General features: G+C 69.1%; 42 protein-coding genes and 2 pseudogenes. 6 read left to right on the forward strand and 38 right to left on the reverse strand.

Annotated features, from left to right (window positions below; all coding sequences use genetic code 11):
• Positions 1–1,064 precede the first annotated feature (1,064 nt).
• Positions 1,065–1,715 carry a hypothetical protein gene (locus tag ACFYWI_RS32910; RefSeq protein ID WP_389239430.1) on the reverse strand — a complete coding sequence of 217 codons (651 nt, stop codon included), beginning with the start codon at positions 1,713–1,715 and terminating at the stop codon, positions 1,065–1,067.
• 844 nt (positions 1,716–2,559) lie between these two features.
• Here ACFYWI_RS32910 and ACFYWI_RS32915 point away from each other — a divergent pair.
• Positions 2,560–3,060, forward strand: coding sequence for a DUF6624 domain-containing protein (locus tag ACFYWI_RS32915; protein WP_389239431.1), 501 nt, complete (start codon positions 2,560–2,562; stop codon positions 3,058–3,060).
• Between the two features lie 580 nt (positions 3,061–3,640).
• On the opposite strand, the gene drmB is transcribed toward ACFYWI_RS32915, so the two are convergent.
• From drmB to ACFYWI_RS32935, 4 genes are read right to left on the reverse strand one after another with little or no spacing between them, the layout of a single operon-like run.
• Positions 3,641–5,443, reverse strand: coding sequence for a DrmB family protein (gene drmB, locus ACFYWI_RS32920; RefSeq protein WP_389239432.1), 1,803 nt, complete (start codon positions 5,441–5,443; stop codon positions 3,641–3,643).
• Positions 5,424–8,603, reverse strand: a complete 3,180-nt coding sequence (locus ACFYWI_RS32925) for a helicase-related protein (RefSeq protein ID WP_389239433.1) — start codon at positions 8,601–8,603, stop codon at positions 5,424–5,426. Before ACFYWI_RS32925 ends, drmB begins: the two co-directional genes overlap by 20 nt.
• A complete protein-coding gene (locus tag ACFYWI_RS32930; RefSeq protein ID WP_389239434.1) occupies positions 8,600–10,117 on the reverse strand; it encodes an NERD domain-containing protein in 1,518 nt (505 codons plus the stop codon). Before ACFYWI_RS32930 ends, ACFYWI_RS32925 begins: the two co-directional genes overlap by 4 nt.
• On the reverse strand, positions 10,114–14,832 hold the full coding sequence (locus ACFYWI_RS32935; RefSeq protein ID WP_389239435.1) for a sacsin N-terminal ATP-binding-like domain-containing protein: 4,719 nt from the start codon (positions 14,830–14,832) through the stop codon (positions 10,114–10,116). Before ACFYWI_RS32935 ends, ACFYWI_RS32930 begins: the two co-directional genes overlap by 4 nt.
• 743 nt (positions 14,833–15,575) lie before the next feature.
• Between ACFYWI_RS32935 and ACFYWI_RS32940 the strand changes: the two are divergent.
• A pseudogene (locus tag ACFYWI_RS32940) lies at positions 15,576–15,734 on the forward strand (transposase); the annotation flags it as partial.
• Positions 15,735–15,983: 249 nt separating this feature from the next.
• Here ACFYWI_RS32940 and ACFYWI_RS32945 read toward each other — a convergent pair.
• Both ACFYWI_RS32945 and ACFYWI_RS32950 read right to left on the reverse strand, forming a co-directional pair.
• Positions 15,984–16,181, reverse strand: a pseudogene (locus ACFYWI_RS32945) (hypothetical protein); the annotation flags it as partial.
• A gap of 130 nt (positions 16,182–16,311) precedes the next feature.
• Positions 16,312–17,280, reverse strand: coding sequence for a protein NO VEIN domain-containing protein (locus ACFYWI_RS32950; protein WP_389239436.1), 969 nt, complete (start codon positions 17,278–17,280; stop codon positions 16,312–16,314).
• Positions 17,281–17,444: 164 nt separating this feature from the next.
• Here ACFYWI_RS32950 and ACFYWI_RS32955 point away from each other — a divergent pair, with 164 nt between their 5' ends.
• On the forward strand, positions 17,445–19,469 hold the full coding sequence (locus tag ACFYWI_RS32955) for a DNA/RNA helicase domain-containing protein (RefSeq protein WP_389239437.1): 2,025 nt from the start codon (positions 17,445–17,447) through the stop codon (positions 19,467–19,469).
• Positions 19,470–19,539: 70 nt separating this feature from the next.
• Positions 19,540–20,097, forward strand: a complete 558-nt coding sequence (locus ACFYWI_RS32960; protein ID WP_389239438.1) for an endonuclease domain-containing protein — start codon at positions 19,540–19,542, stop codon at positions 20,095–20,097.
• A 396-nt stretch (positions 20,098–20,493) separates the two neighbouring features.
• On the opposite strand, the gene ACFYWI_RS32965 is transcribed toward ACFYWI_RS32960, so the two are convergent.
• The 28 genes from ACFYWI_RS32965 to ACFYWI_RS33100 all read right to left on the reverse strand — a co-directional run bounded on the left by ACFYWI_RS32965 (position 20,494) and on the right by ACFYWI_RS33100 (position 53,769).
• Positions 20,494–21,162, reverse strand: coding sequence for a nucleotidyl transferase AbiEii/AbiGii toxin family protein (locus ACFYWI_RS32965; protein ID WP_389239439.1), 669 nt, complete (start codon positions 21,160–21,162; stop codon positions 20,494–20,496).
• A complete protein-coding gene (locus ACFYWI_RS32970) occupies positions 21,159–21,524 on the reverse strand; it encodes a hypothetical protein (RefSeq protein WP_389239440.1) in 366 nt (121 codons plus the stop codon). Before ACFYWI_RS32970 ends, ACFYWI_RS32965 begins: the two co-directional genes overlap by 4 nt.
• Positions 21,525–21,584: 60 nt before the next feature.
• On the reverse strand, positions 21,585–25,280 hold the full coding sequence (locus ACFYWI_RS32975; RefSeq protein WP_389239441.1) for a LysM peptidoglycan-binding domain-containing protein: 3,696 nt from the start codon (positions 25,278–25,280) through the stop codon (positions 21,585–21,587).
• 7 nt (positions 25,281–25,287) lie between these two features.
• Positions 25,288–25,746: a TadE/TadG family type IV pilus assembly protein gene (locus ACFYWI_RS32980; protein WP_389239442.1), complete on the reverse strand. Its 459-nt coding sequence runs from the start codon at positions 25,744–25,746 to the stop codon at positions 25,288–25,290.
• Positions 25,743–26,201, reverse strand: coding sequence for a TadE/TadG family type IV pilus assembly protein (locus ACFYWI_RS32985; protein WP_389239443.1), 459 nt, complete (start codon positions 26,199–26,201; stop codon positions 25,743–25,745). The genes ACFYWI_RS32980 and ACFYWI_RS32985 overlap by 4 nt, the downstream gene beginning before the upstream one ends.
• Complete coding sequence (locus ACFYWI_RS32990) at positions 26,198–26,620, reverse strand: TadE/TadG family type IV pilus assembly protein (RefSeq protein ID WP_389239444.1); 423 nt, start codon at positions 26,618–26,620, stop codon at positions 26,198–26,200. Before ACFYWI_RS32990 ends, ACFYWI_RS32985 begins: the two co-directional genes overlap by 4 nt.
• A 36-nt stretch (positions 26,621–26,656) precedes the next feature.
• Positions 26,657–26,845: a hypothetical protein gene (locus ACFYWI_RS32995; RefSeq protein ID WP_389239445.1), complete on the reverse strand. Its 189-nt coding sequence runs from the start codon at positions 26,843–26,845 to the stop codon at positions 26,657–26,659.
• A gap of 16 nt (positions 26,846–26,861) precedes the next feature.
• Positions 26,862–27,758 (reverse strand): type II secretion system F family protein, encoded by an 897-nt coding sequence (locus tag ACFYWI_RS33000; protein ID WP_389239446.1) that lies wholly within the window; start codon positions 27,756–27,758, stop codon positions 26,862–26,864.
• Positions 27,755–28,675, reverse strand: a complete 921-nt coding sequence (locus ACFYWI_RS33005; protein WP_389239447.1) for a type II secretion system F family protein — start codon at positions 28,673–28,675, stop codon at positions 27,755–27,757. The genes ACFYWI_RS33000 and ACFYWI_RS33005 overlap by 4 nt, the downstream gene beginning before the upstream one ends.
• Complete coding sequence (locus ACFYWI_RS33010) at positions 28,672–30,228, reverse strand: CpaF family protein (RefSeq protein ID WP_389239448.1); 1,557 nt, start codon at positions 30,226–30,228, stop codon at positions 28,672–28,674. Before ACFYWI_RS33010 ends, ACFYWI_RS33005 begins: the two co-directional genes overlap by 4 nt.
• A complete protein-coding gene (locus tag ACFYWI_RS33015; RefSeq protein ID WP_389239449.1) occupies positions 30,221–31,090 on the reverse strand; it encodes a hypothetical protein in 870 nt (289 codons plus the stop codon). The genes ACFYWI_RS33010 and ACFYWI_RS33015 overlap by 8 nt, the downstream gene beginning before the upstream one ends.
• 1 nt (position 31,091) lies before the next feature.
• Positions 31,092–31,781, reverse strand: a complete 690-nt coding sequence (locus tag ACFYWI_RS33020) for an SAF domain-containing protein (RefSeq protein WP_389239450.1) — start codon at positions 31,779–31,781, stop codon at positions 31,092–31,094.
• A 36-nt stretch (positions 31,782–31,817) separates the two neighbouring features.
• Entirely contained in the window at positions 31,818–32,702 is an 885-nt protein-coding gene (locus ACFYWI_RS33025) for an ATP/GTP-binding protein (RefSeq protein WP_389239451.1), read from the reverse strand.
• Positions 32,696–33,295, reverse strand: coding sequence for a hypothetical protein (locus ACFYWI_RS33030; RefSeq protein WP_389239452.1), 600 nt, complete (start codon positions 33,293–33,295; stop codon positions 32,696–32,698). The genes ACFYWI_RS33025 and ACFYWI_RS33030 overlap by 7 nt, the downstream gene beginning before the upstream one ends.
• Positions 33,296–34,145: 850 nt before the next feature.
• Complete coding sequence (locus ACFYWI_RS33035; RefSeq protein ID WP_389239453.1) at positions 34,146–35,090, reverse strand: replication-relaxation family protein; 945 nt, start codon at positions 35,088–35,090, stop codon at positions 34,146–34,148.
• 14 nt (positions 35,091–35,104) lie between these two features.
• A complete protein-coding gene (locus ACFYWI_RS33040) occupies positions 35,105–37,294 on the reverse strand; it encodes an ATP/GTP-binding protein (protein ID WP_389239454.1) in 2,190 nt (729 codons plus the stop codon).
• Positions 37,291–37,749, reverse strand: a complete 459-nt coding sequence (locus ACFYWI_RS33045) for a hypothetical protein (protein WP_389239455.1) — start codon at positions 37,747–37,749, stop codon at positions 37,291–37,293. Before ACFYWI_RS33045 ends, ACFYWI_RS33040 begins: the two co-directional genes overlap by 4 nt.
• Before the next feature lie 486 nt (positions 37,750–38,235).
• Positions 38,236–39,333 (reverse strand): C40 family peptidase, encoded by a 1,098-nt coding sequence (locus ACFYWI_RS33050; protein ID WP_389239485.1) that lies wholly within the window; start codon positions 39,331–39,333, stop codon positions 38,236–38,238.
• 62 nt (positions 39,334–39,395) lie between these two features.
• Positions 39,396–41,756 carry a hypothetical protein gene (locus ACFYWI_RS33055; protein ID WP_389239456.1) on the reverse strand — a complete coding sequence of 787 codons (2,361 nt, stop codon included), beginning with the start codon at positions 41,754–41,756 and terminating at the stop codon, positions 39,396–39,398.
• On the reverse strand, positions 41,753–44,296 hold the full coding sequence (locus ACFYWI_RS33060; protein ID WP_389239457.1) for an ATP-binding protein: 2,544 nt from the start codon (positions 44,294–44,296) through the stop codon (positions 41,753–41,755). Before ACFYWI_RS33060 ends, ACFYWI_RS33055 begins: the two co-directional genes overlap by 4 nt.
• Position 44,297: 1 nt before the next feature.
• Positions 44,298–44,930 (reverse strand): hypothetical protein, encoded by a 633-nt coding sequence (locus tag ACFYWI_RS33065; protein ID WP_389239458.1) that lies wholly within the window; start codon positions 44,928–44,930, stop codon positions 44,298–44,300.
• The gene (locus tag ACFYWI_RS33070) at positions 44,927–45,220 is read right to left on the reverse strand and encodes a hypothetical protein (protein WP_389239459.1); all 294 of its coding nucleotides are present in this window, start codon (positions 45,218–45,220) and stop codon (positions 44,927–44,929) included. Before ACFYWI_RS33070 ends, ACFYWI_RS33065 begins: the two co-directional genes overlap by 4 nt.
• 13 nt (positions 45,221–45,233) lie before the next feature.
• Complete coding sequence (locus tag ACFYWI_RS33075) at positions 45,234–46,382, reverse strand: conjugal transfer protein (RefSeq protein ID WP_389239460.1); 1,149 nt, start codon at positions 46,380–46,382, stop codon at positions 45,234–45,236.
• Entirely contained in the window at positions 46,379–46,645 is a 267-nt protein-coding gene (locus tag ACFYWI_RS33080) for a hypothetical protein (protein WP_389239461.1), read from the reverse strand. The genes ACFYWI_RS33075 and ACFYWI_RS33080 overlap by 4 nt, the downstream gene beginning before the upstream one ends.
• A 53-nt stretch (positions 46,646–46,698) precedes the next feature.
• Positions 46,699–47,598: a hypothetical protein gene (locus tag ACFYWI_RS33085; RefSeq protein WP_389239462.1), complete on the reverse strand. Its 900-nt coding sequence runs from the start codon at positions 47,596–47,598 to the stop codon at positions 46,699–46,701.
• A gap of 482 nt (positions 47,599–48,080) precedes the next feature.
• Positions 48,081–49,688 carry a DUF2637 domain-containing protein gene (locus tag ACFYWI_RS33090; protein WP_389239463.1) on the reverse strand — a complete coding sequence of 536 codons (1,608 nt, stop codon included), beginning with the start codon at positions 49,686–49,688 and terminating at the stop codon, positions 48,081–48,083.
• Positions 49,689–50,710: 1,022 nt separating this feature from the next.
• Positions 50,711–51,283, reverse strand: coding sequence for a hypothetical protein (locus tag ACFYWI_RS33095; protein WP_389239464.1), 573 nt, complete (start codon positions 51,281–51,283; stop codon positions 50,711–50,713).
• Entirely contained in the window at positions 51,283–53,769 is a 2,487-nt protein-coding gene (locus ACFYWI_RS33100) for a DnaB-like helicase C-terminal domain-containing protein (RefSeq protein WP_389239465.1), read from the reverse strand. The genes ACFYWI_RS33095 and ACFYWI_RS33100 overlap by 1 nt, the downstream gene beginning before the upstream one ends.
• A 693-nt stretch (positions 53,770–54,462) precedes the next feature.
• On the opposite strand from ACFYWI_RS33100, the gene ACFYWI_RS33105 reads away from it, so the two are divergent.
• Complete coding sequence (locus tag ACFYWI_RS33105; RefSeq protein ID WP_389239466.1) at positions 54,463–54,675, forward strand: hypothetical protein; 213 nt, start codon at positions 54,463–54,465, stop codon at positions 54,673–54,675.
• Between the two features lie 205 nt (positions 54,676–54,880).
• On the forward strand, positions 54,881–55,195 hold the full coding sequence (locus ACFYWI_RS33110) for a hypothetical protein (RefSeq protein ID WP_389239467.1): 315 nt from the start codon (positions 54,881–54,883) through the stop codon (positions 55,193–55,195).
• A 69-nt stretch (positions 55,196–55,264) separates the two neighbouring features.
• Here ACFYWI_RS33110 and ACFYWI_RS33115 read toward each other — a convergent pair whose 3' ends face one another.
• The 3 genes from ACFYWI_RS33115 to ACFYWI_RS33125 all read right to left on the reverse strand — a co-directional run bounded on the left by ACFYWI_RS33115 (position 55,265) and on the right by ACFYWI_RS33125 (position 57,576).
• A complete protein-coding gene (locus tag ACFYWI_RS33115) occupies positions 55,265–55,762 on the reverse strand; it encodes a recombinase family protein (RefSeq protein ID WP_389239468.1) in 498 nt (165 codons plus the stop codon).
• A gap of 490 nt (positions 55,763–56,252) precedes the next feature.
• Positions 56,253–56,462, reverse strand: coding sequence for a hypothetical protein (locus ACFYWI_RS33120; RefSeq protein ID WP_389239469.1), 210 nt, complete (start codon positions 56,460–56,462; stop codon positions 56,253–56,255).
• A 595-nt stretch (positions 56,463–57,057) separates the two neighbouring features.
• Positions 57,058–57,576: a hypothetical protein gene (locus tag ACFYWI_RS33125; RefSeq protein ID WP_389239470.1), complete on the reverse strand. Its 519-nt coding sequence runs from the start codon at positions 57,574–57,576 to the stop codon at positions 57,058–57,060.
• Positions 57,577–57,671 lie beyond the last annotated feature (95 nt).

Genomic DNA, 57,671 nt, shown 5'->3' on the forward strand with positions numbered 1-57,671 from the left:
TCCGGTGCTCCGACGGGACCGGCCGCAGCGAAGCAAGGCCCGGACCCGACGGAAACGCACCGGACCACAACCAGCCGCCCCGCCAGGGGCGACCACCGGTCCGGTGCTCCGACGGGACCGGCCGCAGCGAAGCAAGGCCCGGACCCGACGGAAACGCACCGGACCACAACCAGCCGCCCCGCCAGGGGCGACCACCTAAGACGAGGACGATGCCCAGCTCTATGGCGGCACCCCTGAGGTAGTCAGGCGGGACGCCCGGGGCGTCACCAAGGCTCCGCCTCGTTGCTGCCTGATTTGTCAGAGCCGTGGACAAGGTCGTCGCTCCAGCTGCCAAGGCTGGCGCGCCGGACGGGTGGTGGCCGTTGGCTCCACCTCGTCAGGGCTCACACACTGCCAGCACAAACGACAGCGGACCGAACACCCTCGGCCAGTCCGCGGAGCCTGACGAAGGATCGACCTTGCGGGGCCAACTGCCAGCAGCTGGCCTTCGTACATCGGCTCAGCCTCGGCTCGGCACGGTCCGACCAATGCAGCCACACTTACCAACATCTTTCCCTCTTCCCGAACTAGCACGGAGAAAGAGGTGTCGCCGAGCGAAAAGAGGCTTGCCCACGGAGCCTGACCAGGCGAAACGATCAAGATCACGAAAAGAGGGTTCACACCTCCGGCAGCACCTCCGGTGCAACCCTGGATCCCCCTGTGCAGACAACCCTGCAGACAACCTTGGGTACAACCCCTCATCCGGCGTGTGCCACGGCAGGCTTGCCCACACATCACGGCTCTTCTCCGGATGCGCTTCCGATCTGAGCCTCTGCAAGGATCTCGTCCCGCCTGGCGTTCAGCCCGCCTTCTCAGCGGGGCTCGGCCGTCTCACTCTCCTTCAGCAACGGCTCGACCGCCTCGTTGGCTTGGCGCTCGGTCCGGCTCGGAGCGCAGCGGAGGCCGGCACGTGCCGCGCGTGAGTACGCGGAGAGCCGGCACCCCCACCGCAGCACCCGTCCCGCGGCGCCCAGCCCCCGGAGGAAACGGCTTTGGGTTTTCTCCCCCTCAGCCCTGCACCCCGGCTACCTGCGTCCGGGGTGGCCTGCCTGCCGCTCCGCCTCAGCAACCGCACCCCGCCGTACTGCAGGCGGATATCCCAGCCGGGCAGCGGCCTCGTCCACCGACAGCCTCGGGTCAGCCTTCATCAGTTCTGCGACCCGCGTGCCCCTCAGCCGGACCAGCGCCTTCTGCGCGGTGGAGTAGGAGACTCCCAGCCCGGCCATCACCTGAGCAGTCGTGACCGCAGGATCGGTCTGCAGGAGAGCATCGACGCGCGCGGAGAGTTCCGCGCGCGGAACGGCATCACCACTGCCCAAGGGCCGGCCGGTCGCCGCCTGCCTGCCAGGCCGCGCCTGCTTGAAGGCCACCACGACCCCACGGGGCCAGTGCTCCACGCCCGCAACCACAACGCCCTGGGCAGCGACATCCGGTGTGGCCCGCTGGTAGCTGTCCCAACTCCTCGGCGCTACGCCGAGTTCGGCCGCGGCCTCATTGCGGTCCAACAGGTCCTCGCCGTCGCCAGCCGGCGCAAGAGCGGGCACCGGCCGGCCCGCGTGGAAGGCATCCGTCTGCTCCGCGTCCCACAACAGGACACGCGCACCGGCCGAGCTGATCGGCGCCGGATGCCCCGGAGCCGCGTACAACTTCCGGTTGCGGAAGGTCCCGAAGCTCATCCCCAGATCACGGGCCAAATCCTCCCGGGTACGCACCAGATCCCGCCGTCCAGCCCGGATCACCGCGCCTCAGCCCCCTGAACAAAAAAGCTACAGCATTTACAACAACGACAGTACGCTAAAGCCGTAAGCCACCCCCGGATCCTCCGGGTCGTGTGACTTCGGCCGGCCGGCGCCCTTGCCACCCGCTACGGCGGAAGTGGGCGCCGGCCTCTTCCGTTCGGAGCCGCCCACAGCACCTACCCAAGGCGGGGACACCCACCGCACCGGAAAAGCCGGACGGGCGGCGGCGGAAGTTGGTGGAGCCGATAGCGGCCCGGCCGGGCCAGGACGGCAACCGGCAGGCCTGGCGCATTTCCTCACCCCCAGCCCCTGGCGGCCCGCCTAGCCCGGAGGACCGCTCCGGGGGGACCACCCCGACCGCGCAGTCAGCTCCAAAGCAGTCGACGTCCCCGGCACGGACCCCCGATTCGAGACCGTCATCCACACGATGACCCCGGAGGGCCGATGTGAGAGCGTGCGATGACGCGATACGTCAACTTCGCTGATCTACGAGGAACCGAACGTCCGGCGCGTTTGCCCGACGCCTGCAGCATGGACGCCGACTCGCAGGCTTCGAGCGGGAGGTGCCGGCCTCAATCCCGCATCCAAGTTCTGGGCGAACCGACGCCCAACCGGCCGCAAAGCGTACGGCCGCGGCAGGAATGTGCGGCAGCTTTCGCCAAGATCCTCAACAGATACGAGGTGTGCACGTGGCCGAGTTGACCGTGGGCTCCGGGGCCGTCCGACCCCACCCCACTGATCGACCTTCACCGCAGCCGACTCAAGGACTTGACCACACATCATGATGCGCACCGACCTGGCCGGCGAACTTCGCCGCCGCGCCGACACCGATCAGCGAGCCCGCAATCACTGCATTCGAACGGGCGAGCCCGGGGACCTCTCAGAGATCGACACCGACAACACCGCCTGGCTGAAGTCTGTCGTCGCCGAACACGGCTGGCCCGGTAACACCCTGGTGGGTGACCAGGGCACCGATGACGCCTGGCTCCTCGTCCAGCACGCCGACCGTGACCCCGAATTTCAGCGACAGGCTCTGGAACTGCTGAAGGCTGCCGTCGAAGCCGAAGACGCCCCAGCACGGCACCTCGCCTACCTCACGGACCGCGTCCTGGTCGCAGAGGGCAAGCCCCAGCTCTACGGCACCCAGTACACCGACGAAGGCAACAGCCTGCAGCTCCAACCCGTCCGAGATCCCGAGCATCTCGACGAACGCCGTGCCGCGATGGGCCTGGACACCGCCGCCGCATACGACCAGCGCATGCACAACACATACCTGAGCTGACAGCATCCGGCATGCCCGCAACCGGGCTCGCACAGCGGAGCAGCCGGGCCCTGCGACGGTGCATCCACCGGCGGCCGGATCCTGGTGATGGCACCCACACTCGCGACCATCGGTCAAACCGCAGGTGAAAGGCCGTGACCGTGGGCCTTCGCGTCTGGCCAGGAACCCCCCGGCCGGGGTGGTTCCTGGCCATCGATGTCATAGAAAATCCGCAGTCCGGTAGTTGCCCGCTTCTCCCCCACGAAGCACTGCACCAACCAAACGGTCGCGCAAGGGTCATCCCGGAGCGGCCAGTTCAAAGGGGTGAAGGTTGTCTTTAGTCACATCGGCGCACTACAGACCCACGAGAGCCACTTCTTCGTCAAGGATCCTGCTATATGTGAACCGTTCCACCTCAGCTGAAGCCATCGCTCGCGCACCACACCCTGCGAATCAACTGCCTTCGAAAGCAGGCACTCAGAAAGCAGCGATGACCAAAGGACGTCAGCTCGCACAACCTGGCTGGCAGCAGCCGAGGATGGCCGCTCCTCGGACCCAAGCGTCCCCCGCCGGGCCGCAGAACGGCATCCAGGATACCCGGTCACCTGGGCTGCCGAACCTCCGTCAGAACGTCGTGCAGCAGTCCCCTCACATCGCTTCCGGCCAGGACCAGCTGTCGATCCAGCAGTCGGTTTCCGGTCTCGCAGGAGGTCTCGCTCACCAGGGAGCAGCCGTGGCAAGCCGAGAGGTTCAGCTGCGAGGCTCCCTGCCGGTCACTCTCGATGCAGACCGGGTCGTTGGAACAGAAGTCGGCGTCGTCCAGGGCTGATACCAGGAGGGGTATCAACTTGTCAGGCTCCCCGAGCCTGACAAGCCCCCCGAGGGTCCCCTGTGCGTCCCCCGCTGCGGTGTAGATCAGGATCCCGGCGGTCTTGTCCGTACGGTCGGAGTTTGCGTAGATCCGTTCCTGCAACGCGGCAGACGCATAGCCGCTTGCGAACGCCAGCCGCCGGATGAGCAGGTGCGCCAGCGTGTGGAGGGCGATGTACCTGGGCTCCGGCACGTCGAGGCGGCCGGCCCAGGGAGAGTCGGCCCTGCGCGTCTTGAGGATACCGGCGCGTGCCTGCACCTCCGGCTGTGCCTCCCATGCGGCGAGCTTCTCCTCGTCGAACCGCAGGAAGATTCCTTCCCCGAACAGTTCGATGGCCGGGTAGGTGGGCCGATACCGCTGGTCCGGCCCCAGATCGGCGTTGATCAGTGCCGCTTCCGCATCATGGCGCCGGAATCCTCGTAGAGCGCGGACCTCACGTACTCGACGTACCTGTCCGATACCACTGATCTTGCTGAGCAGGCTCTGCGGTCCCACAACGCCTTCGAGTCCTCGCCCGTCGACGACGAAGTCGCTTCCCGTGCGGTCGCGCCCTCCGTCAAGTTTCTTCAGGAATGCCGCCCATTCACCGTCCTTGAGGTCGAGCAGCATCTCGCCCGCAGGGCTTTCATCTCCTGCCGCGACGCCGAGAACGGTTTCCGGCGTCACTCCGAGATCCTCGGCGATCAACTGCGCCAGCATTTCCGACTGGGGTCCGCCGTTGTCCGTGACGACTCTTCCGAAGAGCATGTGCCCGCGGATCTTGTCGGCTGCTTGTACGGACCGCGGACGTTCTTCCGGTATGTCAAGAGCCGAGATCCTCTCGGCGATGTAGTTGCCCGTGGCACCTCGCTGCACGGCGACCAGCTCGTACGGGCAAGGCTTCTTGCCGGAGCCTTCCGGTTCCCAGGGCTGCCGGCCCGCGCAACGGATCCCGTCCCGCTGCAGGGCCCCCTTCGTCACGAGTTCCGCGACCTTGCGCTCGTTGCCGCACCCGTAGCACTTCACCACCAGTGCCGCGAGGCCTTCCCCACGGGTGGCCAGCTTGTGGAACCTGAGCGACTTGTAGTCACGGCAGAAGCGGACCGCTTCGTTCAGACTCGCCGCACGTCCACGATGCGCCCACTGGAACCAGTTGATGTCCTGGGCGTGGCTGCCCTTTTCGCAGACGGCGATGTATCGCATCGGCACCAGCGCGCCGCCGCACTCGCAGGTGTTGCTCCACTTGCCCTTCTTCCTCCCGGTCATTTTCGAGAGCTTGTCGCAACGCTCGCAGAACCGCCAAGCGGGAAAGCGCCAGTACAGCAGAGCGGGAGTGTCCCTGCCGGCACGATCTGCATGCGCCGGCGGTTGTCTCAGGACACCGGCACCGAGGCGGGCCATCAGACGCTCACAGCTGATCTCGTGGGCGAACGTGTGGTTCCACCAGGAGGTGTCCGGCGCCATGAGGGATTCGCCCCGAACATCGACGATCGCTCCCACACCGAACGGCGAGATCGTCTCGGAGAGGCGCAGGTCATGCCTGATCTTCTCCACGGTGCACCTCCTCAAGCGGTTCCTGGACATCGACTGCCACGTTGGGCTCCACGGACCTCATCGAGTCTCCGACGGGCCATCCTTCGCCGGACTGACCGAACTTTTTCAACACAGCTGCCTGATCATTCTTCGCGCGCCGGTAGTACAGGGGCTCGTCCGACTCGCGTGCTTGTGCCGCCCGACGGTCCCAGTCGTTCAGAAGGCTCCACACCGCGGAGCGCGTCTCCGCAGCTTCGAGATTGTCGGCACGCCTCACGTAACCGAGGAACTTGTCCACGAGTCGATCGACCGCTTCGCGGATCCTGTCGTCCTTGAGGTCGAACCGACCTGCCGCGTCGTTCGGGGCGAGTGCGGTGAACGACTGCCTCAGCAGCGCCACGAGGGCGCCGGCGAGCGATCGGTCGCGTGAGGCCAACGACCACGGCGTGACGCTCGTGGGCTCCACGCTGCGGTAGAGCGCCTCGTGGTAGCCGCGGAAGGTCTCGAAGTGCGACCGGTCACGGGCCCTGCTCGACCGGAACAGCGTGACGACGACGCCCTTCGTCTCTCCACGCCCGACACGACTGGTGGCCTGGATGTACTCGGCCGTGGTCTTCGGCTGCCCCACCATGAGCATCAGGGCGAGCCTTGGAATGTCGATGCCCACGGAGAGCATGTTCGACGAGAGGACCACGTCGACGGCCTCCGACGACTCGTCGGCACTGACCCGGAGCGCGCGAAGATCGTTCGGTAGTTCCTCGGCTCCGCGGCGGCTCGTCAGTTCCAGGACCTTCCCTGCCCTGATGGGGCGCAGCGGGAAGCCGAGCCGTTCGGCGCGAGGCTCCAGACGGCCGTTGACGTCGTCGACGACCAGCGTCCCGGTACGCCCGAGCTCACGAAGACTGTTGTGGTACATGACCAGTGTCCAGTACGCGTCCCGTGAGGCGGCGGAAGGAGCGCGGGCGGCGAGCGCCTCCGGCATCTCCGCCATGGGGGTGACCGCGGAGATGACGGCCGACGGCTGCGAGACCGACTGTGGCATCAGGCCGACGTAGAGACGTCCTTCTTCGCTTTCCACGGGGCGGGAGAAGAAGGTGCGGTCGTCGTCGAGTCCTGACGGTGGATACAGGGCGACTTCACGCCCGTACAGTCCTTCCACCTGTTCCTCGGACGCCCGGATGGTGGCCGTGGAAGCCACGATCTTGGGACTGGAGCCCGACCGGCTGAGCAGGAGCTGGATCACGGCGTCGAAGACGGCGACGGTGGTGCCGAGCGGCCCCGAGAGCAGATGCAGCTCGTCCTGGATGATCATGGACGGTTGCTTGAAGGTGGTCCCGAGACCGAGCAGCCTGCCGGCTTCCGGCCTGAACTGCAGACGTGCGAACTTGTCGACGGTGGCCAGCAGGATCGTGGGCGGTTCCTCGTACAGCGCCTCGTCGACGACCTCGAGCGGAAGCTCGCCGGCGAACTCGCACGATGTGTCGACGCAATGGAGTGCGACGTCCCGTCCCACCAGGCACATGCCGTAGTCCTGCGGCTTGTCGCTCCTGAGCTTCGGCATCAACGGCTTCAGACACCACGGGCAGCTCTCGACCTGGAACTGGTTCGCCTCTTCCGGACGCGCGGCCTTCTGAAGACGCTCGAGCGCGTCACGCGCCTCGCGGCGCGTGCCGGGGGTGACGTCGTTACCCACCCACAGACCGATCGAGAACGGCACCATCCTCTTCGCCCGGTCGTCCGTGGCCCGCAGTCTCTCCATCGCGCAGACCAGCGCCGCGGCCCGTTGGAACTGCTGAGAGGTCAGCAGCCGCAAGGTGTAGCGGGTGATGACGGCGGTTCCCCCACCGGCCACGCCATGAGCGAGCCGTCGGCGGAAGACCTCGATCGCGGCGAGACCCAGGTAAGCCTCGGTCTTGCCGCCACCGGTCGGAAACCAGATGAGATCGACGAGATCCCGGTCCTTGTGGCTCTCGTCGACGGTGGAGGCCAACGATACGAGCAGGAAGCCGAGTTGGAACGGGCGCCACTGCGGCTCCGGCACCTGGTCCTGCGGATTTCCACGGTTGATCGACGCCTGCCGCATCTGAAGCCGCATGGCGGCCATGCCGAGCGAGAAGGCCGTTCGAAGGCCTTGTCGTCCCGGTGTCCGCAGGAGGTCGATGCCTTCCCTCATTCTGTCGACGGCGTCCTTGGAACGCCCGGCGATTCGGACGGCCACGGCCTTGTCGTCGCCGAACGCTTCCGCCCGTTCCATCTGCTGGGAAGCCCAGCCGGCGAATGCCTCGACGAAAGCATCCAACGATCCAAGGACCGCTTCGGGATCCGTGTCGATCTGCTGAAGGTGCCTCAACTCCAAGGCCCTGGCCTCGGCCGTCCCCTCGTCGAACCCCGTGGTCTCGACAGCAGGCACCACGAAGGCCGGTACGGGATCGAGGAAGGCCCTGGCACAACGGCCCTCCGTAAAATCCCAGTCCGCGGCCATACCGTGCCCGACCGCGTAGATTTTTCGGTTGCGGTACCGCAGGCGCAGCTCGGCGGCTTCCGGGTCGGTGTCGAACGAGCGCGTCGTGTCGTACTCCAGGATCTTGGCGCCGGCCGGCGGAGTGACAGCCAGGTGGACCTGGAACAGCATCCGAGGGATGTCGAGTCGGTCGTCACCCGTGGATTCGGTCCGGACCCGTACGTGCACGGTGACCAACGAGTGGCCCTGGAAGTCGCGCCAACGTGACCCGACCTCGACCGAAACACTCCCCACGGCCAGGTGCACGGGCCCCTCCCCGTTCCGCAGAACGAGGTCGTCGGCGGAGAACGGGGTACGCCGCCATCTGGGCGGCCCGTCCCCCTCGACGACGGCGTACGTGCCGCACGAGAAGTCGACGTCGACGCAGTCGCCGTCGGTGACGAAGGAGATCGCGACGGACGAGGGCCTCCAGTCCTCTGCGAGGGGGACCCCGGCGCCGTTCTCCTCGACATCGCCTCCGGCGACGTCGGCGGACACCTCTTCGTCGCCGTCCCCGTCGCCGTGCGGCCCGCGAGCCTCGGCCTCGACCGGGAACAGCATGCCGACGGCGTACTGCCGGTGAGGGAGGTTCGCCGTGACCTCCTCGTCTCCCGCCTCAGGCCCCATGTAGGAGTCTCGGAGGTGCTGCAGGGCCTTCTTCTGGGCCACCGTGAGGTTCACTTGCCGACCTGCTTTCGAAGAAGTTCCTGGAGCCGCTTCTTGTCCTCCTTGGACGCGACCACGTGGAGGGTGACCCGTGCCCTGGTGACGGCCACGTAGAACGCGGCCAGTCCCCGGTCGTCGTATTCCTGGGGCAGGTCGCAGACAATGACGTGCTCTGCTTCCAGCCCCTTGGCGAACCGCGGGTTCGTCACGAGAAACCCGGCCGCGCTCCTGCGCGGCTCGGCGTCCTCGCAGACACTGATGATCCAGATGTCCTGGCGGCGGGCCCCGTTCGCGACGAGGTCTCGAGCCACGGCCTCGGCCGCAGCGACGTCGGCCGTCCCGTCGGACCACCGCCATTCCACTCGGTCACCGTGGACGATGCCCGGGTCCCCTACGTCGGCGCCGAGGTACTCCTGCACGACATGGACGATCGCCCGGGTGTTGCGGACGTTGCGGTCCAGGTCGTACTGGAGCGCCTCCTGCTGGACCAACTCGCAGACGTCCGGGTCGAATTCGCCGTCGACGCGTGCCTGGTTGTTGGGGTCGAGGAACATCCTCCACCGTCCGCCTTCGCGACCTCCGCGGATCACGGCGTCCAGTGCGTCCATGCCCTCGGCGTTCATGAGGTCCTGTGCCTCGTCGACGAAGACGACGTCGTACTGCTTGTCACCGGACAGGTCCGCGAACGGAAGGAGATCGATGTTTCTGCCCTCGATCCGCGGGCCGAAGAAGTCGACGAGGGCAGGCGAGTGAAAGGTGATGAGGACCGACTTTCCCTCGCCCGCCTCCTGCTTCGCGCCTTCTGCCAGCACCAGGGACTTCCCGGTGCCCGCACCGCCGAAGACGAGCATCCTCGGATTCCTGGAGAGCGCGGCCAAAACCCGGGCCTGACCCTCGGTCGCTCGGTTCTGCTCCTCTATGACGGCGCCCCGCTGTGCATCGATGACGGGCATCCGCGTGAACTCACCGAAGAGGCGCGCCCGCAAGGTGTCGGGTCGAGCGATTCTGACCCCGAAGGGGGCGGTTCTGGCCTCACCGGCAACCCTTTCGAAGGCTTCGGTCATCGAGGCGATGCTCATCCGGTCCTTGGCCCACCAGTGGCTCCCCCTCCACTCGACCGCAGCGGGAGGGGCGTCGATGTCAGGGGTGAGGGCCACGGCCTCGGTCGGGAACCAACCGACGCCTTCCTCCTGGAGAATGTCGCGCAACGCATACATCGCCGACTGTGCCTGGTCCATCGGGGACTCACGCAACTTTTTCCAGTCGCCGTGGCGGTCGATGGAGTACCAGACGCCGTCGTACTTCCTGACGCCTCCGCCCTTGACCTCGATGATGACGACGACGCCGTCCCAGAGCACGACGAAGTCCGCTTCTCCCTGCTGTTTGACCGCGTGGCTTCGCAGTTTCACGGAGTGGAAGGCGACCGCGTCGTGGGGGCCGTCGATCGCCCTCAGCAGTCGGGCGACCCTTCGTTCGGCGTTGCTGGTGGTCGTCGTCTCGATGTCGGCCAGGTCCGGTACGAGGATCATGCTCCCTGCTTTCGCCAGAGGTCCTCGTAGTCGCGGTATCCGAGGAAGTCGTTGACCGCTCCGAAGTTGTCCGCGACGTCCACGATGAGGCACTCCTCCTTGCCACCGTTCGCGCGGCCACGCAGACCGCGGCCGGCCATCTGGATGTATGCGCTGGGACTGAACGTCGGCCGTGCGATGTACAGGGCGCGGACGCCTGGTGCGTCGAAGCCCTGGATCAGCAGGTCGCAGTTGGCCAGGACCCGGATCTCTTCGTTCTTGAACTTCTCGATGATGTCGCGGCGTGCCTGCCGTCCGGTCTGGCCGCTGACCGCCTCGGCCGCAACCTGCCGGTAGCGAAGCGTTGCGGCAAGGACCTGGGCGGACAGGACGTTCGGGGTGAACACGAGGATGGGCCATGTCGGGTCCTGGCCGAGGATGTGTTCCACGAGGATCCGCATGCGGGCCTGGTCCTGACCGATGCGGTCGAGAACCTTGGGCTCGAGTTTGCGCCACGACTGCACCTGCTGGAGTTCGTCCGGCTTCAGTGCAACATCCACGCCCGGCAGCACCTCGTGTCGGACCCGGGCGAGGACACCCCTCTTCGACAGTTCCTCGTAGGCGTTGCCGTCGAAGGCCCTCATGATGTGGTGGCCGAAGCGAGCTGCCAGCTCCTCCGTCGGCTTGGTGACGACGTCGCTCTTGCCCTTGAACGGGGTCGCCGAGACGCCCACCAGAGGCCGTTCCCAGCTGCGACCGTCGACTCCGAGCCACCTGAGGAGCTTCGTGTACATCTTCGAGCCACCTGCTCGGTGCGCCTCGTCGATGAACACTGCGGATGCCTGGCTGAGCCACTCGTACTCGGAGGTGTCGGCCACCTTGTCGAGCTTGGCGTCGGTGGCCACGATCACGCTGAACTCGGTGTCGGGTTCGTGGACGACGTTGGTGTTCCAGAGCCGACCGATCGTCAACGCACGCTCGTCGCCGAGCCAACGCCAGACGGTGCTGAACGTCTGCACCGCCTGCTCGCAGAGCTCCTCCGACTGCGCGATCCAGAGCACGGTTCCGCTCATGTCGCCGTTGACGAAGAGCCGCAGTACGGTCTCGGTGGCGACGCGGGTCTTCCCTGCTCCCGTCGGAAGCTCCACCATGCCCTTGCGTGCGCGACCGTCCGCCTCCCGGGACGTCAGGACCTCCTGCAGTTCCTGGCTGATCTTGTCCTGGAAGTCGTGCAGAGGGTTGAGCTTCACGGCACCGGGCACGACGAACTCATCGTCCTGGTGCCGGCCACGACGCCCGGCGTACTGCGTGCCGAAACCCATCCTCCGGAGCCAGGCAATGGTCGGCGCTCCACCCGCCCATGTCGTGGGAACGTCCGTGTACCCCTCGGCGCTGAACTGATCGGCGAGGAGCTTGATCGAGTCGCTGCCGTAGACGGTCAGAAAGAGCTCCGCGACGGACGTGGAGTCGTCCACCAGGCCCTGCCCCTCGAGTGCCTGCCAGAGCCCCTTCGGCAGGATCTCCTTCAGCGTGTCGTCACCGAAGAAGTTCTCCAGACGCTCAGCGTCACTGGACGCAGCCCGGGCGGCCTGCCGCTGCGCCTCCAGACGCTGGTCGACGCGTACCTGAAGAATGTTGCTCAGCTCGGCGTTCGACAGGCGCAAGTCGAATGCCTCGTTGACGAGCTGCAGAACACGTCGTTCGCCAAGGTCCGCATGGACCACGAGGGTCAGCCCCTCGAGGTGCCACTCGAGCGTCTTGTCCTCGACACCGTCCTCGGTGGTCACGCGCTTCGTGATCTGGCCGGCCTTCGCCACGGTCGCGTTCATGACCTTGTCCTCGACGAACGTCGAACGCAACCCGGTGTACAGGTCGACGACCCGCTCCTCGTCCTGCCGACCGTCGACCAGCAGCGCGAAGGAGAAGCTGTCCTCGAAGCGCCGGCATCCGACTGCTTCGACGAACAGATCCGCTTCGTCGGCATCCGCCACGAGGTACGGCTTCTGCCTTCCACTGAGGAACGCGCGTTCCTCCTCCGTCGTCGCCAGGTACACCGCGTCCGGTCGCCTCGCCTCGATGGCGCGTCCCACCCGCGCGGGGATGAGCGCGGGACGCCCGGCCGGGAAGGCGAGCCTGGCCGCGGTGAGGACGAACCCGGTCAACGCCCCGTTCCTGATCGGCGAGGTGACCTCTGCCTGGAGCGCCTCACACAGGACTTCCCCCGGGACCGCGCCCAGTTCCTTCGGCAGCGTCAGAGCGTCTTCGACGTGCCGCGGTCCTCGAAAGAGAGGCAGCAGGGCCTCGTACTCGACGAGCGACGCGGAGACGACCCGGCCGGGAGCCCGGTAGCCGCGAGTCGACTTCAGCAGCCCCGCTCGGCCCACCGCCCATCGAACGGGGGAAAGTACTCGGTGCGTGAGCTCCGTGTCGATGTCCGTGCAGAGCCAGTGGCCTGCCTCGTCGAGCTTGAGCAGCCGCTCCGTCCAACGCTCGCGGATGCTTTCAGGCGCCTTCGCCTCCTTCAGCATCAGCAGCGCCGAGAACGGACCGGGACCGTCGCCCCTGTCGAACTCGACCTGCTCGACGGGACGCTCCCCGGGCCCGAGCCTGCGGTTCAACTCGTCCAGCACGTACTGGTAGTAGGCCTCGAAGTGAACCTCGTCCTCGAGCGAGTACCAATCCGCCGGCTCGGTGACCACGCCTGCCGCATGGGCGATCTGGGGTACGCACTTCGTCCGGTCCAGCACACGATCGGGGGTGCTGTCGCCGAGGCCGTCGATGTCCAGCACGTAGGCGGGCGATGCCCAACCGCCGTCGCGCGTCGGGACCTTGAGCGCACCCGACTTGTTGCCGGCCACAACCTTTTGTGCCTGCGCCATGGGCACACCGGTGGCCGCGTCCCAGAACTTCGGCAGTTCGTCGTCCTGCGACTGCGGTGACAGCTTGGCCATCCTGGCCTCGAGCATCGCGAGCGGGTCCAGGTCCCGGAATCCCTTGTCGCCGAGCTTCTTCTCGACGCCGGGAACGGCAAGGAAGTCCGGATCGACGAAACACGATCCTTCGACGTCGATGTCCTCCACGCGATGAAGGAAGACCCGGGCTCGGTCCTTGACGGACAGCATGCCGTCGGTCGTCGGTATGACCTTCGCAGCGCCGATGCTGTCCCTGGGATTTCGCAGCACGAAGTCGAGCGCCTTCGCGGCAGAGGCCATGTCGGGCCCCTCTGCCCACTCACGCAGCCAGGACTGGACACCCCGCTTGGGTATCCTCTCCAGCGCCTTCTTCTCGTCCCGGGAACGTGAGTCGGCGAAGGCGGAGGAGACGCTGCACACGTGCAGCGCCCTCAGGCGACTCACACGCTGACCGTTGGCGTAGCAACGCCAGTGCGGCACGTCGTCACCGGTGTGGGGCGACTTGATCCACTCTTCATGGTCGCGCTCGGACGCGTCGCCGACGCCGAAGTCGAGAGGACGGAGCGCGGACGGCGTGCACAGAGCACCCGTCGCGTCGGGGATCAGGGCCTTCTCGGATCCGAGCTGCGGGACATGGGCGCAGAGGATCTCGTCGCCGAACGAGTGGGTCTCACGGCCACGCGCCGGCATGTAGTCCAAGTGTGCTGCCGGATCGTCGACGGACGATACCTTCGGCAGCAGGTCGAGGAACATCTCGGAGAGAGTCACGAGGATCTCTCGGTTGTACTTGTTCTCGAGCAGCGTGGTGCGGTCGTCGTTGACGCTCCAGGGAGCGTTGAAGAGGGCGGACGCGGACGTCCTGTCCTGGAGCGGGAAGTACGACCAGAACTCGCCCGTCCTCAGCTGGGCGAAGCGCGCCGGCACGGCCACCGTGACCTTCACCTTGTCACGCGACACCGCTTCACCGACCTCGGCCCGCGCCTCGGGACCGGGTGTGTGCATCTGGTCTTTGACGTACCACTCGTCGTGGTCGCCGTCGGGGCGCTCGATCCGGAACTTGCCGTCGCCGAGGTCTCGTGACACATGACTCGTCACGAAGTGGGCGTCCGTCCCGATCACTCGGAGCCGGACTTCACGCACCGTGTTGACGAAGAGGAGGAACTCGGATCGGAACTCCTCGATCTCCTTCTTGAGGTTCCCCAGCTTCGAGGCGTGCGGCAACCTGACGATGGTCGCCGCCCACTGCGCGAGTTCGGCCAGAACCGGATCCTTGGCGAACTCGGCCTCGGCATCGATCCGCGTCGCAGTCCTCAGGACCGGGAATCTTCTGGCCGTCGACCCGATCGACGCGATCGTTGTCCTGGCCTTGGAAGAGTTGAACCCGAAGGAGATCGATCGGCTGAAGACCTGCGGGGCATCGGTGACAGCGAGCACCGACTTGAACCCGAGGCCGAACCGTCCGATCTCGTCGCCCCTCTTACCACTGAGGTGTGCGTGAGCAATCGCCGTGAGGCCGCTTCGCGAGAACGGACGGCCGGCGTTCGCGCAGTACAAAGTCTGGTGGTCAAGGTCAAGGACGATCTCGACCCGCCCTGCTCCCTCCTCGTGCTCGGCAGCCCCCGACATCGCGTCGGCCGCGTTCTGCACCAGTTCCATGAGCGTGCGGTTGGAGTAGCCACCGATCCGTATGGACTCCTCGTGGTTGGCGTGCTCCGTGATCAGGTTCGGATTCGCACGATACGAATCGATCGCCCGCCCGAAGAGGTCGTCAACCTCACGGACCAACCCAGCGTCGGGGACCCACTCGGCACGCTTCCTCGTCACGACTGCACCGTCCCAATTTCCGACACCACAATGCACCGCTGCCAGACCTGCACCTACACGGCTCCTGAACTTCGAACACCCATGCCCCCGACAGCACGTCACACCACACACGCACCGCGGAGGTGGCGCTGCCGACCCCGTCGGGTCACGGCAGAACCTCCTCCCATGTCACTGCAGGGTCAATGAACCAGTCCAGGCCCCTGCCTGAACGCGTGCCAGACACACACAACGGCCTTCACAAGTCCCCCTCATTCATGAAGCTTAACCATTCAACAAAATGCCGTCATGCGGAACCCTCGTTACCAACACGCAATCCAAAGATCGCACCGACATGCAGCCTTCCATGTCCGCGCTGCATCAACAGGTTTGCCTGTCAGGCAAAGTGACCCAGCACCCCGGAACCGTCTCGACTGCCCAACCGGACGCCTCCAGAGTCATCAGCCGCCCCGGACCGCACCCTCGACGCCCGTGAACCGATCTTCACAAATCCCCCTGTTCGCACCTGATCAAGGCTTCAGCAACCCCCTGCAAAGCGGACGCACTTTTGCCGAATCGAGCTACGGCGACTGGGGCGCAGGGGGTGGAGTGCGCCTTCCGTGCGCCCCCTGTACCACCCGCCGGAGTCAGCGGATGACCGGCTGATCGACGAGCTGGTGACCCGGGCCCAGGCCGAGGGCCTGCAGCTGACTGGCGAGGGCGGGCTGCTGCAGCACCAAGAGGCTGTTGGAGTCCACCTCACCTAGATCAAGAACCGCGGCGTGAACGACGTCCTCATGCTCGTCTGCGACGGCCTGAAGGGCCTGCCGGAGGCGGTCGAGACGGTCTGGCCCAAGACGATCGTGCAGACCTGCGTGGTGCACCTGCTGCGCAACATCGGTCAAACCACAGGTGAAAGGCGGGAGCGCGCCTACTTCATCGGGTGGCCGAAGCCCGCTCACACCAGCAAGGAGCCCGACAACGTCGAAAGCCCCGCCCGCGATACCGACCCCGCCGACGCGACGGTACCGGCGGGCCGTTCGTTGAACCGGTCAGCCGACGTGCACAGGCCCCGCGTCGCCATGGGCGAATTCCCGTGAGCTGCTCCCACCACCGGCGTGGGGGGCGGCGGGTCTGTCAGACAGCCGACCACCTCACGAGCGAGCAGGACTCCGTACGGTCTGCCGCGGGCCATATCGCTCGGGCAGGTCTTGCCCGGGCGCCCCGGTCCGCAACCGCGACAACACCCTGTCGATCACCTGCCGGTGATCCCGCCAGGGCCATAGGCGTCGGAGCGTGGCCTCTCCAAGCCGTTGCGGCTCGGTTCTGTGCTTCGCCTTCGAAGTTCTTGATCGAGTCGAAGCCTGGAGAATCCCGTCTGAGCTCCTTGGTCACGGACGCTGTGGTCGGGGCGGAGTGGCATGGTGGCTTGTCTCCTGGCTGCGGGGCAGGTGATTAGGCGTCAGCCTTTTCGACCATCTTCCTGCGGCCGGGGCTTGGGCGTCAGCTGGCCGGCGTCGGCAGCCGGTATTCGTACGTGCGGGGCCGCAGGTCCTGCTCGGCGGGCTCCCAGTTCTCGTAGAGGGTGACGGTGTCGCCCGTGGCGGTGTACGGGTCGGTGCGGGTGTCGACCTTGATGTCGCTGACGACGTACAGGTCGACGGTGTTGTCCTTGTCGCGTGCGTGGAGGACCTCGTTGATGGTCAGTTCGACGCTGGTGGGCGCCCCGGTGGTCCCTTTGACCTCGACGTGGCGCTCTTGGGTGCCACGGGTGCAGTGCAGGTCGTAGGGCTTGCCGAGGCGTTCCACCGTCCAGCCCTGGTTTGCGTAGTGGGCGGCCGCGTGGTCTTCTGCGTGCTTCTCGATGGCGGTGCGCTTCTTGGGGTCGGAGATGTAGCCGGCGCCGCGGCGCCGGCGCTGGGGCTTCTTCTTTCCTTCGACCTGATCCGCGGTGAAGCCGGGGGACTTGTCGAGGGGGACGACTTCGGGCTGCTGGGGGTCGACGGGAATGCCTGCTTGCTGCAGCAGTGGCAGGGCGGGCATCGAGACGAGCTTGCCCATGCCGCGGTCGGTGCCGGAGCGGCGGATTGCGTCGCTGCCGGCTTGGGTGAGGGGGCCGTCTGGGCCGAGAGGGACGTCGTGGAGGACGGCGAGGGGCTCGATGCCGAAGCGGCACGGGTACTTGATGCGCTGCTCGGCTTCCTCGTCCGGCCAGTGCCAGGCGGTGCCGGTGTAGAAGTCGCCTCGGATCTCGAAGAGGTAGAGGGTGGCGGTCTCTTCCAGCCAGCTCTCGAGCTGTACGCGGGGGGAGGCGCCGGTGGCCAGGACGGCGAAGCGCGGGCGGGCGTAGCGGTATTGAGGTTTTTCCTCGGGGAAGCCCCAGGAGCGGGTTTCGATGCCGTACTGGAGGTTGCGCTGTGATTCGGTGCTCTGGCCGACGTGAACCATCATGAACGGACTGGGAGTTGCCATGCAGGGCATCATAGATGACCCCTTACAGACCAGTCGCTAGCATTTGGTCTCCAGGTGCACGGACGGCGCGGCTTGGCCCGGGAGGCCAACCTCCGCGGTGGGAACTGGGCGGCGGGACCGGGGGCCCGGGTGACGGGGAGTCATCAGATAGAAGGGGGCGGGAGATGTCTGAGCAGGTGCCGGCTGCCGTGGCGGGCGAGGTCACTGCGGTGATTCCTCCGAGCAGGGCCGCAGCCGAGGGTCCGGGAGTGGCGTGTGCCGCTGCGGGCCGGGTGCGGGACATCGCCGCGGCGCTCGATGACGCCTCGTTCATCGGCAGGTGCGTCGCCCGGTACAGAGCGTCCGGATTCGGAGTGCCGGGGGATGCGGAGGTGCGCAGCTGGCGCCGCTCGTGGCCGCCACTGATGAAGGCGCTGCTGCGGGCCGGACTGTCGGACCTGCAGGTGTATCTGGAGTACGGGACCCCGGGCGGAAGCCGGCGTCTGGATGCCCTGCTGGTCGGCGCGGCGCCGGACGGGGGGCTGGTCCTGGTCGTGGTTGAGCTCAAGCAGTGGGAGAGCTGCCGTGTCCTGGACGGTCAGCGGGTGATGCGCAGCGACGGCGAGGTGACGGCCCATCCCGTCTATCAGGTGGCCTCCTACCGCAGCTTCTTCCAGCACTGGAGGCCCGCTCGCGCTCCTCGGCTGGACGTGCGCGCGGCTGTGATGCTGCACAACGCCACCGCCCAGGAGGGAGCCGCTCTGCGGCCGGACGTGCCCGCGGTCGCCGACATCCCCGTGCTGACCGCCGAGGATCTGTCCGCGGAAGCGGGGGTGCTGGCCGGCCTGCTGCGCTGCAGCGATGTGACCTCGCCGGAAAGCGCTCAGGTGGCCGCGTTCGAGGCCATCCGATGGACGCCGTCCACCCGGCTGCTGGACCAGGTCGGCTCCGTCCTGATGGGCGGCACCGCGTTCGCTCTGGTGGGCGACCAGCAGGACGCGTTCGTACGGATCCGTGCCGCCGCAGCCCGCTACCTGCCCACCACACGCGGCCCGAGTGCACAAGGGGCGGGAGACGGCTCCTCGGACAGGAGGACGGGCGGGGCGGTCATCACCGTGCGCGGCGGGCCGGGCAGCGGGAAGACCGCTCTGGCCGTGCGGCTGCTCGGCCACCTCATGCGCGCGCACCCTGCGACGAATCCCCGTTTCCTCACACCGTCCGGCACGCTGCGTGCGCACCTCCTGCACGCCGCCAGCGGCCACAGCGCCGCGCGTGAACTGTTCCCGCCAGCAGGCTCCCTGCGCAGCGCCGCCCGCCAGGGCGGGGCGATCGTCATCGACGAGGCGCAGCGCATCAAACGATCGGCCGCACAGCAGCTGGCGCCGGATCTGGCCGCCGTGCTGGAGCACGTCCCGCTGGCGGTCATCTTCCTCGACGAACGGCAGATCATCCGCCCCGATGAAGGCACCACCGTGGAGGAGATCCGCAGTGCCGCCCGGAACCTGGGCCGCGTCCACCATCACCTGGAGCTCACCGGCTCCTTCCGCTGCAACGGCTCAGCCGCCTACACCGCCTGGGTTGACGCCCTCCTGTACGGCGCCCCGGCCCGGTGGACCGGGGGTGCCGGCTACGACCTCGCCCTGAGCGAGGACCCCTTCCAGCTCCAGCGGTGGACCGAACAGGCCACCGCCGCCGGCCACACCGCCCGCACCGCCGCCGGGTTCTGCTGGCCCTGGACCCGCACCCGCCCCCGCGGCGCCACCTCCCTCCCCCTCGACATCACCATCGACGCCCCCGCCACCGGACCCGACACCGCAAGGCGGACCTGGAAAGCCGCCTGGAACGCAACGAGCGCTCTCACCGACTCCGAGGGCTCCCTCCTGGCCCCCCACAGCCAGCTCTGGGCCACCCACACCGGCGGACACCAGCAGATCGGCTGCATCTACACCGCCCAAGGCCTCGAATACCACCACTCCGGCGTCATCATCGGCCCCGACCTCACCTGGACAGACGGCCACTGGAACGCCCACCCCGACCAGAGCGACGACCTCAACCTCCGCCACCTCTCCCCCGAGCAGTACCTCCCCTACGCCCTCAACACCTACCGCGTCCTGCTCACCCGCGGCACCCACGCGACCCGCATCCACAGCACCGACCCCGCCACCCACCACTTCCTTGAACAGCTCATCCACCCGGCGATCAGCGGCTAACACCCCCGCGCCCCCGCCGACGAGCCGTCCCTGCTGCCCCGGTGTCAGATGCCAGCGTTAGCTTCTCGGCGTGGACTTTGAGGACTTCGCCGACGATGCCGGCTTCTGCTGCGACTGGTGCTATGACGATGCCGACCCGGCCCCGCGGGTCCGCCGCCCCGACAAGAACCTGTGCGTACGCTGCAACCGAGCCGTAGAGCAGGCCCGGACCTACCGACTCGACATCGCGCAGAGGAACGCAATTCTCCGAGTCCAACGCGACCTCTGCGCCCTGTGCCAGGAAGGCCCCGACGACCAAGCCGGCCTCACCGACGACACGAATAGCTTCTGGCACATCGACCACGACCACAGCTGCTGCGCAACGGGCGGCTCCTGCGGACGATGCGTTCGCGGTCTCCTCTGCAGGCCATGCAACGTCATACGGCTACCCGCCTACGAACGGCTGCCCGCCATCCTCCGCGACAGCCCCCGCTTCAACACCTACCTCGACAACCCGCCGGCCAGACAGCCCGAAGCCCGCCCGGGCCCCCGGGACCACACAAGCCCCCGCGACACCACCAGCCACCTCATCGACGCCTTCTTCGACGGCTGGAACCACAGCAACGCACCAAAGAACTCTGGAACCTGAGAAAGCATCACCCCCAGTGAGATAAAGCCTCACGGCAGCAGCACCACTCATCCATAGCTCACCTCATGACAGCAACAAGCCATGCACGAAACACCCCGCGGACCAGCACCGGAACGCCACAACCAAAAGATTACTGCCGCCCCACACTCGAGGTGACGTTGCGAACCTGATCATTTTGGGTACCTTCGGGCGTCTGCCAACGCTTGGCCAATAGGAGCATCAGTCCAGGCCGCGCAAGGGATTGGCCGGCTTCAGCTGCCGTCGGCCGACCGGGCCGTCGCGCGCGCCGCGGGCAGTCAAGTCCCTGAGTGCGCCGCCGACTGAGCGGAGGTGGTGCGGCCATGTCCGTAGGCGCGAACCAGGTAGCTGAGCAGCGGGCAGCGGCCCCGAACCGACTCAGTCCTCCTCGTCCTCGTCCGTGTGCAGCCGCTGGTCGAGGTCGCTGGCCCATTGCTGGGCCCACGCCCGTAGTGACCTGATGTCGTCTTCGGGCACCCCGTAGGCGGCGAATTCCTCATCGTCGAACCAGTCGGCCCCGCCGAGACGGTCGCGGAGGTCCTGCAGACGGAACTCGTCGCGGCCGTGCCGGGCGCCCAGTGCTTCGAGGTCGGCGGTGGTGCGGTGGCGGGCTGCGGCATGGACATCGATGAGATCGCGCACCGCGCCGCGATCGGCCAGGGCCCGGACCTTGGTGCCGATCACATCGTCCAAAGCAAGGACCGGGCCGTGCTCGGTCTCGGCCGGCTCTGACCAGAGGTTCTCCTTGAGGACGTCCACCTCGCACTCTTCGCCGTCGGCCGGGTCGGTCACCATCAGACGGGCCGAGAGCGGGTCCACGCTCACGACGGTCACCTGCCAGCCCCGCTCGGCCAGACCGAGTTCCAGGTCGCGGGCGATGTCTGCCATGGGTGCCGGGTTCTCGGTGGCCACGTCGAGGTCCTGGCTCAGGCGGTCGACCAGGCCATGGGCCTGCACGGCGTATCCGCCGGTGATGACCAGCGGGTACGGGGTACCGATGGTGAGGACGTCGGCCAGGAGTCGGCGGTGCAGATCGCCAAGGTTCACGCCGCGTCGGACGTCCGGCCGGCGAGCACGGGGAAAGCGTCCTCCCACACGTGGCGAATGTGCCGGCTGACCAGCGTGCGCAGCACCGGCCACTGAGCGAGGAGAAGAGTCCGGTCGAGGACGGCAACGAGGTCCTCGTGCTGCCCTTCGGCCAGCACCGTGCGGTACAGGCTCATCCGCTGCCTCGGGCGGTCCAGGTCATACGTACGCAGCCCGGACCAGGCGACGTGGAGCGGCAGCTCGACCTGGCCGTGGACGGGCCCGGAGAGGTCGTCGAGGGATGCGGGCAGCCGGCCCGCATACCGTGCCCGCAGCACCTCGGCGGCAGGCGGCGACGAAGAGGAAGAAGACACCGGAGCCATGCGCCTCATTATCCCGTACTGTCCCTCTCCCGGTACCGCAGACGCGGCATACGCCTTCCGTCAGCGGGCGCGGGTCACCGGGCGGGGCAGCAGGTTCCTCAGCAGTTCAGCGGTTTCGGCCTCCATGTCGACGCCACCGAGCAGTTGTTCGTTGATGCGGGCGAGGCGGGCGGCGGCCGCGCGCAGGGCGTCGATGTCGCCGGCGGCGTGGTGGGCGAGGAAGATCTGGCGGTGCAGCATCTCGCTTTCCTCGGCGGCGAGCAGGCCGCGCATGGCTGCCCACAGGGCGCCGGGGATGTCGTCGGCTTCCCGTCGGCGGGTGGACAGCTTGTACGCGACGTCCACGATCGCGGAGACCATCTCCTGGATGAGCGGCTCGGCCCAGGCGTAGCGCTGGGGGTGGATGCCGGTGAAGGGCCGGCCGCGGACCAGGGCGAGCGCGCGGCGCAGGGCCAGGTCGCCGTCTTCGTCGTGGCGGGCCAGGCCGGTGCGGGCGAAACGCTGGAAACGGGTCCAGTCGCAGGCGACGGCCGGGCCGAGGCGGTAGCGGCTGTCGCCGGTGTCCTGGACGCGGGGCAGGTGGGCGTTGCCGTCGGTGTCTTTGTCCAGCCAGGAGCGGGTGCGGGAGATGACGGCGTTGCGCATCTGTTTGTTGACCAGGCGCCCGGGCCAGAGGGCGTCGTCGATGGCGTGGTGGTCGACGCCGGGGTTGAGGGCGAGATAGGCGATGAGTTCGGTGCCGATGCTGAGGCGGTTGGAGTCGATGCGGCCCGTGGCGCCTTCGACGCTGATGGGGCCAAGCAGCAGCACGGCCGGAGTGCCTGAGCCTACGGTTTCGGGCTGGGCCGGCAGATCGGGGCCCGTGGTGGGCGGCACCTGCTGTGCCGCTGGCGCCTTCGGGCTGTCGGCGCGCTCGGCTTCGGCAACCGGGGCGGGTGAGGGAATGGTGACGTGGACGGTCGGCGGGGTGGGAGTTGCGCAGGGCGTGGCGAAGGCGGGAGCGATGTCCGCCGGTCCGCCGGCCGGGGCCGGGGCCGGTCCGTCGTCCTTCGTCACGTCGGAGGCAGGCGCCTCGGCGTCGGGTTCGCCGTCCTCATCGTCGGCGAGCACGTCGGCAAGCGAGGGGCCGGCGGGGCGGTCGCCTTTTGCCTCTTCCTCGTGCTCGGTGTCCGGCTTGGCCAGGTCGACCGGGTCGTCGGCGTCGGCCGGCTCCCCCGAGTCTGTCGCCGCCTCTTCGTCGGCGAGGGCGTCCAGCTCCAGCTCGGCGTACTCCGCTGGCATTCCGTCGTCGTCCGGATCGATGTCCGCGAGCTCGCTCGGGTCTTTTGTGTCGCGCGCGTCGTCGGTGTGCTGCGCCTCTTCCTGCTCCGGTTCCTCGTCCTCGGCCAGGTCCTCGGCCGAGGGCCGGGTCCAGTCGGGGGCGGGGACGTCGCTGTCGCTCGCGGCGAGGGTGAGCAGCTCGATGGCATCGGCGAAGTGCTCGTCGCTCAGGCCCTGCAGCCTGATCGGGAGGTGGGATCCGGGCAGGACGATGGTCTCGTCCGGCCCCTGGCACTCCAGGGTCCACGCCTCGGCCGGGGCCTGGGCGCTGCTGGTGCTCGAGGTGATGACCGCGCCGGCCGCACGGGGCTTGGCGGCGAGCGTGGCGAAGAGGTCGGTGACCGCCTGGTCGTCGGGGAGGTCCGCCGCGAGCAGGACATGCGGTGTCCAGGCGCCGCCGGCGTCGTCCGTGAGCCGTGCGGCGCGCAGGCTGCTCGCGCCGACGGCGGCCAGGGCGCGGCGCTGGTCGGTGGTGTGGCCGGCCAGTTCAGCAATGGCGTCGGCGAGGTGGTCGATGCGGACGACCCGCTCGGGCGCGGCCTGGTCCAGGCCGGGCGCCGTCCCGGCGAGGGCGGTGACTTCGAGGTGTCCGGGCAGCGGGGTGCTGGCGAGTTCCACGGCGATGGCCTGCAGGACGTGGCGGGCGAAGTCGCCGTCGCCGGACAGGTGCAGGACGCCGGCGTGTTCGAGGTCGACCAGGACCAGGCGGCCGGCAGCGTCCCAGCCCACGGAGACGAGGGCCGGGTACGGGGCGTCCGCCTCCTTCAGCGCCTCCTCGTCGACGAGGTCGGAGCTGGAGGCGGGGCAGACCCACAGGTCCTTGCGGCCGGCGGCCGCGATGAACGGCTTCATCGGCGCGGTGTCCTGCTCCAGGTGCAGTTCAACCTTCGCCTCGTGCAGCACGACCGCCTGCAGGACGGGCAGCTCGCGGCCGGCAGCGGCCAGGTTGAGGGCGAGGGAGCGCAGGACGGTGCCGAGCAGGTCGAAGCCGGTGGGGTGCTGGGCGGCGCGCAGGCCCTGCTCGGTCGCGGCGGCGCGGCCGGCGGGCATGGGGATGCGCCGGCCGGGGCGGCGGCGGCGCTGCTGCAGGATCCGGCGGGTGGCCAGGGTGCCGACCAGGGCAGCCGCCAGGGCGCCGGCGCCCATCCAGACAGCGGCCGGGGCAAGGGCCGTCTCGCCGTTGGCGCTCTGCTGCGCGGGGGGCGCCTGGTCTCGGCCGGTGTCCTGGCCGCTGGGTTCGGGGGCGGCGCTGCTCGGTGCCGGTTCTGCCGTACGGGAGGGTGCCGGCGTCGCGGCCGGCGGTGCGGCCTGCTCGCCCTCGCGTCCCTGGTCGGCTTCCTTGTCCGGCGTGTGCTCGGGGGCCGGTGTCTTGTCGGCCTCCTGGCCGGGCTTCTTCGGGTCGTCGTCTCCCGTGTCGGTGTCCGCGGGCTTGCCTGCCTGCTCGCCAGCCTGGGGCAGGTCCAGCTCCTGGCCGGGGAAGATGAGGTTCGGGTCGGTGAACGTGCCGCCGCCGGGCGTCGTTTCGCCCTTGTTGGCCTCGAAGATGGCCAGCCAGTCGGCCGGGTCGCCGTGTTCGTCGGCAATCGACCAGAGGCTGTCGCCCTCGCGGACGGTGACACTCTCCGGCCGGGCCTTGTCGGCTGAGTTGTCCTCGTCCGCCCGGTCCTGCGGCTTGCCGCCCTGCTCTGTCCTGCTCGTCTGCTGCTCGTCAGCCTTGTCGTCCGCGGCCGGGCTCCTGCTCGCCGCGGGCGCCGCGCTGGTGGCCGGCGCGACGGGCCGGGCGTCGGCCGGCAGCTTGATGACCGCGCCCTTGGGCAGGAACTGGTCGCCGGCGGCGAGCTGCGGGATGTCCGGGTTGAGGGCGGCGATGTCCTTCCACCGCTTGCCGTCCCCGAGATACTCCTCCGCCAGGTCCCACGGCAGCTCGGTGGTGGAGGACACGGTGTGCTGGGGCCAGTCCGGTCCCTCCGCCAGCGCTGCCGACTTGGCGCTCGGTGACGCGCCGGCGCCGCCTTCCCCCACGGTGTGCACGGTGGTGGCCGCGGCTGCCGGCGCGGTCGTGGCGGCCGACGCCGCGGTGGGGGCGAGCAGCACGATGCCGCCGATGAGGAACGAGGCGAGGGACTGCAGGCTGCGCATGCCCTTGATCTGGGGTGCGGAGCGGCGCCGCAGGAAGGCGACGGCCTCCACCAGGACGGAGAACGTGAAGGCTGCCCAACCGACCCAGCCGATGCATGTGAGGGCGACCAGGAAGAGGCTGCCGTCGTCCTGGTCCATCAGCAGGCCGAAACCGCCGGACAGTTCGGTCGGCTGATGGCCGACCGTCAGGAGCAGGAACGGGGCTCCGCCGACCAGAGCCACCAGTACGGCCAGGCCGAGCAGAGCCCTGAGCAGGGCGCCGACGGCGCGCAGCGGGGCGGGGGTGCGATGGGGCATGGCGCGGCTAGCCTCCAGTTTGGGTCTGCAGTTGGGCTTTCGCGGTGCCGGTCACGTTGATCGTCCCTTTGCCCACGAACTGCGCGAAGAACGTGTCGTAGGTGTCGGTCACGGTGACGGTGAGACTCTGCCCGCCGTCGGTGATCTCGACGGTGCCCTGGACGTTAGCGGCGGCGAGGTAGTCCTGGGCAGCCCCGACGGCCGCGTCCGGGTCGATGGTGATGGCGGTGCCCTCGATCGCCTGGGCCGGGTCCAGCTGTTGGCCGGCGGTGCGGGCTGCTTCCTGGGCCAGGGAGGTGGCCCGGTTGGCCGCGTTCAGGGCGCCACCGCCGTCGACGAGCAAGCCCATCACCATCAGGATCGCGAGCGTCGACAGGGCGAAGAACACGGACATGGAACCGCGGTCGCGGCGAGGGGCGGACAGTGCCGCGCGGCGCCGCGCCACGAACCGGCGAAGGGTGTTCATCCGCGCCCCCGGTAGGTGTCGATGGGGCTGGTCCACGACGCCGTGAGTGTCTTGGCGCCGGGCAGGCCCGGCAGCCCGATGTCGGAGAGGTTGGCCGTGCAGGCGATCGTCGCGGTCACGTTCGCCTCCAGGCCGATGTCGAGCGCGTAGCCGGAGGTGTCGACGACGACGCTGGAGGTCTGGCAGGTGATGCCCTCCCCCTGAAGGCTGCGGTTCGCCGCGGCCTGCGCCTCGGCCTGTGCGCTGCCGGCGTCGCGCTCCAGGGAGGCGGCGCGGGCAGCCGCCCGGGCTGCGGAGTCCACCGCGCCGTCAGCGTCCGTCACCCGCCCGAAGGCGATCATCAGCAGGAGCAGCCCGATCATCACGGGTGCGAGAATGGCTGTCTCCAACGCGTAGGAGCCCCGGTCGCGGCGAAGCCCCCGCGCCGGCCGCTGACCGCAGGTTCGGGCCCTCATGGGTTGGTCCAGCGCTCGACAGGTGCGTCGGCGTGCTGAACGACGTCCAGCGTCAGGCCGGGGACCAGAGTGGCGACGTGGCCGCGCACGGTGATGCGGATCTCCTGTGCGGTGCTGCCGGCCGACGACACGCTCGCGCCCTGGACGCTGCCGCCGAAACGGTTGAGGAACGTCTGCGCCTGGACGACGCCGTCGCCCTCGCCGGCGCCGAACTGCCTGCCGGCTTCCACGCCTTGGCGGGCGGCGGACTGGGCGACCTTGCGGGCGTGGTAGTACAGGCCGACCTGGATGGCGGTGAAGATCAGCGCGAGCACGACGACGGCCAGGACCGCGAACTCGACGCTGCCGAAACCGCGGTCGTTGCCCTGCAGCCGGCGGCGGATGAAGCCTCGCAGACCTTTCAGCATCCGTGATCTCACGCCTGGTCCTCCCCTCGTGGTCGTGGCAGTGGCTGGTCAGCCGCCTTGGATGATGCCGATCTTCTCCGCGAGCTTGGTTCGGATGGCCAGCACCAGCAGGCCCGCGCCGACAAGCAGGGCGCCGGCGATCAGGGCCAGCTCGGTGGAGGTCTGTCCGGCGTCCTTGCCGGCCTTGAGCGCTTCGTAGCGGCCGCGGATCCACACGGTCAGGGTCTGGATGTCCATGGGTGCTTCTGCTCCTTCAGCTTCCGAGGATGGTGAGCGTGATGGGGATCATCACGAAGACGAGCATGAGGATGACGCCGAAGGTGACCGGCAGGATCATCGCGGCGCTCGCCGCATTGGCCTGGGCCTTGGCGTCCGACAGCAGAGCGATGCGCAGTTGCCGGGCCTGGGCCTGGAGAGTGGTGTAGACGGCGGCGCCGTCGCCGGCCAGCGCCAGGGTGTCGGCGGGGCGGGTCAGCTCGGGGATGTCGAGCTCGTCGCCGAGCTGCTTGAGGGCGTCCCAGACGGTGACGCCGGCGAGGTCGGCCTGGTGGAAGACCTGCCGCATGCGGACGAAGATGAAGCCGTCGCCGACTTCCGCGGTCTGGGTCAGGGCCTGCGCGGCGCCCGAGTTGGCGATCCGTGCGAGCGCGACGCGCTCCAGGTAGGAGGCGGCGGCGTGCCGGACGATGAGGCGGGCCGCTGCTGCCTCGCGGGCGACTTCCTTGCCGGGCCAGAACCAGAACAGGCCGGCCAGGGCGAGGGAGAACAGAGCGGGGACAGCGTACGGGAAGGGTGCGCCTGCCAGGGCGAGCAGGGCCTGGAGCAGCTGCGGCAGCAACAGCCCGTACAGGGCGAACAGGAACCTTTTTCCAAGGTGTTCGGCCGGGCTGATGCTCAGCAGGTTCAGGTCTTTGACGGGGAGGGTGAGGCGGCCGCCGAGCTCGCCGAGCAGCCGCGTGCCGACGCGTTCTTGCACGGTGCCGGTCGTCTTGGGAGCCGCCGCGGGGAGCAGGGGGCGGCTGGTCTTGGACACGTCCAGGCGGTCCAGGGCGGAGGCGAGGTCGCGGCGTGCGGGGAGGGCGGCGCGGACGGCCAGACCGATGAGTGCTCCGGCGGCGGCTGCGGGCAGGACGGCCTCCACGGGGATCATCGGACGCCTCCCGTCACGGTGAACTGGGCATTGGCGGGCAGCGGGCCGATGAGCCGCGGGTCGGGCTGGGTGCGGGCGATGCGGCGCAGCCAGGACAGGGTCCAGGCGAAGGCGCCGCCGAGGGCGGCGAGGACGATCTGCCCGAGGGGGGACTGGTACCAGCCGGACCAGGCGTCGTTGAGCATGCAGCCGACCACGACGACGCAGATGACGATGGACACCATGCGCGAGCTTTTGCGGACCTTGGCGCGGTCGGCCTCGATGTCGCGGGCGTCGGCGGCCTGCTGGTGGATCGTGACCGCCAGCGCCTCGAGGGCGTCGGAGAGGCCGGGGCCCTTGTAGACGGCGTGGGACTGGAAGAGCAGGACGACGTGGTCGCTGACGCCGTCGGCGAGCTCGTCGGCGAACAGGGCGAAGGCGTCCTGCGCCTCCAGGCCGGAGCGCAGCCTGTCCGCCAGGGCGCGCACGTTCGGCGCGATCGGTGCGGGTGCGGCTTTCGCGGAGGCCTGGATCGTCTGGGGAAGGCTGATGCCGGCCTGGTGGACGCCGGCGAGGTGATTGAGCCACTGCGCGAGCGCTTCGAGGCGTTCGATCCGCAGCGTGGCGGCGGTGCCGGGGTTGAGGACGTAGGGCAGGCCGAGCACGGCGGCGCCGGCGAGGATGCCGTGGACGGGCCAGCCGGTCCAGGCCCACACCACCAGAGTGACGATGCCCGCGGTGGTGACAAGGTGGCGCCAGCGGCGCTGCCATGTCTGCGGCAGTTCGGCCTTCGCACGCTGGATCCGGTGAGTCGTAGGGGACTTCGGCTTGGCCGGGTCGGGGACACGGCCGCGGATTTCGCGGACGGCGGCGAAGACCGCCAGCAGGGTGAGTACGGCGCAGCAGGCCGCGACGAGAGCGAGCTGGGAGGTGTTCATCGCCGGCCCACCCTCTGCAGCGGCCCGAGCCACGCGCCGTACGGGTTGTCGGTCAGCCACTGGCGGTGGAACAGGCCGGTGCGCTCCAGGTCGTCGATGAAGCTGGGCATGTTCTTGTAGATGGCGCGCGGCTCCCCGCCCTGGGGGGCGAAGAGTTCGGTGGTGACCGGGCGGCCGCCTTCGCCGACGACGTCGTGGACCTCGTAGATGTGGGAGACGAACCGGTGCTTACGGCCGCCGATCGCGGTCTCGTCCAGGTAGGTCAGGTAGACCACCAGGTCGATGGAGGAGGCGATCAGGTGGTGCGCGGCCTCGGTGGCCATGTCGGCCTCGGTGCACAGCTGGACCAGGCGGCTGACGATGGCGTGCGGCCGGCGGACGTGCAGGGTGCACATCGAGCCGGAGCCGCCCGCACTCATGGCCTGCAGCATCGGCACGATCTCCGTGGAGCGGACCTCGCCGACGATGACGCGGGTGGCGTTGTACCGCAGGGCGGTGGCGAACATGTCGGAGATGGTGACCTCGCCGGCCTTCTCGCCGCCGCGGACCTCGCCGTTGGACTGCCGCGCCTCGAACGCGTACGTGACCGGGCCGGGCTTGGGGCCGGGCTCGTCCAGGTAGAGCTCGCGGTCGGACTCCAGCGTGACGAGCCGTTCGGAGGGCGGGATCTCCCGGCCGAGCGCGCGCAGCAGCGAGGTCTTGCCGGCGCCCATGTCGCCCACCACCAGGATGTTCATCTTGGCGTGGACGCAAGCGGTCAGGAACCGCTCGAGGATGGGGTTGATGGAGCCCCACTGGACCAGTTCGGCGATGCCGTGCTGGCGGATGCGGTGCCGGCGGATGACGACGGACGGGCGGGTGGTGAGCAGGCTTGCGGTGACGCGGGAGCCGTCGGGCATGCGGAAGCCCACCATGGGGGTGGCCTGGGTCAGGCCGCGCTCGCCGTGGCCGGACAGGCGGGCCATGCGATTGACCCAGGTGATCAGCTCTTCGTGGCTGTCGGCGACCTTCTCGATCGTGCGGCGCGGCTTGTCGTGGTACTCGACGTGGGCGCGCAGTCCGTCGACCATGACGTCCTCGACCCCGTCCTGGTCCAAGAGGGACTGCAGACGGCCGCCGCGGTACATGGAGTCGAAGACTGCGGTACCGATCGCCGCTTCGTGCTCGGCGGTCAGCGGGGTGTTGCCCTGGGCGTACTTGGTGGCCCAGTCCGCGACCGCGTTGCGCACCAACGACTTGGCCAGCGCGCGGCGGTCGGCCTCTTCGAGGAGCTTGTCCGGGTCGTTGGCGCTGAGCTGCTGGGACACCTGGGCCTGGAGGTCTTCGATGACGTCCCAGCCGACCGGGATCTCGCCAGGCAGGCCTGCCAGCCGCGGCACAGCCGCCGCCGTCGCTGCAACTGCCGGCACTGCGGGAGGCTCGATGACAGGGGTAGGTCCCGGCTCGTCGGGGCGGCGCTGGCCGATCCGTCCGGCAAGCAGGCCGGCGATGTCCTCGCGGCCCATGGGCGCCGGCTGGCCGCCCGCGCCGGGGCGCTGCTGGGTGTCAGCCACGCGTTGCTCCCTTCTCGCTCAGCCGCTGCAGGACACCGGCCAACTGCGGGTTGGCGTGCCTGGGCGGGTACTGCTGCTGGATCTGCCGACGGGAGGCGGCTGCCTCGAACTGCTCGGTGGCGGTGCGGGCGTGACGCAGCAGCGGGCTGCGGCCGTAGCCGCGGGGCGGGCGGCCGCCAGCCGTGAAGTAGCCGGCCGTGGCCGCATCGAAGGGAAGTCCGGCCAGGACCGGGGTCTTGAGGGCTTCTGCGACCTGGTGGGCGCGGTACGGACCGTCCTCGATGAGCAGCAGCCCCAGCGCGTCCGGTCCGCTGCCTCGTTCGGCCAGTTCGGTGCGCAGCGGGTCGATGAGGTGCCGGGCCAGGGTGAGGGACTGCTCGGTGCCGCGGACGGCGAGCAGGACAAGGTCGGCCTGGTGCAGCAGCGGGGCCGGCGTCAGGGTCGTGTGGAGGCGGCCGGACTCGAGCGCGAGGCGGCCGGCGTCGATGTAGACGTCGTATCCTGCCTCGTCCGCAAGGACGTGCATGACCTCCGACAAGGCGGGCCAGGTCCGGCCGAGCGCGGCGGCCTGGGCGGGGTCGGTCAGTCCGGGCAGCAGCTTGCGGTGCCCGGCCTCGTCCATCGGCCAGAGGTGACTGGCGAATGCCTGGGCAAGGGCGTCCGGCCCGGTGCGTTCGGCGGCGGCCAGATGGTAGAGGCCGAACCCGGCGCCGACCTCGCCCTGCAGGAAGCCGGCCCTGATAGTCCCCCCGGCCGGGTCGCACTCGGCGAGCAGCGAGGGACGCTTCGAAGCGAGGGTGAGGGCGAGCGCGGCGGTGGTGACGCCGCAGGACTTGGCGGAGACGAGCGCGGTGACCGGCATGTCAGCTGCTCCGCGGTTCACGCACGATGGCGATGCGGCCCTGGGCTGCGCGGGTGGCCAGCAGCGGCCCGTCCGTGGTCGCGACCGCGAGGTTGACCACAACGTTCCCGGAGGCGTCCGGGCGGGAGACGGTCACGACAACGGCACTGATGGTCGACGGCGGCGCCTCGGCCTCCTTGGAGCTGGTCTGCTCGCCCTGGGCGGGGGTGGTGACGGCGAGGACCTTGTCGCCGGGGGCAAGGGCCCCGGCCGGGGCCTGGCCGCGCTTGACCTGGACGCCGACCTGCTGCCTGTCGTCACCCAAGCCCGTGCCCTCGGCAAGCTGGGAGGTGGTGAGCAGGCCACCCTTGCGCAGGTCGACGGCCGGCCGCTTGCCCACCATGGACGCCTTCTGCGAGGCGGGTACGGGAGTGAGAGCGGCATCGGCGCTCACCTCGGCCACCATCAGGTCGGCTGCCGTCAGAGCCTGGCCGGCCGGAACGTCACGAGCGATGGCCAAGACCTTGGTCCGATCGCTGGCGGAAGTAACCGCCGCCGCTGCGCCCAGACCGGCGAGGACGGCCAGGACGATGCACAGCGCGGCGACCGACCAGCGGCGCTCCCGCTTGACCGGCGCGGCGGTGGTGATGGGTACCTCGGGGCGTGCCGGGACGGCCGGGCGCGGCACCGACGGCGCAGCGGGGGATTCCATGCGGTGAAAAGCCTCTCGAGTTCTTGAGCAGGTGCGCTAGTTGAGGACCTGGACCTCGGCAACGGTGATGTCCACGGCGCTGTCGCGGATCTCGGTGAGCTCACCGGTCTGGCCGCCGCCGGTCACCTGCCAGTCGACCGTCCACGTGGACGTCGCGGTCACGTGGAACTTCCCGGACGAGGTGGTCGAAGAAGGAACGTTGTAGCGGTGACCGCAGTCCGGGGACGGCTTCTTGCCGTACTCGGCCTTATAGGGAGTCCCGGCCGTAGTGCAGGTAACCGTCTTCCCGTCGCCCATCTGCCACACGATCTTCGAGACCCTCGCCGTGGCGGTCACGCTGACGGGGCCAGCTGTCGCGCTGGCCGTGTTCGGCCCGTAGGTCTCGGGGCCTGTCGTGGTCCACATGTAGACAGGCATTCCGACCACCCCCCTGCCGCCCGGCTTCGGGGTTATGCCGATGTCGGGGCCACGTAGCAGCATCTTGTCGACAGCCTGCTGGGCGAGAACCGCAGAGTCGACCGCTGGTGCCGCGGCGGGCTGCTGCTTTGACCAGAAGATGCGCACCACCGTCGTGCCAGCTGGGTCGCTCTTCTCGAAGCAGCGCTCGATATAGACCGCGCCGTCCCCGGGCTTGTGTCCTTCCCAGACACTGCTGTCTGCGGGTGGCTCGGGGACCATCTTCTCGTAGGTGCATACCCGGCTGCTGTTGGAGCCGCCCCCGGATCCCCCAGTGCCGCCCATTCCGCCGGGTCGCTCACCCGGCGGCCTCTCCGGGGTTCCTGCGCCCACGCAGACGAACGGGTCCTCCGGGGCCTCGCAGTTATCTTTCTCGCCTCCGGGCGCCGCGAGGGCCTGGAACGGAATCGCCAACGCAGTCACGGCCACCAGCGTCATCGCGGCGGGGCGCCAAGTACTCAGCATGGCTTCGCCTGGGGTTCGTCCTTGATGACTTTCCAGCCGTCGGGCCACTTTTCGACAGTCGATACGATGACGTACCTGGTCAGGCGCTGCGAGGGGAGCGGTACCGGCTTGTTGTCAGCACGTTCGACAACGTTCCAGCGGGTGATGTCCAGGCAGCTGGAGAGCGTGGTGCTAGGCACCTTGCGGTCGATGTCGATCTTTGTGACCGTGGGGTTTTCGACGGTGACGCTACCGGTCATCATCTGCCCCTTGGCGTGCCTGTTCTTCGCGGCGTCCTCAGCAACGATGAGCGCGGTCGCGGCGGCGTACTTCTTCAGATCGGTGCCCTCAGAGGTGCCGCTCGCAAAGGTCTTTTCCATCTGCTGCCAGTAGTTGCGGTACGCGCCGATGGCCTCGTTCTTCGCGGTCTCCGTCGGGTCCGCCGACTTGGTCGCGGACGGCGTCGGGGACGCCTTCGGGTCGTTGTCTGCCGACCTGTCTGAACTGCACGCCGAAACGGCCGCCAGGGCGAAGGCCAGGAAGAGAAGTGCCTTGGTCCGCGAGCCATTTCGTACGCGAAGTAGTGCTGGACCTGATCGTGCCGACAGTGCCACTGCGCCTCCCCGTGTGTCACTCAACGGTGTCTGTCGACCTGCGGCATGCTGCCCAGGGCGAGGACCCCGTCGCGGCCTCAACCGCCACAAGCGGTCGGTCTGTTCCCATACGTTACGCAACGATCCTCCAACTACCCAGCTTTATTCGGGCAGTTCAGGACCACAGGACGGTACTAAACACGCCACAGTGCCCCAACGGCGGGCTGCCCGGAAGCGAACTGGTCGGTCGTCCCGTCCAGCGGGACGTACCCCGGCGATTCGCGAGCGGCAACAGTGTCGACTCATCAGCACATGGGAGCGCAGCCCCACAGGCCGGTTGGCGTCTGCAGCCGAGCCGTGTCGGGGCGGAAGATGGCGAGCGATCGGTCTTGGTAGAGCCGGGCTCCACACAGCGCGCAGTTCCACTCCTGGAGCTGGTCGTGTCTGAGCCGCTCGAGGTCCGGCTGGTTCGGGTCCGTCGGCCGAGGGGCTCTTGGAGTGCTGTGCAGGGGCAGCGCCCTGGGAGCGCTACCGGCACGGCGCCTGGTGCGTGCAGGGACAGGAGGTCTTCACTTCTCGGGGTTGGATGAGAAGGTCGTCTAACCTCCCGTGCCCATCCGTCTGGCTTTGCCAGCCGTCGAGCAGGCGCGGAACGATCTGGCGTGCTGTGAGTTGATATTCGTCGCGGCAGCTTTCCTGCTGTGACAGCAGACCGATGGGGCGCGTGGCAATAGAGAGCGAGCAGTTCCCCAATCAGCGGGGAGAACGGCTTGGCGATGGCGCCGAGTTCGTCGCAGGCACGCGGTCGTCGTGCCGGAGCAGGGGCGGGGACCGGGGTGAAGCGAGTGAAGCGCATGACGTGCCTTTCGGTTCAAGCGGCGACGGTGACGGGGCGCAGCCAGGCGTCTGCCGGCTGCCCCGGTCCGAGGACCGGGGTGAAGATCGCGTCGAAGGGGCCGCGGTGCTGGAGCTGGCTCAGGGTGGTGACGCCGGCCCGCAGCCCGGTGTTGGTGAGGGCAGGGTGGCTGGCGGCGAGGCTGCGCAGGTCGGCGATGCGCCGGGCCAGACGGGTATCGGAGGCGCCGGTGAGGACCATGAGCAGGCGCGGGAAGGCCGGGTAGCGGCTGCGCCAGGCTGGCGTGGAAGAGGTGCGCCGCACGGGGCGCGGGCCGCGACCGCTCGGCGGCTGGGGGGTGAACTCGTGGTAGGCGGCGTAGGCGTGGAGCTTCTGGGCGAGGCGGGCGATGGTCATCTGGGTGCGGTCGACTTCGATGAAGAACGTGAGCAGGGTGCGCTGCTTGGCTTTCTGGTCGGTGTGGACGTAGTTGAGGACGGCGTCGGGGATGAGGGTGAGGTCCTCGCCGGGGCGGGAGTCGTCGCGGTAGTGGTGCGCGGTCTCCGGGGACCAGTCGAGCGGGCCGCATTCGTGGCCGAGGCGACGGGACCAGTCCACGAAGGCCAGGCCGGTTTCGACGGTGGCGAGGGTGTGCTCTTGCAGTGGGCCGAGGGCCGCTTCGGGGCTCATGCGGTAGGGGCGCTGGGGCAGCAGACCGACCGATTCGACCGCCTGGGCGCCCTTTTCGGTCAGCCACCACAGCAGTTCGGTCTGCCCCGTTGAGCGCCGGCCGACGGTTTCAGCGAGGCCTGCTGTGCGCAGGGTGTGGAGCTGTCGGCGCAGGTACTCGGTGCGGGTGTGGTGAGGGGTGATGAGTCGGTGGAGCTGTCGGGTGGAGACCAGGCGGTGCTGGTAGAGGACTTGGACGGCCTGCTGGGCGATTGGGCCGAGCCCCGTGGGGCCGGTGTGCGGGTAGGGCATGTGGGAGCTCCGCTCTAGTCGACGAAGGTGGTGGGGTCGCCGGCGGTCCCGAGGCTGGGCCGGCGGCCGGTGTGGTGGGAGAGGACGGCGTCGTCCAGGTCCTCAAGTTCGGCGAGGATCTCGCCGAGAGGTCGGCGCTGGAGGTTGGTGTCGATCGCTTTGTTGAGCTCGGGGACGCCGGCCGGATTGTCGTAATGGGCGAAGAGGTCCTCGACGGGCAGGCCGCGGACCCTGAAGGGCGTGGTCCGCACTCCGTTGAGGTTGACCGACATCACGTAGTTGTATTTCGGGAGCTCGGTGATGGTCTCCGGGGTGACGTGGCCGTTCCAGCGGCGGGCGACGAAGGCGGCCTCGTCGTAGTCGGCCGCGCACGTGCTGAGCAGAGACTGGTTCTGCAACAGTGCCTGCCGGGTGATCGCGCTCAGTCGAAGAGCCATCTGCGTCATTCCGATAAAGCGCACCTCGTACTTCCGGAGCTGCTCGGCGATTGCGGCGAGGAAGCCTTTGGAGGAAGCATCCAGGGCAGTGAGCTCGTCCCCCCAGGCCCAGAACGTGGCGCGCTCCTCGCGCGGGGTGTCCTGGCGCGACAGCCCAGCGCGGTGCAGATCATGGATCAGAAGGCAGCTGACCAGCGCGTCGCTCTCGCTGCCGGACGGGCAGACGAAAACGACGCGGTGATTGTCCATTGCGGTGCGGACGTCGTATGCCGAGCGCGGGCTGCCGAAAAATCCTTGGAGGGACTGGGAAGTGTCGAGCCGGTCCATCACGTAGGTGACGGTGGGTACCGCCTCTGGGGGGAACCTGGGAAAGGTCTTCTCCCAGTAGTCCTGGACCCGTCGGGGCAGCCTGGGCAGCAGGAGCTTTCGCCAGGTCTCATCTGTCAGCCAGGTCCGCACCTGGAACAGCGTGCACTGAGCATGCGGGGATCCGGCCTGGACCGCCTGCAAGTTGAGCAGGGCCAGTGCCTGGACGGAGCGGGCGAGGATCGTGCGGGCACGCGGCGCGCTGTCACCCCAGTCCTGGGCGGCGGCAATGCCCTCGGTGACTGAGCGCACCACGTCCTGGACATCGGTGAGAGTGCGGTCCTCCATGGACAGCGGATTCCAGGAAACGACCAGCTGGTCCGCTTCCGCCTTGCCCAGGTTGATCTCCCACACGCGAGAGGAGATGTGCGGGTGAGCCAGATACGGTCTCGCCCGCATCCATGCCTCGCCGTGCGGGTCCAGGAACCAGGTGCCGTGACCGGAGTGGGCAACGGCAATGCACTGCACCAGAGCCGCCTCGGTCTTGCCGTGACCTGCCTTGCCCAGCTGCAGCCCGAAGAGCAGGTCCTCCATCCGTGCGGCGCCGATCCGCTCGCGTCCGTCCGGGTAGGTCACTGCACCGAGCGGTACCAAGTCCGGCTGGCCGGTGTAGACGGGAAGCTCCGACGGCGCCGGAGGTACCAGGCCACCCGAGCGCACCACACTGGGGGCGCTGCACTTGGCCGTCGGGGGTTTGAGGAATCCGGCGAGCTCGGGCACGGTCATCCACTGCCGTTTCCGGGGTGCGAACTCGCCGGTGGCGAACCGCTTGTCGAACGAGGCGATTCCCCAGCGGGTGCGGGGGCGGCGCGGCTTGAGGCGGTTCTCTGCGGAGGTGGTGGAGAAGGCGGCGAGCAGTAGTTGCATGCGGGCCACGGCAGCATGCGGGTGCGCTGCCTCTGTCCGCAGCAGCAGCTGCACTGCGAACACGGCTCCCGTCGCCGGGTCGAACTTGCCGACGCCGTCACGCAGGTCGGTCATCCTCGGCAGCCGCTCCTGGCGGGCGCTGGTCGTCTTGCCGCCGGACCAGGCTGCGGCGACGGATCCCGGCCCTGCTCCCCCGCCGGGGCCGCCGGTCAGGCGCTCGCCGTACGCGGAGGGTCCGCGGCGCTTGGACTGTCCCATCAGCCGTCGCCGGCGCCGGGCGAGTTGTCCTTCGCGGATGGGGACCAGGTCTATGACGACGTCGGCCCGCTCGCAGGCCTCGGCGCTTACGGACGCCATGGCGGCTGCCAGCTGCTGGAGCGGGTCAGGATTGAGGCCCAGCGAGGCCAGCGGCTTCTGGTCGGGCAGGGCAAGTACCAGCTCGGCGCGCTCGACGTAACGGCGGGCGGCAGGTCGGTGGTCGGCGTCGGCGGCGGCCTTGGGGTAGTCGCAGTCGAGCTCAACCGCGGCGGTCACTTCGCCCCCTCGCGCTGTGTGGGGAAGCGGACGGGCTGGATGTCCTTCTGGGCGCGGTGGGCGCGGACTTCGACCTCGGCGAAGCCGGGCATGGCCAGCACGGCGGCCGCTGTTGCCGGGCCCTCGAGGAAGCAGCGCATCTTGCCGTCCTCGGCGCTGTAGCGCAGCCGGACGGCCGAGCCGCGGGCCGGGATGCCGCCGGCGGACTGGTGGACCCGCCCGAGCTGGCGCGCCCACCGGCCGACCTCGCCTTCGTTCGGGTCGAAGGTGGAGGTGGGGACGACTTCGACGGTGACGCGGTCGGCGAGGGCGGCCCGTACGAGACGGGCGCGCCGCACGGCCACGCAGATCCAGATGGCCAGGGCGACCGGAGACAGCGCGGCCAGGTACGGGGCGGCTGCCCAGTCGACGGCGTCGAAGAAGACCTGGGCGCCCGGCAGGTCGGCGGCCTTCATGCTGGCCGCCGGGCGGTCGTACGGAGCACTGCGTGCACGGTGGCCTCCTGGTCGGGCGGGGAAAACTCCCTTCACTTGGACCAAGTCGGGACGGAAGGCCGATTCAGACACCGATCACGAGGCTTTGCTTTTCCTTTACTTCGCTGTCTGGCTGCTCGGGACGGCGACGGACCCTGCCGTGGTGAGTCCAGCTGCGTGGACACGTGCGGCTTGAGACCGACTTCGCGGCCCAGCCCGTGGTGCCGGGCTTCAGGCCGGACTGCCGACTTCGGGTAGTAGCCGCACGAGTTGAAGTCGTGTACCGCGGCGGCCGTTGCGGCCGGAAGGGCCGGCGTCGCCGGGATGGACAGGGCAGGAAGGGCCGGCGCGGATGCGGCCAGGGCGTACGCGATCAGCTTTCGCATGACCGGCTCAGCCTGCTGCCGCCCGGCGCGCGTCACGGCCGGCCCTGCCGATCGCCCGCACGTGCGGCCGCGCGCACCCTGGTCACCCGCCGATCCGGCGTGCCACCAGGATCTTGCCGTGGGTGGAGAGCTTGGCCACTTCGACGACACGGCCTGGCTTCGGCGCGTGCACAACCAGGCCGTCCCCGATGACCATGGACACATGCTCGGGCCGGGATGCGCTGCCCTCGGTGAAGACCAGGTCGCCCGGCTGCAGGGCGTTGGCCGGCACCGCGCGACCGTCGTTGATCTGGGTGTAGGTGGTGCGTGTGATCTCGATGCCGGCCACGCCGTAGGCGCGCTGCATCAGGGAGGAGCAGTCGCACCGGTCGCGGGGGTTACTGCCGTGCGGGTTGGTGCAGGTGCCGCCCCACTGGTACGGGGTACCGAGCTGTCCGAGTGCCCAGCGGATGGCGTTACGTGCCGGCATGGGGGCGCTGGCGGGGATCTGATAGCCCTCGGGGAGGGTGCCCGGCGGGATGTCGCCGTAGTCGGTGCCGGCCTGGGTGACACAGCCTGCCCCGCCTAATCCGCCGGAGAAAGCGGGGCTGGTGCCCGCGGGGCCCGCGGCCGCCGTGCCGAGTGTCGGCGCGATGGCCTGTTGCAGGGCGGTGGCCAGCGGTTCGTGCTTGGCGTAGGCGTCGGGGAAGCCTGACTTCTGCACCTTCTGGGCGGCGATTGTGATCGGCATGTTCTCCCAGTCCTTGAGGGACTTGAGCGCTGTGTAGAACTTGGTGGACGCGTAGACCGGATCCAGGATCTGCTCGCGGGTGCCCCAGCCCTGGGAGGGCCGCTGCTGGAACAGGCCGAGGCTGTCGCGGTCGCCGTGGTCCAGGTTCCGCAGTCCCGATTCCTGCAGGGCGGTGGCGAGCGCGATGACCTGGCCGCGTGCCGAGATCTTCATCTGCACGCCGGTCGCCACGATGACCTTCGCGTTGGGGATCTGCTCCTTGGGCGAGGGCAGGCCGGAGACCTTGACGTCGCCGGTGCTGCCGGCGAGCACCGCTTTGACCTGCTGGGCGACTTGGGCGGTGTCGACGTCCATGCCCGCCGCCTCGTCAGGGGTGCACTGGGCCTGTGCGGCTGCGGCTTCGGCCTCGCTCTGCCCAATGCCTGTGACGTGCGCGGCGATCGCCCCCATGAGGACGATCGCCAGCACGAGCAGACCCGCGCTGCCGGTCAGCCATTTTTTGCGCTGCTTGGTCACGACCCGCTCCGGGGCGGGATGCGGCGAGTGCCGCGGTCCAGGCGCTGCCTCAGCTGCTGTTGGCGCGGGGACGCTGCGGGCTGGGCAGGGACCTGGTGGTGCGGCGTGGCTCGTTGTCCGCCGCCGCGCTGTATGGGAGCAGGGCGGCCCGTGTTGCCGCCGGCCGCTGGGGTGGACGGATTGCCTGCGGGCTGTGCGGGGCGGGCGGGCCGCCGGTTGCGGGCCGGCTGGGCACCGGGACGGTGGTTGGGGCGGGGCGGGTGCCCGGGCCGCGGCTGCGCAGGCCGGGGTGGATGCCCGGGCTGCGGCGGCAGACCGCCCTGGGGGGTGTTCGGCCGCGGTCCCCGCGGCGGGTTGCCCGGGGCTCCGGGGGCGCCCGGCTGGTTCCCGGGAGTGCCGGGACGCGGGGCGGGGCGTCCGGCTGGCCGTGCCGGACCACGGCGGCTGCCTCGGCCGCCGGTCTGGATGCGGGCCATCAGGGCGGTGGCGCCGACGGTCCGTGGCATGGCGTAGCCGAGGGCGGCGAGTGGGTTGCCCTGGGCAAGGGAGACGCCGACCATGGCGGTGCGCACGGCCCCGCGGGCGGTCCCCCGGGCGGCCCTGCGAACGAGGTGGCGGTTCTTCGGCACGGTCGCGGTTGCGGGCGGTGTGAAGAGGGAGCCGTGCGTGCCGCCGATGCGGGCGCCTGACATCTTGGCGCGGAAGTTGTCCGCGACCTGCTTGGAGCGGGCGGCGAGCTGCTTGCGCTTCTTCACCGCGCCGATGCACACCACGTCGACGGCCAGAAACCGCAGCGTGAGTTCGCGCCCCTTCCATGTCTCGTGAATCGGGTCGAGGCTGGGGTCGAGCGCGGGATTGAGGACGGCCTGGACGATAAGGATGAGCACGGCGAGTGCGAGGACAGACACGAGCATCTGGCCCAGTGAGCGCAAGACGGATGCGGCCCAGTTCCAAAGGAAGGCGCGGCCGGCGCCGGGGATGGTGCCGACGATCAGGGCGGGCTCTCCCCGGACGGCGTCCCAGGCGATGCGGCACTGGGCGATCAGGAAGCTGCCTGCCAGCGCAGAGATGAGGATGGTGACGATGATGGCGGCGATGAGGAGGAAGAAGCCGCCGCCGAGCTTGTCGAGCGAGGCCTTCTTCGCAGCGTCGACGTCGCCGGGCACGCACTTGTCTTCGAAGCGCTCCATCGGCGGGTTGCCGAAATGGTCGATGGCCCACCGGGTGGAGATGTCCATGCCGGTGTTGATGGCGGACGAGGCGCCAGGAAGGCCCGCCCAGGAGCTCGGGCTGAGGTAGTCGGCGTAGGCGCTGTACTTCTTGATCTTGTTGGTACGGGAGTGGACGGCGCGGTCGAAGGCGAGCTGCTTGAGCCGGGTGTCGGCGTAATCGGTCGCGCATTCCTTTTCGAAGACTCTGCCGTACTGCAGCAGCATCGCCGGCTTGACGATGAAGGCGTCGGTGAGTGCGTTGGTCATCGGACGGGCCAGGGTGCTGCCGGTGGCCGGGGTGGTGACGCCGTCGTTCTTCTCGTCGGTGAGCGGGTTGGCGTCCAGGATGACGTCGGCGACCTCCAGGGCAAACTCGCTGGTCGCAGCGATGGCCCCTGTCTTCTCCCCCAGCAGGGCCTGCGGAGGGGAGGCCAGCAGTGTGGTGGTCAGTGCCGCCAGGAGGATGGACAGCGCGGCGTCGCCCCAGCCGCGGGCCCTGTCGCCGAAGAAGATCCGTGCGACGCAGATGAGGGCGCACACGGACAGGAAGAGGGCGGGCAGGCCCATCTCCAAAATCACGCGGGTGTGCAGGCTGTTGGCGACCGAGAGCACGGGGACGAGCAGCAGCTTGGCCAGGCCGAAGGACAGCGCCCAGGCGATGAGCCAGCAGCAGAACGCAATCACCCACTTAGTGATCATGAAGCAGAGTTCGGTGAGCAGGTTCTGGATGCCCAGGTCCCAGTCGAGCAGGCCGCCGGTGTCGGACTTGACGGTGTAGACGCTGATCGGGAGGCCGTTGGCGTCCGTGACGTTGAAGACGCCGAGGACGCCGCCCTCGTCGGGCAGCAGCTTGCGCAGCCGTTCCTTCTCCGCTTCGAGCATTCCTTCCTGGGCAGCCTTGCTCAGGCGCTCGCCCTGCTCCTTGAGCAGTTGCTCGATCTCCTCCATCTCTTCGGGGGTGGGGGTGCGCTGACCGGGGGCGGTCGGCGTGCTCGGTGTGGTGGTGGGGGTGGGCTCTGCGTGGGCGGGCAGCGAGGTGAGCAGGGTGAAGGTCGTGGCGGCGAGCGCCGCGATCAGCAGCACTAGGCGCAGCCGGGCGGAGCCCAAGGCCCGCATTCGCATCCGCCAGTTCAGGATCGTGGTCATGCTGCGGTCCGGTAGTCGCTGGGGGTGGTGTGGATGACGCGCATGACGGCCGGATCCATCGGGATCAGTACCTTCATCAGGCCGATCCGGCCGGCCAGGTCGCGGTACAGGCACTCACCCGCGCGGGCGAGCTTCTCCTCTTCCGGCAGGTCGAGCGGGGACAGGCCGGCGGTGACCAGGTCCAGCAGTTCGGCGTCGGTGGCATCGACGCCGAGGAACTCCAGTCCGCGGGAGGCCAGAGAGCGGGTGGTCTGGCGGAAGAGGAGTCGGTGCGGGATCAGGCCGCGGATGATGGCGCCCTTCTCGCTGTCGGCCGGCCCGATGTCGTCCGGGTCGTGACTGCCGACGTACGCGGCGGCGTTGTGCTTACGGCCATCGCGCATGAGCTCCAGCAGCAGCTCCAGGCCCTCGTCGCTGGAGGTGAGCCACCAGCACTCGTCGAAGACGGCGACGCCGAACTCGTCCTTGTGCCGCATGACGGTCTCGCGTGCCACGGCGGCGATCAGGTACATCAGCGAGCGGCCCAGGACCTTCTCGAACTCCAGCCGCTCGATGCGGTGATCGGAGGCGAGCTCACTCTTTTTCGGCAGCGCCAGGCTGTTGACCAGGAACACGACGGAGTCGGCCCGGGCGGTGTCCACAACCGGCAGCGTCTCGTCGAAGACAACGGCGGCGAGGTCCTTGCGTGCAACGGCCTTCAGCTTGCGGGCCAGGTTGCGGGCCGGGGTGTCCTGTTCCCCGCGGCGGGTGAGCTCGTCCATCAGGGCGCGCATGGACGGCTCGGGGCGCTCCAGGACGGCCTGGACTGCCTCGGAGAGGGCGACGCCCTCCAGGTCCATCGGCTTCACGCCGAGGAGCAGGGTCAAGAAGCTCTCGCAGAAGCGGGCCGCGACCTTGGGGCTGTCCTTCACGTACAGGCGCAGCGGATCGAGGGAGACTTCGGCGCTCTGGTCGATGCGGATGATCTGGGTGGTGCCGGGGCAGGCGCTGGCGAAGCGTGCCCACTCCTCTTCTTTGGTGCGGTCGACGATGACGGCGCGGCCACGGGAGTGGGGCTTGCCGGGCTGGTGCCCGCGGGCGAGCACGTTGTAGACGGCCGACTTCAGGCCCACGCTCTTGCCGGCGCCGAGCTCGCCGATGAATGCCATCGACGCGGACGCGTTTTCGCGGGGGCCGCGGGCGGGGTCGACCATGACGGGGCGGGCGCCGCCGGAGGCGAGCTGCAGGCCGAACAGGCCGCCGCGCTCGTCGCCGAGTTGGGAGCCGCACCAGGGCATGGCCATCGCGAAGTCGCGGGCGAGCAGGTACTGGGCGTATCCGGTCATCACCCGGGGGGTGCGGCAGCCGGGCAGCATGGCGTGCCACAGGTTGGTCTGCTCCCCCACCGGGCGGGCGAAGGTGTAGTCGGTCGCGCCGAAATCACTGGCGAGGGCGGCCGCGCGGTCCTGGGCGTCGTCCGGTGTGTTGCCCCAGACGGCGAGGGTGACCATGGCGCGGATCTCGACCTCGCGGGCGGAGGCGGTGAGCCGGTCGCGGTATTCGTCGTTGTCGGCCTCGTTCTTGGCGAGGGCGGCGGGCGGGCCGGCCGGGTCGCCCTGGTACTCGGCTGCCTGGGCCTTGAGGTGGCGGGCGCGTTTGCGTGTCTTGGCCTCGGCCTTGGCGCCGGGGGTGATGACCAGCCGGGCGGTCCAGTCGACCGGGTAGGCCAGATCGTCCAGCTGCTGCAGGTACGCCGCTCCGGGCAGGGCGAAGGCCTCCGGCATCTCGGAGAGGGCGAGCAGTGCCTGGTAGGAGTTGCCCCACTCGCTGGAGACCTGCAGGAAGCGCCGCTCGAACGGGTTGCCCGGCACGGAGTTGCGGTCGGTGAAGTTGGCGCCGCCTTCGGCGAGGAGCACCTCGCCCAGGGCGGCGACGGTGCGGCCGCGGCCGCGCACCTTGGACTCGGTGCCATCGGGCAGGAACGGCTCCGCCAGCCCGCGGCGCGCACTGTGGCCGTAGATCCACAGGATTTCGGCCTCGGTGGCCGGCCGCATTGTCACGCCGGTGGGCCATTGGGCGTGCATCCGCGTGGCCTGCTCGGTGCGCCGGTTGATCTCGCCGGCGGTGATGGGGGCGGGCATCAGGCCCAGCTGCAGCGCGACTTCGGCCTTGGCAGCCGAGAGGGCGGACAGGGCGGCGTCCTTGCGGGACAGCGGCGGCAGCGGGATGGCCAGCCAGTCGGTGCGGCCGGTGAGCTCCATGTTCTCGAGCTGGTCCAGCACGGCGTGGCCGAGGCGCTCGTAGCGCGGCGACTTGTTCAGGTCGACGTCGGCGACCATGGCGCGGACCACGGCGATCGGGTCGACCTGCGGGCACAGCGACATCAGCATCGGCTCGCCCGTCAGTGACTTGAAGAGCGACTCGAGCGCCTTCAGCCGGCGCTTCTTCGCGGTGGCCGGTGCGTGGCTGTAGTTGGCGGCGGCCACCCGCCAGATCGCCCACGTGGTGCCGTGGGTGGTGAAGACGAGGTTGTTGGCAACGTGACGGATCGGCAGGCGCATCTCACTCCTCCTTATCTGCGGATGCGGCGCGGCGGGCGAGCAGGGCCTGCACACCGGACGCCACAGGGGCACCGGCAGTCGCATCGGGTGAGGGTGTGGCCGGGGCCTGCCGGGCAGAACCTCGGGCCGGCCGCGCGGGGCGGGTGACAGCGGCGGCGGGGGCCGGCCGTGCCGCCGCAGGGGCGGTGCCGGCCGGAGCGCCGTCGGCGGCGAGGATGATGAGTGTGTCGCCGCTCACCGGGCGGGCCGGGCGGAAGGGCCGGCCGTGCAGCCGTCCCCACCGCGGGCCGGTCATCATCACGGCGACGCTGACCAGAGCGGCGGCCGGGTTGCGGCCGTCGATGTGCAGGTGCCGCAGCAGGAAGGCGGCGGCGAACGGCAGGCCGAGCAGCACACCGACGTCCATCAGCCCGTTGCCGCCCCAGATGGCCCGGGTCAGGATCAGGGCCACGAACGTGCCGACGAGCGCGGCGAGCTGGGTGAGCGTGTACGGGCCGCCCGGCAGCCGGATCCCCCGGCCGCCGTTGACGTCGCGGATGACACCGTGGACCAGCGGTGCGCGGCGGGCCTTGGTGTAGCAGCGGCCGATCAGCTCGCCGTCGCTCTCGGCCGGCTCGACCACAACGGCGGTCACTGGTCACCCTGGTTCCACAGCTGCTGGCCGCCGCCGTCGTACTTCTGGATGTCCTCGGTGACCTTGTCCTTGAGGGTGGAGTCCATGGAGGCGGAGCCGCCCCACACGATGGCCGCGAAGATGACGGCCATGATGGTCGGCCCGGGCGCCTTCGTCCTGATGCCGACAATGACGACGAACGCCCCGCACAGCACAGGGATCGCGACGTTGAAGATGAGGTCCTTGATCTCGTTGCCGAGGCCGGTGCCGGTCTGGATCCAGCCGGCGGCAAGCGTGGCGGTTTCGTGCATGGCGTTTTCTCCTTCAGGGGGTGGCGGTGGGAGCGGCGCTGGACGTGGGGGTGCTGGGCGCCGTGGAGGGGATCGCGCCGGCACTGGGGGCGGCGGACGCCGTGGGTGCGGCGGCGGGGGTCGGGGCTCCGTCCAGGCCGGCGATCTCCCACCGGCCGGCGCGGGCCTTGAGGGTCAGCGCGTAGGTGAGCGGGACACGGACCTCGTCGTGACCGGTCGCACGCAGCGCGACCAGCAGCCGCAGCGTCGTGCCGTCGCCGGGCACGGTGGTCACCGGCTCGGTGCCCTTCTCGCCCTCGATGGCGAGGGAGTCGACGGCGATGCCCGTGTACGGGGGCGGAGCGACGGGGGCGAGCCGGGTTCCGGGGGCGAGGTAGCGGTCGAGCTCCCTGGCGCCGGTGAGGTAGGCGTTCAGGAACTCGGTGACGGCCTGCGTGCGCGGGTCTGCGGGAAGGGCCGGCCGCATCGGTCCGTAGACGAGGGCAGGGGCCTCGATCCGCTCCGGCGCCGAGACTTCGGCCGGCATGGCCAGCGCTGTGTAGCCGCTCGCCCCACCGGCCGTGGGTGCGGTGGCGACCGGGACCTGGAAATACCGCACGGCTCGGGCGGCCGCGGCCTTGGCGTCGTCCTTCGTGTTGGGGCGGTCGTCGTCGGACGGCTTGGCGGAAGGGGCAGTGTCGGTGATGCGGGCGGCCACCGTCACGGACCAGATGCCGCGGTCGGTCTGCCGCAGCCGTACGACGGTGAGCTGCTCGCCGCGGTGGCGGTCCGAATCCCCTTCGAGACGCAGGCTGGTGGCGTCCGGGTAGTAGGCGGCGAGCTTGTCCTGGTCGCCCTCCCCCGCCGAGATGCAGGCGGCGACAAAGAGCTGGGCGAAGCCGGCCGCGCCCTGGGAACCGGTGGCGGCAGGCGCGGTGGGGGCTGGCTTCTTCTGCGCCGGGCCGGCCTGTGCCGGGGCCGACAGGTACGCGAACGTACCGAGCAGCGGGCCGAGGACGAGCAGCCCCCAGGCCGTCCAGCGCAGGGCGGCGGCGGTGTTCGCCTGGGCGCCGGTCGACCAGCCAGCCACATCTTGCGGCCCCTCGTCGATGTCCCAGTCCTGCGGCTCGGTGTCGGGTGCGGCCGCTTCCTTGGCCGGGCGACGGTTCCAGGCGGACTTCATGCCGAACCTCCAAGGGGCACAAGGGTGTGGCCGGCCAGCTCGGCGATCCGCCTGCGCAGCTCGGTCTCCGGGCGCTGCTGCAGCGCGTGAAGCGAGGCGAGGACGTCGGCTGCGTCGTCGGCGAGGAAAGCGCGCAGCCGGTCGTGGGTGTGGGTGTCGAAGGGCTGCGAGACCAGCGCGGCGCCCAGCTGGATCAGCAGACGCTGGGCGCGGGTGACGCGCTCTTCGTCTGCGTCCAGGGGCACCCTCACGGTCTGGGGCATGCGGTTCTCCTTCTCTGGGAGCGGGCGGACGGCGGCCGGGCGAGAAGTCGGGGTCATGCCGCGGGCCTGAGCTGGAGCGAGGCCGTGAGGCGGGACACGGCGCGGGAGCGGCGGCGCTGCCACGCGCCGGCCGTCGTGCCGGTGCGGGCGGCGGCCGTGGCGTCCGGGACCGGCTCGGTGCTGTAGTGCCAGGCGATGGCCCGGCCGTCGGCGGGCAGGAGAGTGCCGCTCTCCATCGCGTCCAGGACCAGCTCGAGCAGCTCCAGGCGGGCGCGGCCGGCCTCCGCCTCGCTCATGACTGCGGCGGGCTGAAGGCCGGCGGAGGCCGCGGCGGCGCGGATGGCCCAGGCCTCGGCCGCCTCGGCCGGGCCGGGCGCGCTGTCGGCCAGGTCCTCGGCGACCGCCAGGTCCTCCCCGCGCTCTTCACGGTCGGCGGCGAGCTCGGCGCAGACATGACGCAACGTGTCCAGAGCGAGGTTGGCGGCGGGCCGGCCGGGACGTGTGTGGATGCGCCCGGAGCAAGCGACTTCGAAAAGGGCAGCCACCGTCATGTGACCGATCGCGTCGAAGGAGCGGCCACCGAAGGGACGGACCTGGCCGCGGGTCATACGGACGGCGGCCGGGATCATCGCCTGCACGACGATGCGCGCGGCGAGGGTGGCCGATCGGTCACGGCCGGCCGCACGCCGCAGCAGAGCACGCAGCACGGCATCGGTCAGCGCGTCGGTCATGGCCCCGTCGCGTGGGCGGAGTGCGGCAAGCAGCTGCGCCGGGCCGAGGGTGCACACCCAGGAATCGGTCACGGCCGCGACGTCGTCGGCCAGGTGATCGGTCACCAGCCACTCGGTCATCGCGGCGTGGACGGCGGTGTCGGCGCACAGCGCTGCCCACTCCGCATCCAGGCGGTCAAAGATCCCGCCGCCGGCATGGGCGGGGTGCGACAGGTCGAGCACGGCACATCTCCTTTCGGATCTCGTGCCGTGAACTCTCCTCAGACCGGCTTGCCCGAAGGCTTGCCCAACTCCCTGAACGAGCAGGTGGGTGGCTTGCCCATGTGCTGGGCAAGCCGCCGGGAACCGATCGGGCAAGCCTGCCGGGGACTTGGGCAAGCCTGGGTGACCGGTCGATGCAACCGTGGGCAAGCCTGCGTGCCGGGACGGGCAAGCCTGTGCCCCGGCGTGCTGGAACCATGTACGGGACGGGGGCGATCGGTTACGGCGACGGGTGAGCGATGAGCGGCAGGCCGGTCATGCCCGATGGCCAGTGAGTCCCGGACCGGCCATCGGTCACGGCCGCGTGGATCGGTCACGGGGCTGCCGGTCCTCGGTCACCGGTATCGGTCACCCGGGGCCCTCGGTCATGGCCGACGGACTGCGGGCATGACGGTGGCCGATGACCGGACACGGTCATCGGCCACCGTGTGACGATCGGCCGATCAGCTTCTGACCGACCGGAGGCGGGTGCGGCCCTGCTGCCGGCGCTGCTCCCCGAGGTACTGGGCCGCAGCGTTCACGCGCCGCTGTCCGGTCTTGGGAGACACCCCCAGCCAGCGGGCGACTTCCGCGCCGGAGAGCTTCTGCCCGGCTTCCTCGGCCTCGGCCAGCCACTCGGCGACGGTCACAATCTGCTGCTGGACGGGGTCCAGTTCGGGCTCTTCGATCTGCTGCTCGGGCAGCCGCGCGGTCGCCGCTCCCGTGTCGGTGACCGAGGTCTCCCAGGCGGCCGGCTCGCCGACGGGAGCCTCCGTCATCCTTGCCGACGGGACATCGGGTGCACTCTGCTGCGGCACTCCCCCGCCGGCCCGGCGGTCGTCTAACGCCGAGGCGCTGGGTACCGGGACCGGGTCGGCCGCGTACGGCTGCGCACCCACCGGCTCCGCCATGGCAGGCTGCGCAGTGACCGGCGGGGCGAACCAGGCGTTCGTCTCAGTGGAGCCCAGGCGGCCATCGGTGCCGGCCATGACCGTTGCGGTCGGCCGGTCCTCGGCCTGCGTCTGGCGCAGCTGCGCCAGCACCGGCTCGAGCAGGGCGCCGGTCAACGGCTGGCCGGTCTCCGGATCGCTCACCCCGTAGGTCTGGGCAAGGAAGAGGGTGAACTGGCCAGCCTCCGGGAAGGCACCGTGCTGACTGATGAAGACCCGGCAGGCTTCGGCCAGGTCGATCTCGGGGACGTCCTGCTCCTCGGGCGCAGGCATGCTGCCCATGGCAGACGTATCCGCGCGGACTTCGTACTCCCCGCGGCCGGCGGCCGCAGTCTCGCCGAACTCCCCGGCCGCCAGGGGCCTCTGGTCCTCGCTGTCTGCCTGAACGGTCGGTGCCTGGTTGTCAGCGTGCTCCACTGCCACAGCGGCGCTGAGGTTCAAGCCGGCCTCTTCCAGGACGTGCGGCGCGGTCTCTGTGAGCGGCACGCCGAACTTCGCCAAGCGCAGCGGCATCAGCGCCTCCACCGGCGCCTTGCGGCGCCATCGGCGCCCGAAGCGGGCCTGCAACTGCGCCTCGTAGACAAGCCGGTGCTGCTCCAGCTTCACCGCTCCCTCGTAGCTGCGGATCTCCCAGAGCTTCATACGGCGCCACAGCAAGAAGGTGGGCACCGGCGACAGCAGCCAGCGCGTGAGCCGCACCCCTTCCATATGCTTGTCCGCGGTGATGTCGGCGATCCGGCCGACCGCATGACGGGCGGCCTCCACCGACACGACGAACAGCACCGGAATGACAGCATGCATGCCCACACCCAGCGGGTCGGGCCAGGCAGCCGCGCCGTTGAACGCGATCGTCGCCGCGGTGAGCAGCCAGGCCGTCTGCCGCAGCAGCGGGAACGGAATGCGCATCCACGTCAGCAGAAGGTCCAGCGCCAGCAGGACGCAGATGCCGGCATCGATGCCGATGGGGAAGAAGTACGAGAAGTCGCCGAAACCCTTCTGGACGGCGAGCTCGCGCACGGCTGCGTACGACCCCGCGAAGCCGATCGCGGCGATGATCAACGCTCCCGCGACAACGACGCCGATCAGTATTCGATGTGTGCGGCTCAGCCGTGGCTGCTGCACAAGTGTGGTCCTCTCCCCCGTTACGTACGATGCGTCGGGCACCGGGAACAGCTCTCCTGAAGATCCAGCCTTGCATGCTGAGCGCCCTTGTCTCAGCGGTCCGGGAGACAACGGCACCTGCTCCGCGTCAGTCCTGTGCGAGAAACACGTGGATGCGAAACAAGGAAGGTATCGATGACACCGCTGGGTCTGCTGGCCAGGCAACACGTGGCCCCGGTGATGGAGGAAGCAGGCTTCAAGAAGTCCGGCCGCGCATCCGGCTCGTCGCAGACAATGGTGATCAAGCCATTCTCGGGTTCGCCCGTCACGAGGTAGATGCTGATACCACCGTTTTCGAGGCCGACTGCAGCATCGTTCTGGCGCCGTATGGGAAGCGAATCAACCGGCACTCGGCGAGCGGTGATGTGCGGGCTCCCGTCGCGCCATCCCGCGGCACAGCCGCCGTGAAGAACTGGACCACCTGACCCCGCCCCCGGGGCCCTGGCACCTGCGTCAGCGTCGCAGGCAGGAGGTTGCCTGCGACCCAGAGCGGGATGGGGCGCTGCTGCAGGCGTTCGCCCGCTGGGAACAAGCAGCTCGCAAGGGCATGACCGTCGCCGTGGCCGTGATGGCCGAGGTGCTGCGGCAGTACGACGGGCAAGCAGAGGCCGAACGATGGTCCAACCGAGTGGATCCCGAACTCCTCCAGTCGATCCGTGATGCGGCAGCACAGTTCGAAGAGGAAGAGACGGACGATCGCGGGCCAGACCAAAGCCGGGGGAAGACTCGAAGGAGGACAAAGAGCAATCATGAAACGGCTGTGGACACAAAATTGCGTATGTTGTGTCACAGAACCGTTGAGCCGCCCCGGGCGACCTGCGAAGATCCATCGAGGTACCGGACCGTGAGTTGAGCCATGTCCTGTCCTCTCCTTGAACTCCTCATCGCCTGGTCAGGTCGGGGAACTCTCTCGGTGCGCGAGTCGTGAGCCGGGCGAACTCCCTGCGCTCCGGGGCGGACCAGACGCTCAGTGAGTGGCGGGGTCACCTGAGCTCGACGGAGTACGAGCTTCCGGGGAAGTCCCAACCGTCGGTGCCTTCGCCGATGTCCTCCACGATGACGTCGTCGATGAAGTGGTCCTCGAACTCGTCGTCGGTGAGCTCGCCGGCGGCCCAGAGCTCCTCGATCTCGCCCCAGTTGCCCCTGCTCCCGTCGATGCGCAGGGGCGAGGCCCGTCGGGTGCCGCGCTCGCGTTCGTCGTCGCCCGTCTTGACGATGCCGCTGATCTCGAACTGGCCGTCCTTGACGTGATCGGGGATCGGGTCGGCGGGGACGATGGCGACGTTCTCGTAGGCGGTGTGGATGAGGTCGCGGTAGCTGCGGCGGATGTTGTACTCAGGGTCGGACAGCCAGTTGAGCAGGGTCTTGGTGGTCACGTGGAGTCCGGCATCTTCCAGGGCCTGGTATCCGCGGTGGGTTGCGGTGAGGTGGCTGAGTTGGGCGTGCCAGTGCCGGGCGTGGTATGACGACAGCCGGTGCCGGGGAGTGACCTGAGAGCGCAAGAGGTCGTTGAGGGCGCCGCCCAGGGAGCCTCCGCGGCCTGTGGGCCCGGCCATCAGTCGTCACCTTCGGGGATGATCTCGCCGCGCTGAATGTACTTGGCCTTCACTTCGCCGAAGCCGGTCCCGATCCGGTACGTGGCGGGCGGCGTGCCCGGGGGTGTCCAGAAGACGGCCGCGTCGACGTTGCGCAGGGCGATGAGCGTGTGGCCGTCCTGGACGGCTTTGAAGGCCATGGTCCAGTGGCGGACGGATGCCTCGGCGACCATGCTCATGCGCCAGTCGGGCCGCCAGAACGGGGACCGTTGCTCCTTGCGCTTGGGCCACAGCAGGCGCAGAGCGATGGACAGCCGGGTCTTGTACGCCTTGTAGGGGTCGCCGCCGGTCTGGACGAGCTCGGTACGAGCCTGTCGGGCAGCTGTGTAGAAGGGCTTGAAGAGGGACTCGTTGGCCTTTCCGGTCCAGGAGTCGTGGATGGCCGGCGCGGCGTCGAGGTGGCCTTCGCGGACGAGCTTCTCGAGCTGCTTGATGTGGGGGGTGGTGACCCACACGCGGCCCTGTTCGTCGGGCCGCTCGATGGCGCGGCCCAGGGGGTGCGGCATGTTCGGGTGGTTCCACTGCGGGATGTCGATGAGGTAGATGCCGGCCTGCGTCTTGTCGAACGCTGCGAGGGGGCCGGTGTGCAGCAGCTTGTTCGGGGCGAGGGGCACGGCCGAACAGGCGGACGGGTAGCTGCCGTTGCGGTCGATCAGGCACATGACGCCCTCGCCGAAGGAGTCGGGCACGAGAAGCTGGTCCCGCCTGACGCGCTTTCCGTTCGCCCTGGTGTGGGGGACGCGGGTGCTGGTGATGTCGGGGTGGACCCAGCGCGGCTCGCCGTCCATGTCCTCGCTGATCAGCGGCCACGGACCGCTGTCCCGTTCCTCGGTGCGGATGACCTTGATCGGGTGCATCTTCGAGCGGTCGACCGCGTCCTTGAGGATCCTCAGGGCGGGGAAAACCGCGCTCTCGGGCTCGTCCTCCTCATCCCCCGGCGCCAGACCGTCTTCGTCCCCGTCGTCGGTGTCTTCTTCGTCGGCGTCGTCCGGGACGTGCCCGCTGTCCGCGGTGTGCTGGACAGCGGCGGGCTGCCCGGTGGTGTTGTAGGCGCGCAGCGCGGCGGCGAGGCGACGTCCCTCGGCGGTGTCCGGCAGCTGCGGCGGCGCTGCAGCTGCCTGGGCCAGGGACGGCCCGAGTTCCGCAAGGGCTTCCTGGTCACCGTTGGCCAGCGCGGTGCGCAGCGCGGCCAGCACGTGCGTGAGGGAGGCTGCCAGCCCCTGCTGGGCACCGGAGGTGTAGGGAAGCGCCGCTTCGGCCAACTCCCGCTCCACCGCACTGCCCAGACTCCGCGCGGATCCTTCGCCGCCCGCACGGCGGACGGGGGCGGCTTGGGCGTCGAGGAAGCGGGCGTGCAGCAGGTCGGGCCGCAGGTACGCCGAGCCGATGATGCCGAAGTCGCGTTCCGCGACCGTCACCTGGATTTTGGAGGGGTCCTCGGTCGGTGCGAGCGTCACCAGGACGTCGGCGTCCAGGAGGCCCAGGAGCGTGGGGTCGTCGCTGTCGACGATGGCGAGCACCGGTACGTGCAGCGTGCGGGCGAGGCCGGCCAGGACCTGGGAGGCGTCCGGGAGACGGTTGCCGGACAGGGGGAGGCGGGCGTTGTGGGCGGCCTGGAGCCGGTCCACGACCACGAGGGCCAGGTCCTGGACGTACGGGGCGGTCTCCGCGATCGCCTCGGCGGTCAGATCGCTGCCGTCGTCGATCAGCAGCGGCGCGTGGACCAGCTGCTGGGCGACCTGCTGCTCATGCTCGGTGAGGCGGCCCTGCTTCAGGCGCGGGTAGTCGCCCCCGGTCTCCGCGGAGATGATCCGGCGCATGATGTCGGCCTGGTTCGGTCCCGACGCCGCGTACAGCACCCGGTGGTTGTCGACGAGCGCGGTCTGCCGTGCGGCGGCCAGCCCCAGCAGGCTCCCGCCGACGTTCGGGGCGGCCGCCACGAGCATCAGCCGGCCCGGCTGCAGACCACCCGTCGCGGTGTCCAGGCCGGGCAGCCCGAACGTGGGGCCGCCGGCCGGGCCGGAGGTGAGCACGGCGCCGATGGCGTCGCCCAACGTGGCGAGCCTGCGCGGCGCACTGTCGCGGTCCGGATTGCCTTGGCTGTTCACCGCACCTCCTGCGGGCACCGCGCCGGTGTGCGCGGCCGGATCGGATGAGAGGGCACCGGAGGCGGCGTCGACGGGCAGCAGCACCGCGACCGGTGTGGTGTTCCGCAGGAGCACCTGCGGGTGGCCCTGAGCCGCCAGCGTGACGAGTTCGCCGAACTTCCCCTGCGCGGCGCTCAGGGAGTGGGACGGCAGGCCCTCCGGCTTCCGGGCTACGGGGAGGCGGTCCAACGGCGCCAGCAGAACATGATCCTGCCGCTTATGGATCCGCGTCGTGAGCCCTTCGTCCTCGGCGCTCTTCACCAAGGCGTACAGGGCGTTCCGAGCTTGGGTCGCGTTCATCGCGTCCTCGGCTCGTTGCGACTGGCCCACTCAACCCTCCTAGAACACTCAACTCCCCATCATAATACCAGAATACACTCATTCTCTTGAACGAAGTCACAACGTTTTTCGCGTAACTCACTCAATTATGAGGCGCTTCACTGTGGGTTGACAGCCTGGAGCACGACTCTCCCACCGGCGCCGACGGGCGGGCTCAGCTCTGCGCTGCCGGCTTCTGCTCCTTCTGCTCTTCGGGCGCGTCCTTGTACGCAAGGTGTCCGACTGCGGAGTAGGCCTTCTCAACTTGTCGTTCAGGTCGCCCGCGAGATCCCGCGCCGTGCCGGACGACTCCTTGAAGTGCTAGCCGAAGGCGGCGCCCTGCTTAGCCCGTCCGTAGACCGGGACGACGGTGGAGTCCAGGTCGATGGTCAGCGGACCGGCCAGGGGCCGCGAGCTCCTCGCCAAGGCCCGTCTCCACCCGATCGAGTCAGCACGACGAACCCGTCCTGCCCACCGAACTCACCGCATAGCCTCAAAAGAGGATCACCGAGTGACCGTCGATACACCACTCCAGCGGACGTGACCGCCGTCCTAATCTCTCGTGCTTCGGACAGTGCCGCTGTGTGATCCGCCGAACAGGCGTCTCCCCACTGGCGCCTTTCGCCCACTGTGGACCCACGTTGGAACAGCTCTCGGTGGGTGGAGGGGATTTCCTTGTCTGAGGCGACGCCTGGGGATGCCGTGTCCGTGGAGGTCGCGGTGGAAGGAAAGCTCGCCAGCAGGAGCGGCGAGATGTTCGTCGAGGTGCAGCGGGCTGACGGAAAAGCGACGGCTCTGTGCGCGGTCGCGGGAGGCCTGCTGGCCGTCGTCGGTGCCGCGCTGGTGGCACTCGGCCTTGGGGACCAACGGAACAGCCAGTATCGGTGAGATTCATCTTGAACAGTGAGAGGACCCCGGCGGTGCTTCCGGGGTCCTCTGCCGTGGCGGGGTAGCCGCAGGTCAGCCCTGCGGAGCACAGTGCTCGCGAACAACAACTGGCGGCCGCTACCGGGTCTCCGGGGCCTGGAGCCGTTCGCGGAGGTCGATCTCTTCGGGGGTGAGCGGGTCCTCGGTTCGGCGGATGCGGACGGGCTTGGGCCGCAGCGGCCTGCTCGGCTTCGGCGAGGGCCCGGTAGAGCGAGGCAACGGACGGGGACTTGCCCGCGTTCTTGCCGGTCTTGATGGTGAGCTTCTTCGCGATCTCCGGAACGGGGACGCCCTTGCCCTTGAGGGCGACGCCGAAGGTGAGCATGTCGTCGTCGATGACCTTCGGGCGTCCCCCGTGGTTGCCCTTGGCCGCCGCGGTGACCTGGCCTTCGAGGGTCTTCTCCCGGATGTGGTTGCGCTCGATCTGCCCGGCGACGGCGAGTACGGCGAAGAACATGGCGCCATGCCGTTGGGGTCGTAGATGCCGGTGAGCGGGCCGGTGAGGAGTTCGAGCTGAATGCTGCGGCCTGGAGCTCGGTGGACAGCGTCATCAGTCGGCCGCGTTCCTGGCCAGACGCTTGAGCTCGTGCACGGTGAAGATGACCGGCGTCTCGGGTGCGGCCTCCTTGAACTGGTGAGCCAGCGCGAGCGCCTTAGCCAGCTCGGGCCGCACCTTGACCCGGGTGCTGATCTGCTCCCTGAAGACGTTGTGGCACTCCGCCCGGTGGAGGGCTTCGAGCTGGCTCGCCAGCTCCTGCCGCGCGGTCGACGTCCTGGCGTACCCGATCCGGATCGGTCGCTCCGTGCGGGGCGCGGGCACGACGGCGAGCGCCGGACCCTGCTTCCACGCGCGGCCGGGGTGCCGGTCGGCGGGGACGGGGATTTCCAGTTCCTCGCGGAGCGCGGGGACGAGGACGAAGCGGGGGGTGTGGTACTTCGCGGCGGTCTTCCCGCCCCGGGTGCGGCAGGCGCTGCCGGCGGGCGCGTCACAGTTCGGGCAGTCGTGACGTTCTACTGCCAATGCGGCCTGATCGGGCGTCAAATCCATGGCGGCAGTCTCTTAAGTAGAACCCCGTCGCACAATGTGCGGGTTTTGAGGGGACTTTTGCGAGCGGCGACCTGCGGAGATGTGATCACTCGCGGGCCGTTCTCAGAAATCTCACAGATGGTCATTTATGAGAGGCGCCGAGCCTCGCATGATCTATATGTAGTGATCTCTTTCTTCGGCCAGAACAGCCGACGGGGGCTGCAGCAGACGATGTGCTGCAGCCCCCGTTTTGGACAGGTTGTGATGACCGGGTTTTGTGGCCCGGGCTTCAGCCCACCTCAGCCGAAGGTGTCAGGCGGGGGCGGAGGAGGGGTCGGTGCCGGCGGGGTCGGCAGCGGCGCCGGCGGGGTCGGCTGCGGCGGAGGGGTCGGGTCGGGCGGCCGCTGCCACGGAGGCAGCGGCGGGATCGGGTTCACCGGAGGAATCCTGTATTGCATGTGTGCTCCTTGAGTTCTGCGGTGGTTGATGATGGCGTCAGTTGCGACGCCGCTTACATGTCGATTTCGTCCAGCGTCTCGGACACCCAGCTGGCTACGACAGCCCCGACGGCAGCGCCTACCAGCGCTCCTGCCGGACCGCCAGCAGCGAAGCCCAAAGCGGTCATGCCGCGGCTCACCAGAAGTCCGGCGCCGCCAGCCGCCACGCTGGTGACGGCCCTCTTGGCGTAGCGCTCGGTCTTGTCTTCGCGGCTATCCGCCATGCCCGCTCACCCCCTTCTCTTGGAGGCCCACACAGATGAAGTGGGCTGATTCGATACTGACTCAGATGCCTCCCGTCGGAATATGGGGGGAAGCCTGATGCTGGCGACCTGGAAACGGGATGGCCCCTGTTCAGTCCGTGACTTGATCGTTGTGGCCCATGGTGTCATTGAGGTAGGCGCGCAACTGCGCCTTTGGGAACAAGCCAAGCCGATCGGTGACGCCTTTTCTTAAACCTTCTGCGTCGCTTGGCGAGGAAGACCAGCCTGTCCCCAAGTAATTCCATCAAGCCGCACGCCTTGCGGCACGGTCTTCTCCGACTCCTCGACGCGGGCGCGTCCCGCTGCGGAAGGTTTCAAGGTGCGGCCACCCAGAAGCACCCCACACCGGGCGGTCCCCCTTGATCCGCACCGGCTCCCACGAGTTCGTCGCCTGGCTCGCGCAACGGGCCGCTGGCTGTCCTACTCGCTCGGCATGACATCACGAGATCGACCCGCCGCACCACGACACGACCCATCGCCCAGGCCTGGTGCCTGTGCTTTACGCAGATCGAGGCCCCCGGGAGATCGAAGGATCACTGGGGCCCCAATCTGATTTCTACGAGTCACACCCTCCCGGGACATAACTGTAATCGTCGAGGAAAAGCAGATTGGTGCCGAGGGCTTCCTCGTAACTCACCGACCATGTCGATTCGAACGGCGCACCGCCCTCCACATAAAAGATCATGACATCCCCTTGGGTAACGACATACCCAGAGAAGCCGCCCTCTCTGTTGTTTGCAGCAACGCTCCCGTCGCCGGAGAAGACGTAGGTCCAGTGCCCGTCGGGTGCGTCGTTCTGGCCGCCGCACCAGGAGCCCACAACACTCTCGGGCACGGACGGTTCGGGTTCCGTGGTGGTGGGGCCCGGTTCGGGTTCCGTGGTGGTGGGGCCCGGTTCGGGTTCCGTGGTGGTGGGGCCCGGTTCGGGTTCCGTGGTCGTCGACGCGGTGGTCACCGGATCCGGTGCCGGCGGTTCGGGTTTCTCATTTGTGCAGGCCCCCACGACCAGAAGCGCCAGGCACACCCCCAAGGCACAGAAGAAACGTAGAAATGAGCCCGGCGCGGATATACGCATGTCGTGCCCTCCAAATCAACGCGGTGGATCGATGGCAGACGCTCCAGAGCGGTCATACCGCGGCTCAGGAGCGTCGGGACCCGCTGGCGGCCGCG

Origin of the sequence: Streptomyces sp. NPDC002889, assembly GCF_042888425.1 — a bacterium.
Classification (GTDB): Bacteria; Actinomycetota; Actinomycetes; order Streptomycetales; family Streptomycetaceae; genus Streptomyces.

Coding starts and splice junctions, on each gene's coding strand:
- ACFYWI_RS33115 (WP_389239468.1), bottom strand. CDS start 55,762: ATGGATTTGACGCCCGATCAGGCCGCATTGGCAGTAGAACGTCACGAC.
- ACFYWI_RS32980 (WP_389239442.1), bottom strand. CDS start 25,746: ATGAACACCCTTCGCCGGTTCGTGGCGCGGCGCCGCGCGGCACTGTCC.
- ACFYWI_RS33035 (WP_389239453.1), bottom strand. CDS start 35,090: ATGCCCTACCCGCACACCGGCCCCACGGGGCTCGGCCCAATCGCCCAG.
- ACFYWI_RS33120 (WP_389239469.1), bottom strand. CDS start 56,462: ATGGCGGATAGCCGCGAAGACAAGACCGAGCGCTACGCCAAGAGGGCC.
- ACFYWI_RS33005 (WP_389239447.1), bottom strand. CDS start 28,675: ATGAACACCTCCCAGCTCGCTCTCGTCGCGGCCTGCTGCGCCGTACTC.
- ACFYWI_RS33060 (WP_389239457.1), bottom strand. CDS start 44,296: ATGCGCCTGCCGATCCGTCACGTTGCCAACAACCTCGTCTTCACCACC.
- ACFYWI_RS32930 (WP_389239434.1), bottom strand. CDS start 10,117: ATGATCCTCGTACCGGACCTGGCCGACATCGAGACGACGACCACCAGC.
- ACFYWI_RS33125 (WP_389239470.1), bottom strand. CDS start 57,576: ATGCGTATATCCGCGCCGGGCTCATTTCTACGTTTCTTCTGTGCCTTG.
- ACFYWI_RS32955 (WP_389239437.1), top strand. CDS start 17,445: ATGTCTGAGCAGGTGCCGGCTGCCGTGGCGGGCGAGGTCACTGCGGTG.
- ACFYWI_RS33075 (WP_389239460.1), bottom strand. CDS start 46,382: ATGAAGTCCGCCTGGAACCGTCGCCCGGCCAAGGAAGCGGCCGCACCC.
- ACFYWI_RS32975 (WP_389239441.1), bottom strand. CDS start 25,280: ATGCCCCATCGCACCCCCGCCCCGCTGCGCGCCGTCGGCGCCCTGCTC.
- ACFYWI_RS32915 (WP_389239431.1), top strand. CDS start 2,560: ATGATGCGCACCGACCTGGCCGGCGAACTTCGCCGCCGCGCCGACACC.
- ACFYWI_RS33055 (WP_389239456.1), bottom strand. CDS start 41,756: ATGACCACGATCCTGAACTGGCGGATGCGAATGCGGGCCTTGGGCTCC.
- ACFYWI_RS33070 (WP_389239459.1), bottom strand. CDS start 45,220: ATGCACGAAACCGCCACGCTTGCCGCCGGCTGGATCCAGACCGGCACC.
- ACFYWI_RS32970 (WP_389239440.1), bottom strand. CDS start 21,524: ATGGCTCCGGTGTCTTCTTCCTCTTCGTCGCCGCCTGCCGCCGAGGTG.
- ACFYWI_RS33015 (WP_389239449.1), bottom strand. CDS start 31,090: ATGCCGGTCACCGCGCTCGTCTCCGCCAAGTCCTGCGGCGTCACCACC.
- ACFYWI_RS33025 (WP_389239451.1), bottom strand. CDS start 32,702: ATGCTGAGTACTTGGCGCCCCGCCGCGATGACGCTGGTGGCCGTGACT.
- ACFYWI_RS33080 (WP_389239461.1), bottom strand. CDS start 46,645: ATGCCCCAGACCGTGAGGGTGCCCCTGGACGCAGACGAAGAGCGCGTC.
- ACFYWI_RS32985 (WP_389239443.1), bottom strand. CDS start 26,201: ATGAGGGCCCGAACCTGCGGTCAGCGGCCGGCGCGGGGGCTTCGCCGC.
- ACFYWI_RS33045 (WP_389239455.1), bottom strand. CDS start 37,749: ATGAAGGCCGCCGACCTGCCGGGCGCCCAGGTCTTCTTCGACGCCGTC.
- ACFYWI_RS33100 (WP_389239465.1), bottom strand. CDS start 53,769: ATGAACGCGACCCAAGCTCGGAACGCCCTGTACGCCTTGGTGAAGAGC.
- ACFYWI_RS33095 (WP_389239464.1), bottom strand. CDS start 51,283: ATGGCCGGGCCCACAGGCCGCGGAGGCTCCCTGGGCGGCGCCCTCAAC.
- ACFYWI_RS32995 (WP_389239445.1), bottom strand. CDS start 26,845: ATGGACATCCAGACCCTGACCGTGTGGATCCGCGGCCGCTACGAAGCG.
- ACFYWI_RS33000 (WP_389239446.1), bottom strand. CDS start 27,758: ATGATCCCCGTGGAGGCCGTCCTGCCCGCAGCCGCCGCCGGAGCACTC.
- ACFYWI_RS33050 (WP_389239485.1), bottom strand. CDS start 39,333: ATGGGGGCGATCGCCGCGCACGTCACAGGCATTGGGCAGAGCGAGGCC.
- ACFYWI_RS32910 (WP_389239430.1), bottom strand. CDS start 1,715: ATGAGCTTCGGGACCTTCCGCAACCGGAAGTTGTACGCGGCTCCGGGG.
- ACFYWI_RS33020 (WP_389239450.1), bottom strand. CDS start 31,781: ATGGAATCCCCCGCTGCGCCGTCGGTGCCGCGCCCGGCCGTCCCGGCA.
- ACFYWI_RS32950 (WP_389239436.1), bottom strand. CDS start 17,280: ATGGCAACTCCCAGTCCGTTCATGATGGTTCACGTCGGCCAGAGCACC.